Genomic DNA, 50607 nt, shown 5'->3' with positions numbered 1-50607 from the left:
GCGCTCGGTGGCGCTGCGGGTCGACCGGGCCACGCCGGTCCCGGTCGCCGGCTGCCCCGGCCACTGGGCCTTCGACCCGACCGGCCGGCAGATCCCGCTGTTCACCGCGGCCCTGCGCGGCGCCAACGACTACGGCGAGAGCTGGCTGCCGGTGCCGGTGTGGCAGTTGCCGATGCCGCTCACCCAGCCGCTCTGGGACGCGATCGTGGAGGCGACGCTGCCCGATCCGGGTCCGACCGCGTACCCCGACGAGGACGCGGCCGGCCTGTGGGGGGCCAGCCTGTCGGTGAGCGCCACCGGCAGCGGCGATCTCACGCCGCTGGAGCAGGTGCGGGTGTGGCCGGAGGTCGGCCGGTTCCAGACCCTGGCGGGCGCCCCGGCCGAGGTGGAGGTGGGCTACCACCACGGCCTGTTCTCCCGCATCGGAGCGGGGCCGTACGACCGGCGCCGGCTCGGGGCGCCGGTGCGGCCCGAGCCGCTGCCGCGCACCCGGATCGCCGGCGGCTCCGCGATCGCGCTCCCCAACGCGCTGGCCGCGCTGGGCGACACCGGCTCGGTGGTGGTGACCGACGGCCGGACCCTGACCGCGGTCGCCGACCCGGCGCTGGTGCGCGACATCACGATCCGCGCCGAGGACTCCGAGCGCGCGGTGATCCGGCTGGCGCCCGGCGCCGCGCCGTGGGTGTTCACCGGCGAGGACGCGACGCTGCGGCTGGAGGGCCTGCTGGTCAGCGGCGCCGACATCGTGCTGCGCGGCAGCTTCGAAGAGGTGGTGCTGTCCTGCTGCACCCTCGATCCCGGCAACAGCGGCGCGACCCGCACCCCGCCGTCGGTGTGGGACCGCAGCTGCGACGGCCGCGACCTGCGGCCGGTGACCGTCTGGGTCGAGGGCCAGGTGCGCTCGCTGGTGCTCGACCGCAGCATCACCGGCCCGATCCGGACCCGGACCGGCGGCCTGATCGAGAGCCTGGCCGCGACCGACTCGATCCTGCAGGGCCTGCCGTCCGAAGCGGCGGGCACGCTGGATCACCTGCGCGACGCCGACGCCATGCTGAGCGCGCTGCGGCACCGGCGCGACGAGTTGTCGACCTGGCTCGCCGGCCAGCTCGATGCGGCCGCCACGGCGGCGGTCACCGGGCATGCCGACCACACCGCGGTCAGCGCCGCGGACGCCCAGCTGGTGACCGCCGGTCTGCAGGCCGTGATCGACGGGCCGCTGGTCTGGACGGCCGGACGGTTCGCCGACCGCCCGTTGCGCGATGCCACCGTCGCCGCCGTCGAGCAGGCGCTGATCAGCCCGCCCGCGGACCCGGGCCCGCTGAACCGGCAACTGCTGGCCGAGGCCTACCCGCTGGCGCTGGCCGACGCGGCGCTGGCCACCGATGCCGGAGCCGTCGACCTGATCAGGTGCACCGTGCTCGGCGCCGGCTACGTCCACCAGCTGGACTGCAGCGAGTCGATCCTGGACGACGTGGTCCGGGTGCGCAACGCCCAGGACGGCTGCGTCCGGTTCTCGGCCTGGTCGACCGGGAGCGCGCTGCCGCGCCGCTACGAGTCGGTGCAGATCGCCGCGGCCGCGCCGATCCTCACCAGCCGCCGCTACGGCGAGTGGGGTTACGCGCAGCTGCACGACGGCGCCGACAGCGCGATCGTCGGCGGCAACACGGGCGGGCCGCCGAGCCTGCTCACCGGCAGCCACGGCGGCTCGGAGATGGGCGTCTTCTGCCGCGACAACGCCGCGATCAAGGACCGCTCGCTGCTCATCAAGCTCCAGGAGTACCTGCCGCTCGGCCTGAGCCCGGTACTGATCCACCTGCCCGAGGCCGACCCCGATGGTGAATTGACGAGAGGCAGGCCATGGCCACCGATGTAGCACGGCTGTCCTTCGATCCGGCACGCACCTACCGGGGCGTCGTCCCGCAACAGGGCCGGGTCAGCCTGGAGGCGGAGCAGAACGAGCAGCGCGTCCTCGACAGCGAGGAGCGCCGCCTGGAGCTGCTCGACATCGTCGGTCCGGCGGGCACCCCGGACAACGGCTACGCCGTCTCCGGCGAGCCCGGTTGGGAGGGGAAGGGCTTCGAGATCACCGTGGGCGCCGGGACGATGTACGTCGGCGGCTGGCGGCTGGAACTCGACCAGGACCTCGGTGACTACGACCAGCCGGACTGGCTCGACCGGGGCCGGGGCTGGAAGGAGACCGGCCGCGAGCACGTGATGCTGCTGGTGGCTGACACCGACGTCACCGCCGTGGAGGACCCGGCGCTGTACGAGGTGGCCCTCGGCGGCCCGGACGGCGCGGCCCGCACCCGGCTCCTGCAGCGGATCGTGCGGCAGGACACCGAGGGCGCGACCTGCGCGGAGGCGATGGCCGAGGACCGGGAGCGGTGGCGGCGGCAGGGGTTGACCTTCGACCCGGCGACCATGGCACTGGAGTCCAACTCCCGGCTGCTGGTCACCTGGAAGGGTGATCCGGAGCCGGCGGACCCCTGTGAGCCGTCCAGCACCGGGGGCTACCTGGGCGCTGAGAACCAGCTGGTCCGGGTGCAGATCGTCCGGACCGGCCGGGACGGCTCCCTCGACCTGGTGTGGGGCTACGACGACGCGTCCTCGCTGTACCGGGTCACCGCCGACGCCAGCGCCAACCCGGTGCTCACCCTGGACCGGACGCCGGTCGACGACTACCACCGGCCGCGGGCCGGGCAGGCCGTCCAGGCGCTGCGCGCCACCGCGGAGCTGCGCGCCACCGACGGCGTGGTCGAGGGCTACGTGGCCGCGCTCGGCGGCCGGGTCGGCGTGCTCACCGCGCCGTATGACCCCGACACCAAGACCGTGCAGTTCCCGGCTCCGCTGCCCGCCGACTACACCGACCCGGAGGAGAATCCCCAGCTGTACCTGCGGATCTGGGAAGAGCTGCTGACCGGCGTCGAGCTGGGCAAGCCGGTCAGCCTGACCGGCACCGGCATGCGGATCACCATCACAACCGAGGATGAGCGCGGCCCGCACGTCGATGACTTCTGGTGCATCGGGGTGCGTCCCAGCACCCCCACCGCCGTCTACCCCGAGCGGTACCTGCGCACCCCCCAGCCACCGGACGGACCGCACCAGTGGATCTGCCCGCTGGCGGTGATCGAGTGGGTGGACAAGCCCGAGCAACCCACCCAGCTGGTGGTCCTGGAGGACTGCCGCCGGCACTTCTCGCCGCTCACCGAGGGAGATTCCGACGGTTGCTGCACCATCGAGGTGCACCCCTCGGACGCGGCGTCGGGCCGGCTGCAGGCGCTGATCGAGCGCGCCGCGGCCGGACGCCGGCCGGCCCACCGCGACAGCCGCGTCACCATCTGCTTCGCGCCCGGACGCTACGAGCTGCGCGAGCCGTTGATCCTGCGCAGGCGGCACTCGAACATGACCCTGCGCGGCTGCTCGGAGGCTGCGGTCATCGCAGCACATCCCGACGCCATCGAGGCATTCGGCAACGGTCTGGTGGTGCTGGCCGACGTGGACAACGTCACGGTCACCGGTCTGGAGTTCGTGCTGCCCCAGGTGCCCAGCGCGCTGGCGAAGGTGCAGTCCAGCACCGGCAGCCTGTTCGACCGCGCCGCCGCCCGGGCCATCAACGACGCGGGCGCCGGGCGCTACCTCTCGCTCGGGATCCGGGCGGTGGAGTGCGCGGTGCTCGAGATCACCGACTGCCTGTTCCGCTTCAGCCTCGGCGAGCACGAGACCACGCCCGAGGTGGAGCAGACGATGCCGCGCTCCGTCCTGGGGGTCGCGGTGTTCCTGTCCGGCGGCAGCTGGGGGCTTCGGGTCCTCGACAACCGGTTCCTGCACCATGCCAGCGCGCCGGTCGAGGATCGGGAGCTGACCCGCCTGCTGGTCGGCCTGCTGCATGTGCCGAGCGCGGCGGCCGGCATGCTGGGGGCCAAGCGACTGGGCCGGCTAGGCAGCGCGCAGCTGCCCGCGCTGATCGAGGACGCCCTGATCAGTGACAACGTCTTCGACGGCGTCACCGTCGCGGCGATGATCCTGGCTCAGGTGGGCTCGGTCCGCGTCCAGGACAACGTGATCCGCAATGTCAACCAGGGACTGATGATCGTCGACGCGCTCGATTCGTCCGACACGGACTTCGACGGCGAGCACGAGATCGAGTCGGGTTCGGAGAGGGTGCGGCAACTGCACGCCTCGCTCGCCAGCGGCCTGCTGGACCCGGTGTTGGCGCAGCTCCTGGTGTTCGGCGCGACCCTTCCGCTACCGGATCTGCCTGGCTTCGAGCCCGCCGGGGTCAGGATCGTCGACCTGGACAACCTGGACGCGCTGCGGGCGGAGGCGGCCGAGTCGCAGCGCGCGAGAACCGCCCGGACGGTGGCGCGGCTGTCGGCCGAGCACCCCACCTCGCCGGAGGCCACCGACGCACCCGACGACGCCCCGGATGTCCCTGATGCCAAGGCCGCCCGGAGGGCTCGGACAGCCCGCAACGCCGAAGCCGGCGCGGACGAGCCGGCCACGAGAGGCCTGACCATCAAGGCAGCCGATCTCGCCAGGAGCATCGGGTTGTCCACCGGGATGCTCTCGGCGGTGCGGCGGCTGGCCGAGTTCAGCAAGGCCGCCGGGGCCAATTCGACTCTCACCGCCGCGATCACCGTCGAGCACAACAGCATCGACTGCACCGTTCCGCACAACGGGCGGACCGGCTGGGCGCTGTACCTGACGATGCAGCGCAACGAGGCCTTCGGCCCGTCCGCGACCGTCACCAGCAACCGGCTGACCAGCGAACGCGCCAGCGTCATCGTGGGAATCGGAGGGCTGGAGGCCGGGACGGTGACCGGCAACATCGTCGGCACCCGGAGCGGCCGGACGACCGGCGCCGCTCTGGCGCTGGGCGACGTCGGCGATGTCGCTATCACCGGCAACGTGGTGTTCGGCGGAGCCATCCTGCCGGCGAACCGGCCGTTCCCGGCGCCGCTGGACACCTGGTTGCCGTTCAACACGATCGCCTGAGGCGGGCCCGCGCGTGGACAGCACAGCGACCGGCCCGCCCGGCACGGCGAAACCGGCTGACACCGGGCGGTCCGCCGCCGCGCGCTCGGGCAGCGCGCGGCCCGGCAGCGGCCGGGCCCGGGCCACCCGGGCCAGTCCGGATCGCGCCGCCGAGCAGGCCGACCCGCAGCACGCGCAGTCCACCAAGGCGCCGCGCGCCCCGACCCGGACGAGCCAAGCGACCCGGACGAGCCAAGCGACCCGGACGAGCCAAGCGACCCGGACGAGCCAAGCGACCCGGACAGATCAAGCGACCCGGACAGATCAAGCCACCCGAACCCGTCAGGCCGCGCAGCCCACTGCCGAACCGGCGGACGCCGACCGGCCGAGCGCCGGCTACCGGCCGGCCACCGACCCACCGACCGGCCATCGCGCCGTGCCCCACAGCGCCAAGCCCGAGCCCGACAGCGCCGCGATCACCGCCGGCCTGCTCGGCCTGGTCGGCACGCTCGCGCCGCTGCTCGGCCTGGACCCGGCCGGGATCCGGCTCAGCGTCGCCACCGGCAGCGACGCCCCGCACGGCAGCGCGGCCGGCCAGGCGGTCACCCTCACCGGCGATCTCGACCCGGCCGGGGACCAGGCCGGCGCGCTGGTGCTGCACGAGCTGGTGCACGCCCGGCAGCACCTCAACCGCACCGAGAACCCACGGCTGCGGCCGGATCAGAGCGCCGCCGAGGCCGAGGCGGCCGGACTGGCCCACGCGCTGCGCGAGCGCCGCCCGCTCTGGGTACCGGAGCAGGCTTTGCCGGACGGCCACATCGCCCACGATGCCGGCGCCACCGGCATCGCGCCGGCGACCGGGAGCACCGCGGCCACCGACGTCGCGGGCCTGGAACGGATCCTGGACAGCTACGTCGGCGCCAATCACTCCGCCGACGTCCGCGCCATCACCGGCCTGCTCGACCACCCGTGGACCCAGAACACCGAGGAGATGATCGACAACAGCCTGCGGCTGCTCGCCACGCTGCAGTTCGTGGTGGCCCGCGCGCTGGTCCGGGCGCTCGAGCCGGCGGTCCGCAAGCACCTGGCCCAGCTGCGCGATGCCCATCACCAGAAGTATCCCGAGCAGGCCGTCGCCGTGCTGTCCGCGCTCAGCACCGACGAGCAGAGGGACCTCGGCAGCCGCAAGGTCACCGCTGCCGGCCCGGTCTATGCCGGCGCCACCACCGCCTTCCACGGGGTCAACCCGACCCGGCTGTCGGCCACCGCGATGCGGGCGCTGCTGTCGACGCTGCGCAGGCTGAGCGTCACGACCCTGACCGAGCTGGAGAAGAGCAACCGGGAGGTCTTCCGGCCGCTGCTGCAGACCGGGCCGGACGTCGGCACCGACGAGGTCGAGCTGCGTGCGGCGATCGAGGGCGAGAAGGCCCTGTCGGCCACCCGGGACGGCGGCAACGACATCCTGGTAGACCGGCTCACCAGCCTGCTCCGCGGGGACACCGAGGACGCGGCCCGGCAGGCGCTCACCGCGCTGGCGCCGTTGTGCGCGGCCGTGGCCAAGGGCGCTGTCAGCACACCGCTGGAAGCACCCGCCGCGGCGCCGGCCGACACCGCGCCCACTCTCGACACCCTGCGCGCCGCCGTCGCCAAGCCCCTGCCCACCGGCGCCGGCAGCAACGCCCCACCGGCCACCACGCCGGCCCTGGTCGCGGTCGTCGCCAAGCTGGACGGCAAGCCCGGCGGCGATGGCCTGATCGACCGGCTGATCGACCGGCTGCCGGAGGAGGACCGGCGCGGTGAGACCTACGGCCCGATCCTCAGGACGGTGCTGGCCGCCCGCGCGCCGCTGCCCAACCTGTCGCGCGCGACCGAACTGCTCTCGTACGGCCTGCTGGACTGGAAGGTCTGGGACTCCGAGGCGCGGCTGGCCTACCTGCTGGTGCGCAGCACGCCGATCGCCGCCCAGGACAGCTGGCGCCAGCTCGACAACGGCAAGTGGTTGGCCCGCCTGCAGGACAACCTGCCCGACGACATGTGGTCCAGCGGCGAGTACACCGGCGTCGGCTCGGAGTACACCAGCGGTGGCGGCGTCGACCTGGGCGTGCCGGCCAAACTGCTGCAGGAGTACGCCGACACCCTCATCGCGCGCTACCAGAAGCTGCCGATCCCGCCGATCGCGCGCAATCTCGTCCGCGAGCTGCTGGGCCTGGACCACGACGGCAAGCCCAAGCCGTGGCTGACCGAGAACGGCGTCGCGGCCAAGCAGGACCCGGCGCTGCGGATCGCGATCGTCCGCCGCATGGACGCGCGGCAACGGCTCAATCCGATCATCGAAGGCCTGCCCGATGACTACCTCTTCGGCGAGCAGGGACGCATCGAGCTGCTCGACTTCAATCAGCTGCGCGACCCGCTCCAACTCCGGCGGCAGGCGCTGGGGCTGGCGCCCAGCGGCTTCGGCTGGCTGAGCTTCACCCACCGCGACGCCTGGATCGCGGTGCAGGCCCTCCGCGCGCTGTCCCCGGCGGACCAGCAACGCTTCAACCTCGACAATCCCGGTGTCTGGACGCTGCTGTGGGCCGGGCTCACCGCCGAGATGCGCCGGGCGCTGCCCACCACGCTGGCCACCGGCCGGGACGGCCGGCTGCCCACCCGCGAGGCGCTGCGCGACCGGCTCGGCGACGAGCGGCTGTGGACCGAGGCGCTGGCCGGCGAGCTGCGCGCGCTGATCAACCTCGCCTACGCCGCCGACGACAAGTCCTGGGTGTTCGCCAAGTCCAAGGAGCTGCGTGCCGACCTGCGCGCCAAGGGCAACCCGCTGCTGTCGGCGGTGGTGAGCAAGCTGAGGCTCTACAGCGAGACGGACAAGCGGACCGCGTACCTGCCGGAGCGCACCGAGTCCAGCCGGGCGCCGATCTGGGGCTACGCCCTCGGCGTCGCCACCCGCGCGCTGGGCCTGCTGCTCTACGACTGGCTGATCGAGGACTCGATCGACCTGTCCGGCAAGACCATGCACCTCACCGGTTTCGACCTCGGTGACCTGCAGACGATCCTCGGCGGCGACCTCGAAGGGGCGACGCTGGCCGAGTCGAAGAACGGCGCCAACAAGATCGACGTGGAGACCACCTTCGAGTCCGGCTTCATCGTCAACGTCAACCTCAAGGACCTTGAGATCCAGGGCGTCAACATCGTCCTGCCCGGCAAGTCCTACCGCTCCGGCCCGATCAGCGTGAAGGGCCTCAAGGTCCATGCCGGGTTCTCCGACCGCGGCTACCACGACCCCGCCTACGTCGCGATCAGCCTGGACAGCCTGGCGCTGCGCGACCTGGTCCTGATCGACCCGTCGCTGCCGCTGTCGGCCGCCTGGGCGATCGCGCGGCTGGCCCTGCAGCGGTTGGACTTCCGCGCCACCGCAGACGGCTCGGACGACCTGAGCGGCAAGACCGGGCAGCAATTGCCGAAGGGCACCATCCCGATACCGGTCTTCGGGCCGATCCTGCAGATGCTGAAGAACATCGTGGCGCTCAAGGGCGGCATCCCCGGCGACTACACGCTCGTGGACTACGCGCTGCTGCCGATGAAGCTGCCGTTTCCGACCAGCACGCTCGCCTCGATGGCGGGCAACGCGCTGGTCAGCACGCCGGCGCCAGCGAGCTACCTGTGGGGGCTGGCCTCCGACGGCGTGCTCCGGCCGCCCTACAGCGCGGCGCAGCGGATGCAGGACGCCATCGGGACGCTGCGGGCCTACAACGTCTCCTTCACCTCCCTCGATATCGAGGGAATCTCGATCGGCAGCGGCCAGCAGATCAAGTCGCTGACCCTGACCGATGTCAACCTCAGCATCGGCCAGAGCCTGCCGGCCTACCTCAACGGCGCGCTGGCGACCTTGCGGCTTGCCAAGAGCAAGCTGCCGCCCGACAGCCCGCAGCACAAGGACCTAGACGCCCGGATCGCCGCGCTGACGATCCAGATCGCCGCGGTCGAGGCCACCCCGCACATCAAGGAGCTGCGCGCCAAGCGGGCCAAGGACCCGGACTCGCTCACCGAGGCCGAGCGCCAGGAGCTCGCGGTCGCCGACAAGAGCACCGAGGACGAGGAGCGGCTGCGGGCGCTGGAGGGCAAGGACCGCTGGGAGCCCGGCTCGCTCACCGAGGACGAGCGCCGGCAGCTGGTCGAGCTGACCAAGCGGCTGCGCTCCGATGTCGGGGTGAGCGCCGAGATCGGCTCGATCACCCTGGGCCCGCTGACGGGCGACATTCAGGCTGCCGGCGTCACGCTCAAGGGCATCTCCGCCCACGCCAAACTGCCCAACGTCGGGATCCTGCCGTACGCCCCCGGCTACCTCGACGACAAGAGCCTGGCCGAGCAGTTCGTGGCCGGTGGCCCGAAGATCCCGACCGTCGCGGAGCTGGCCAAGTCCAGCGAGTTCAGCCTCACGATCGACTCCACCGAGCTGCTCAGCACCGACCCCAGCCAGCCCGCGGTCATCCTCAAGGCCGAGACGCTGCCCAGGGCGGTCGAGGTCCAGGCGCAGCTGGCCGCGCTGCCCGAGATCGAGGGCAACAAGCCGATCCGCGCCCGGCTGGCCCGGGCGCTGGAGGTGCTGGTCGCGCTGGAGCGGGCCCGGGGGATCGCCAGCCTGGGCCCGACGGAGGAAGCCCGGGCAGCCGCTGCCCAGCAGGTGCGCGAGCTGACCGACGACGCCCGGCGGCTGCTCGGCATCGAGATCGGCGGGCTGAAGTTCGGCCGCATCACCGGCGAGCTCGACCCGAAGACCGGCACCCTTACCGCCACCGTGCACGACACCGTCGTCACCGACCTGGCCGGCCCCGGCTTCGCCGTCGACGAGCTCAAGGGATCGCTGAGCCTTTCGCTGGGCGCCGGTGGCGTCACCGCCCGGCCCGACCAGCTCAAGACCGCCGATCCGGCCGTCCTGGTCAGCCAGCTCACGCCGACCCTGGGGCTGTCCGATGTCACGGCCACCGGCATCCACCTCCCGCAGGGCTCGATCGGCAAGCTTGCCCTGGGCAGGCTCAGCGGCAGCCTGCAGACCACCGGGAAGGGCTACCGGGTCCCCGACCTCTTCCTGGACCACCTCGAGATCGACGACATCTCGATGGGCAAGGACGGCGACGGGATCAAGGGCGTCAGGGCGACCGTCGACAACCTCCGGATGGACGTCGAGATCGAGCTCGACAAGAGCGCCACCGGCAGCGCGGTGAAGGGCGTGACCATCCACTCGCTCACGATCGGCGCGCTCGGCGGCGAGCACCTGGTGCTGGACATGCCGCAGCCGGACGGCAACATCCACGCCGAGCTGATCGGCGGCGCGCTGCACGACATCAGCGCCACCGACGTGGTCTTCGAGCAGGGCAGCGCCGGCTGGGAGCTGGTGAAGGCCTCGGGGACGGTGGGCTCGTTCGCCGACGTGCGCTACTCGGTGCTGATGGGCGCGCTCAAGAGCCGCACCAGCGTCAAGGGCACGCTGACCACCAGCAAGGACGCCGTCGCGAAGAAACGGCCGACCATCACCGCCAGCTACGCCAAGGCCGGCGGCCGGACGTTCTCGCTCAAGGTGGCGGACCTGGAGGCGCTCGGCACCGACATCTCCACGCCGGACGGCAAGGTCAGGATCCGCAGGGTCACGATCGCCGCGGGAATCGAGGGCAGCCTGGAGGGCAAGGCCGGCGCGAAGGCGAACGCGACCCTGACCGGCCTGACCATCGGGCCGATCGACTGGAGGGCCGGCGCCGGGCGGGTCACCGGTCCCGGCCCGATCGTGGCCAGCACCGTCACCGTCGCCGCGGTCTACACCCCGGCCGAGCCGGCGGCGGGCAAGCAGAAGGCCAAGCCGGCCGTCTGGTCGGTCACCGACATCGTGATCACCGGCCTGACGGGCAACGGGCTGCGCTACCTCGACCCGCCGCTGGACCTGCACCTGGGCCGCACCGACAAGCCGGCGGCGGCCGGCACCGCGCCGCTGACGGTCGGCCGCGTGCACATCCAGCCGGCGAAGAACAAGGTGCAGGTGAAGGACCTGAGCGTCGACTTCGGCGGCGACCTGAAGTCCACGCTGGGGGTGAACGGCCACCTCGGCATCGACTACCTCAGCATGGAGCTGCACCGCGACGGACGGGTGGTGGCAGTGGTCCGCGGCGTCTCGGCCGACGCGGCGCTGACCGGGGACTACACCGGGGCGGTGGAGCTCAAGGGGCTGCGCGGCGCGCGCATCGACATCGGCCCCGATGCGATCCGGATCGGCGGCGAGGACCCGGACGACCCGAACGGACTACAGATCGACCAGCTCAGCATCACCTCACTGGCGCTGAGCAGCGAGGCCGGCGGCCACAGGTTCAAGCTCACCACCCAGCCGAACGGCCGGGTCGACCTGCTGGGCATCCGCGCGAAGGTCCGCATCGACAAGTGGCTGCCGGATGAGACGCACACCTCCAAGTCGCCGTACAAGCAGGTGGCGGTGGAGAACCTGGTGATCGACCAGATCAATCTCAGCGCGTTCCGGATCGACCTGCCCGACGACGACGTCACCATCATCGTGCCGGCCCGCAAGGACACCGATCCGCCGACCCTGCGCAGGCTCCAGCTGACCGGCGGGGTCGGCACGGACGGCGTCTTCCACCCGGAATTCCTCTTCAATCTCGAGACCTTCGCGCTCGGGGGCAAGGCCGGGGTGGACGACATCACGCTGCCGATCAACGCCCGGATCAAGGACAAGTTCAAAGGCGACGTGGTGCTGCGCACCTGGGCGTCCTCGATCGGCTTCCTGGCCGGCGGCGGCGTCAAGATCGACGTCGAGCGCCCCCAGCTGACCATGGCCAAGGCCGCCGAGCTGGGCAAGGACAAGACCATCCGGATCGCCAAGCTGGGCGCCGACAGCCTGTCCTTCGCCGACGGCCGGCTCTACGTCAAGCGGCCCTACGCCCAGGACCTGGAGTTCACCCAGAAGATCGGCGACAGCCTCGCGGTCTGGCTGAAGGTCAAGAGCGTCGACCTGAACGAGCTGAACTACGCCACCGCGGCGGGCGGCAGTTTGATCATTCCGAGGCTCGACATCGCCGACGCGTTCCTGGCGCTGGACCTCGCCGCGCTCAGCGCCAAGAAGCCCGGCGAGGGTGACCCGGCGCCGTCGAACTTCGACATCGCCGCGCTGCGGCCGGTCCTCGACGCGACCGAGGGCACCGTCAAGGTGGTGATGTACGTCAGCGCCTCGGTGCTCGGCCTGAAGGACATCCGGATCGGCAGCACCGAGGAGCCGCTGACCGTCCCGATCAAGCAGGGCGCCATCGACATCCCCACCTTCGAGCGCAACCTCGAGGGCAAGGTGTACGCCCAGCAGATCGGCTCGGGGTTCTACCTGCGGCCCTGGGTGGTCAACGCGGTCGCCAACAACCCGATGCTGCGGCGGGACGGCTCGCAGCTGCGGCTCGGCGTCTACATCAAGGACCCGCCCGACGTCGGCAAGGGCAACGACTCCACCGGAACCAACCGGCCTGACACCCCGCTGTGGCAGGACATCATGGTCTGGGATCTGCACGGGCCGGACCTCAGCGCGGGCCGCATGGACAAGTTCTCGCTGTGGACGGCGATCTTCGACCTGCACAAGGACCCGGCGCTCACCGAGGAGCAGAAGGCCAAGGAGACGAAGAAACAGCGGGAGGAGCGGGAGGAAGGGGAGAAGAAGGCTCAGGCAGTCCTGGACAGCCTGGAGCTGCGCAGCCTGGTGGCAGACCTGTCGATCAAGAACTCCGGCCCGCTGCCGTTGAAGATCAGCTCCAACGACGTCAACGGATCCGTCACGCTCAGCGACAACGCGCTGATGAACCTGCACATCGCCGGCAGCGCTCCGGCAGTGCTGCCGCCCAGCCAGCGCCCGGGCGCCACCAGCACCCCAGGCGCCATGGGGTTCGGCCTGGACGCGCTCAAGGTGGACAAGGTCGACCTGACGCTGCTGGACCGGGAGACGCCGGGCGGCAAGATCACCGGGATCTCGCAGCTGGGCACCGGCCAGATCAAGATCACCGACCTGGCCGACGGCCACATCAGCTTCGACGACCTGTTCCACCCGCAGCGCTTCACCGCGACCATCAAGCACGCCAGCGCCGACAACGTCCGCTGGTACCAGAACTGACTCAGGCGATCGTCGGAGCTCGCAGCGCCGTGCCCACCAGCGCCCGCAGCTCGGCCGACGGCTGCAGGCTGAGCTCCTCGGCCAGCAGCCGCTCGTAGCTGCGGTACTGCCGGATCGCCTCGATGCGGTTGTGCTCCTGCAGGTGGACCGCGATCACCCGCCGGTGCGCGCTCTCGCGCAGCGGCTCGATCGCCACCGCGCCGAGACCGGCCAGCAGCGCCTCGCCGAACCGGCCCACCGCGGCCAGCTGCTCGCACAGCGACTCCAGCGCGTGCAGCCGCAGCTGACGGAACCGCTCACGGGCCAGCAGCACCCACTCGTCGTACCAATCCGGCAGCACCTCGCGCGACAGCACGCTGATCTCGCCGAGCGTCCAGGGAGCAGGCAGCGCGCCCGCTGAGTTGGCCAGCACCGCGCGCGACCAGATCAGCGCGTCGCGGTAGTCCACGTGCACCGACTCCTCCAGCGCGAGCTGGCCGGCGGTCACCCGCACCAGCTGCTGGCCGCGCCCGCTCGGCAGCCGCCACAGCGTGGAGCGCAGGCTGGCGTTGGCGTGTTCGGTGTCGCTGTCGGGCCACAGATTGCCGCTGACGAAGGACCGCAGCACCGGGCGCTCCCAGAGCGCCAGGAAGCCGACCAGCCGCTGGCAACTGCGCGGCAGCTCGATCGGATGCGAGCCGGAACGCAGCTCGAAGCCGTCGATGAGGCGAACATTCAGTGGATCGCCCGTCGTCATCACCTCACCCGATGCCAGCTGCTCGACATGGTCGCCCTAACCGGAGCGCCGACTGTGTTCGCCGCCCGGGCCGACGTTGGTGAGGAGCCAGCAAGGGACACTGAGATACCGCGACCGGCACATTCGATCTTGGATCTGCCGCAGTCCTGTGGCTCTTCTTAGTGGATGCGCAGATGCGCTGCAAGGTCAAGGGCGCGGATGTCCGGATGATCCACAAGAGATCGCCGACAATGGCCCTGCCACCGGAGCGGGGTGTCAGCGCAGCAGGAATCCGGTTCCGAGGGGGTCGTCCGGGTCCAGGCTGAACGTCGCCGTCCCGGTCTGGTAGGCAGCGCCTTCGATCTCGGTCAGGACCGCGCCCCTGCCCTCGGCCCGGACCTCGGCCACCACCCGGCCGAGGAACGTGGTGCCGATGATCGAGTCGTGCCGCAGCGTCTGGCCGATGCCCAGCCGGCCGTCCTCGGCCAGCACCGCCAACCGCGCCGAGGTGCCCGAGCCGCAGGGCGACCGGTCGACCTCGCCGTCGGCGAAGACGGTGACGTTGCGCTGGTGCGGGCCGCCCCCGGGATGCTGGCCGAGGTCGTCGAACAGGATGGCGCCGTAGATGCCGTCCAGCCGCGGGTCGCTCGGATGCCGGGCCCACGGGCCGTCATTGAGGGCCCACTTCACCTCGCGGCCGATCGCGATCAGCTCCGGGTAGTGCGCCGGGGCCACCGCCAGGCCCACCGAGGCGGCCTCGACCGAGGCATACAGGGCGCCGCCGTAGCTGATGTCGGCCGACACCGTGCCGCGCGAGGTCGCCACCGGCACCTTCCTGGCGACGACGTAGGACGCGACGTTGCCGAAGGCCACCCGCTGGACCCGGCCACCGGAACTGCTGACCCGCGCCGTGACCCGCCCGGACGGGACGTCGATGACCACATCAGTGTCGCCGTCGGGCGCCGCGGCGACCCGGCCGGTGTTGACCGCCCAGGCGCCCAGGGCGATGGAGCCGTGCCCACAGGCCGTGGAGTAGCCGTCCTTGTGCCAGAACAGCACGCCGAAGTCGGCGCCGTCATCGTCCGGGGGAACCAGGAACCCGCCGTACATGTCGGCGTGGCCGCGCGGCTCGTTCACCAGCAACCGGCGCACCCGGTCCACCTCGTCCGAGGACTGCGCGAACTGTCTGCGCTCCAGGACGGTCGAGCCGCCGATCTCCGGCTGGCCCGCCGTGACGATCCGGAACGGCTCGCCGGCGGTGTGGTAGTCGGTCACGCTCACAGCGCCCGTGGCAGTGTCCATCCGCGTGCTCACAATCCGGGGCCGGGGCAGTGGTATGTGTATAGCACTGGCAGCCGGGCGGCCAGCTGGGAGGCGCGTCGACGTGGAGCTGCCGTTTCTCGACGCGGGCACGTTGAGCTCCCTGCTGTCCTGGGACGACGCGATCGCGGCTCTGGAGTCCGCACTCGCCTCCGGAGCCTCCCGGGCCGGTGGCCCGCCCCGGTACTCGGTCCCCCAGGCGCACGGCGAATTGCTGCTGATGCCGGCTGCCGACGCCGGGCAGGTCGGGGTGAAGCTCACCAGCGTCGCGCCCGGCAACCCCGAGCTGGGGCTGCCTCGCATCCAGGCGGTGTACGTGCTGCTCGATGCCGCCACCCTGACCCCCCGCGCGATCATCGACGGAACGGCGCTCACCACGCTGCGCACCCCGGCCCTGTCCGCGCTGGCGGTACGCGCGTTGGCGCCCCCGGACGCGGCCTCGCTGCTGGTGTTCGGATCGGGGCCCCAGGCCTGGGGGCACGTGCACGCCCTCCGGACGGTCCGGCCGCTGCCGACCGTCCGGATCGCCGGCCGGAACCCCGGTCGGCAGGCGGCGCTGATCGACCGGCTCCGCGACGAGGGCGTGAACGCGATCGCCGGCGATGGCGTCGATGTCGCTGCCGCCGACATCGTGGTGTGCGCGACCACGGCGCGGCAGCCGCTGTTCGACGGCCGCCTGCTGTCCGAGCACGCCTGCGTCGTCGCGGTGGGCTCGCACGAGCCGGCCGCCCGGGAACTCGATGACACGGTCTTCGCGCGGGCCGGCCGGGTCGTGGTGGAGGAGCGCGGGACGGCGCTGCGCGAGGCCGGTGACGTCCTGTCGGCGATAGCGGCAGGAGTGCTGGAGCCCGATGACCTGATCGACCTTGCCGACCTGCCCACGGTGGCGTCCGGCGCGGGGATCGGGGTCTTCAAGAGTGTCGGAATGGGCTGGCAGGACCTGGCCGTCGCCGGGGCGGCGCACGCCGCATGGGCGCGCGCCGCAACCCCGCTCAGCTAGCCGGCTCAGCTTGCCGGCTCAGCTACCCCGTTCAGCTAGCCGGCTCGGCGACCGGCTCCTTGACCGTGGCCGGCGTGGATCCGGGCAGCCGCATGCCGATCAGGGCGCACAGCGTCGAGAGCGCCGCTACCGCCGCGGCCCAGGCGAACATCCTGTTGCCGACGGCTGCCCAGAGGGCGATCCCGGCGACCGGGCCGACTGCGGTGGCGAGGCCGAACACCGTCTGCATGGCGCCGATGTAGCGCCCGCGCAGGTGCACCGGAGCGACCATGCCCGGGTAGGCGAAGGTGGTCGGCGCTCCGGTGATCTCCGAGGCGGTCCAGAGGATGGTGCCGAGGATCAGCAGCGCCGGCGTGATTCCGAAGGCGTGCACGGTGTAACCGACCGCCACCAGGCCGAACCCGCTGAGTGCCGTCACACGCATCGGCCACGTCTGCACCCACTTGGTGGCCAGCACCTCGCAGGTCGCGACGATGAACGCGTTGAGGCTGACCACCGCGCTGTACCACCACAGGCTGAGCCCGGCGGACACGATGGCCAGCGGCAGCGCCGCGGTGTACTGGGCATAGACCACGGCGACGAAGAACACCGCGGCCAGGAAGAACAGGTACCGCCAGTCCGACATGACGGCCCGGTAGCCGGCTCGCGGCTGCACCACCGGGGTCTCGCCCGGGGTCGGCTTCATCTTCGGCGGCAGCGCCTTCAGCGCGATCAGGCCGTAGGCCACTGACGCGATCGCCTCGGCCCAGAACAGCAGGCTGTAGGAGACCGACAGCAGCGCCGTGCCGATCAGCGGGGTGACGGTGGTTCCCAGGTTCATGGCCAGCCGCTGCATGGCGGTCACCATCACCAGTTGGCTCGGCGGGGTGAGCTCGGTGATCAGGAACTGGGCGGCCGGCCGGTACAGCTGACCGACGGCTCCGACCAGGAAGACCGCCAGCACGATCAGCGGAAAGGCCTTGATATACAGGATCGAAATGATCAGCACCGGTGTGCCCAGCATGCTGATCGCGGTCGCCGACCGCGCGCTCAACCGGTCGGTGGCCCAGCCGCCGACGAAGCTGCCCACCACCGCGCCGGCGCCGTAGACCCCCAGCGCGAAGCCGGCCTGGCCGGTGGTGAAACCGCGGTGGGTGAGGAACACCACCATGAAGATCACCAGGAAACCGGCCAGCCTGCCGACGAACACACCGGCGAGGATTGCCTTCACCGCAGGCGGAGTCTGGCGGAAGGTGGCCAGCACGCCGAGCGGTCCGGCCTCCGGAGCGTGCTCGGTCATCCGCTCACGCCTGTTCTGTCGCTCATCGGTGCTCCGCCTTCTCAGTGAGGTGCCCCGCCGCTGTCCAACGGCCTGACTCGGAGGTCCGGCCGGCACCCGGCGTGCCGATTCGGCTGCTACCCCGACGGCTCCCGACGCCTGCTCAGACCCTTGTATCAGCAGAGGCGTTCGAGCGGCTCTGATGATACGAAAGCCGCAATCGTCTCACAAGGAGATATGTCCCATGAGTGTGGATTCATCGCAGCCTCTCGAGCACCTACATAAAGACTTCATGGAGCACCCGTACCAGATCTTGGAGCAATTTCGCGCCAAGGGACGGGTACATCCGGTGGTGTTTCCGCATGGGGCCAAGGTCTGGTTGGTGACTGGCTACGACGATGTCCGCCAATTGCTGTCCGATCCGCGGGTGAGCAAGGACGGCAGCCGGATGAACGAGTTGTTCGCCCGCCACTCGGGAGTGGAGGTCGAGGAGGAGGACGCCACCGACCTTTTCAACGACGAGCTGTCCCAGCACATGCTCAACAGCGACCCGCCGCGGCACACCCGGCTGCGCTCGCTGGTGAGCAAGGAGTTCACTCCGAAGCGGATGGACGGCTACCGTCCCCGGCTCCTGCAGGTGGCCGACAAGCTGCTGGACGCGATGGACAATGGGCCCGAGGTGGTGGAGCTGGTCGGCGCGTACACGCTGCCGCTGCCGATCATCACCATCTGCGACCTGCTCGGCGTGTCCCCGGAGGAAGAGGCCACCTTCCGCCGTTGGGCGGTGGAGTTGGTCGGCGCCGGCCATCCGCCGGAGGTGGTGGAGAAGGCGTCGCAGGACGTCATGGCCTACGCCCGGTCCAGCATCGACGCCAAGCTCGTCGAACCGGGCGAGGACATGATCAGCGCCCTGCTGAAGGGCAAGGACGACGGCGACCGGCTCACCCTCGACGAGATGGTGGGAATGTTCTTCCTGTTCATGATCGCCGGCCATGTCACCTCGATGCACACGCTGACCAATTCGGTCTTCCATCTGCTGACCCATCCGGAGGAGCTGGCCAAGCTGCGCGCGGACCTGTCGTTGATGCCGGGGGCCGTGGACGAGCTGATGCGCTTCGACGGTGGTGTCGGGGTGGCCACCTTCCGGTTCACCAAGGAGCCGATCACGGTGGGAGACGTGACCATTCCGGCAGATGAGATCCTTGCGCTGTCGGTGAACTCGGCGCACCGCGACGCCGCTCGCTACCCCGACCCGGACCGCCTCGACGTCACCCGGCGTCCCACGGGCATCCTGGGCTTCGGGTTCGGCACCCACTACTGCATCGGCGCGCCATTGGCCAAGATCCAGCTCGAGGTCTCGTTGACCAAGCTGCTGACCCGGTTCCCCAATATGGAGTTGGCTGTTGATCCCGATTCGCTGGAGTGGGAGCAGAGCACCCTGCTGCGCGGGCTGATCACGCTGCCCGTATACCTGCACGGCAAGCCTCGCGACTGACGATCATCGGCAGGGTCAGCCCACAGCCGGCCCGCTTCGTGCCTTGACTGCTTCGGCCGTTCGCCGGAGGGTGAGGGCACGCCGCGCCGGCTGTGGGCTGCGTCAGCGCCCGTGACCGCGATCTCCCGTTTCCATAAGCAGATTTGCTTCACAGGCCCGGTCGCCCCCGCGTCGCGCCGACCCGACTCGTCAGTCAGTCGCCGGTGACCTTGCGACGGCACGCGCGGAGGTGCGCTGTCGCAAGTCGTCGGGACGTGCCGCCCCGTCCCGCAGCGGGGCGCGCGTCCAGAGCGCGTGCGCGCCGCTCTTCAGATGCCGGGGACGCGGCGCCGGGCCACAGATCGCGCTCTGGATGTCGGTTTGGCTCCGGCTTCAACCGTACGAACTATTGTTACCGTTGTAGCCAACTGTTAGGCTGGCCGCGGCTTGATCGTCACGATGTCTCCGCCCCAGCGGATGGGCTGCGACATTTCTCGTCGGTGAAGCCGAGTCGACAACATAACGACGACTTAATAAACTCCCCCTGCGCCAGAAGCGACTGACGCAAGTTGTCGCCCGTAAACCTTCGACCATATTCCACCTGCTGCCCTGCATTCAGTCGGCAATGCAAATTTGCAAGCACGGTGCCGTGGAGTCGTCCCCGACCAAGGAGTTCAGGTGTGTACGTGCTCTACGCCTTCCAATGGCATTGACAATCTCCTGATCCGGGCGCGTGCAGTCATCGAATGCAATTATGACCCGGCAAGCCCGCAGGTACGGTCGGCCCTCGACCTGCTGGCGAGCGCCGCCGCGGCGGTTGCCCAGCTTCCTCCCCCACGCCAGGGCCAGCCATCCGATGCGGGTGCCCAAAATGTGGGGCACCCCACGGCTCCTGCGTCCTATACCTACCAGAATGCCGGGCCGACGGAACCCTCCGTACCCAGATCGGCCCAGCGGCCGCCGCCGTCCTGGTCGCCGTCGATGTCGTGCACGAGATGAGCCACGCTCCGGACCGCTCTCCGCACCGGCGCTGACTGCGGGACCGTCGGCGCTAGCCAATTAGCGTGGTTTGCCTGCTGTCACCGCCGTGTCAGGATGTCCCGTCGTGCCCGAAGCATGAAATGCAACCGTTCCATTCCGATGAATCTTTATGTACTGTCCTCAGGTGTTTGCACGATACAATTGCTGGCGCACCCTGAGCAGGCCCGCCGGATGCGGCTTGCGTGCCTTATTCCTTGCAGCGCCAGCTTCCTGGACCGGAGGACTAATGCAGCTGACGCTTGACAGATGGCGAAGTGGCCAGCGAGTTGGGCAGTCACCCGTATTGATATTCGACAACCGGAACTTCCGGCTGGTTTTCGCGGCTGCGGTGGCAAGCAAGTTTGGCATCCAGGTCAGTTACATCGCGATTCCGCTGCTCGCGGTGTTGACTTTGAATGCCACCCCGGGCCAGGTCGGCCTGCTGGGCGTGCTCAGCACCGTGGCGTTCTTGGCCATCGGCCTGCCGGCCGGCGCCTGGGTGGACAGGCTGGGCAAACGAGGGGTACAGGTCGCCGCAGATCTCATCCGGGCTGTCCTCTTCGGATCGGTTCCGCTCGCCTGGGCACTGCACGCCCTGACCATCGAGCAGCTGTATCTGGTGGTCGGCCTTTCCGGTGTCGCGACCGTGTTCTTCGACGTGGCCGCCCAGAGCTTCCTGCCGCACGTGGTGGGGCGCGACAACCTGGTGGCGGCCAACACCCGGTTGGTGAGCATCGACGCGATAAACATCATCGCCGGGCGCGGCGTAGGTGGCTTCCTGGTGCAGCTGCTGACCGCGCCGCTGGCGGTGGCCCTCAACGGCCTGACGTTCCTGTGGTCGGCGATGTGCCTGACGCGACTACCGAAACTGGAGAACCGCGCGGCAAGCCGGTCCGGGACGGGCCTCGCCCGCGAGGTGAACGAGGGCATCCGGTTCGTGTTCGGGCACCCGCTGCTTCGCCCGATCGCCTTGACCGGCACGTTGAACAACCTGTCCGTGCAGATCAGCACCGTGATGCTGCCGGTGTTGCTGGCCAGGGATCTGGGCTTCTCGCCGATGTCGGTCGGGTTCTTCCTGTCGACAGGCGGGATAGGAGTCTTCGCAGGCACCCTGATCGCCCGCCGGATGGGCGCGCGGCTCGGCTACGGGCGGGTGATGTGGCTGATCGGCCTGGCGACCGTGCCGGCCAAGCTGTTCATTCCCCTTCTGCAGCATGGACTGCTCGTCTGGCTGGCCGCATTCGGCTGGTTGCTCACCACCGTTCAGGTGGGGGTGAACAACGTGCTGCAGGTGAGCCTCCGGCAGCGGGCCACGCCCGATCGGCTGCTCGGCAGGATGAACGCGACCATGCGTTTCCTGCTGTTCGGCTCACTGACCGTCGGTGCGGCCATCGCCGGCACGGTGGGCGAGTTGGTCGGCGCGCGAGCAGCCCTGTCGGTGGGCGTCGTCGGCCTGATGCTGGTGTGGCTGCCGCCGTTCCTGTCTCCGCTGCGCACGCTGCGCGAACTCCCGGAGCAGGTTTCTGCCTGAGCCGCCTGAGGAAAGAGTAGGTACATGACTGATGCAGTGACCGAGAGGTATATCGAGCAGTGCCTGGACCAAGGCAGCAGGCTCCGTCATGCGGTGGCCGACGCCGCGTTCGGGCAGCGGTACCTCGAGTGTTTCGGCGACCGGCTGATGCCGCGGCCGTTCTTCGTTCCGGAGGCCGAGATCCGGCAGGCCGCTGATGACCTGACCGGCCTCTTCCGGGTGCTGCTCAGCCTGCCGGAGCGCCTCTTCCACGGTGACCTGGCCGCCTACTGCGCCACGGTGGGCTTCGACTGCCGGCAGCTTGGCTTGATGCGCCGGCTGGCCGGCGCACCGCCTGAGCTGTACGGGCGATCCGACCTGTACCACGACGGCGACGGATTCAAGCTGCTGGAGTTCAACGTCGGCAGCCAGCTCGGTGGGATCGACCAGTCCCAGGTGATGCCAGCCCTGCTGCGGGTGCCGGCGTTCGGCGACTTCGCAGCCGAGCACCGGCTGGGGTACGTGCACACCGGCCAGCAGATAGCACGGAGCCTGCGTGCCGCGGCAGCGCAGGTGGGCGCGGCCGACGCACCCGTCGTCGCGCTTCTGGAAGCGGACGGCGCGCTCCGGTCGCTGATGCCGCTGATGCTGTCGTTCCAGGAGATGCTGGCCGAATCCGGCATCGACCTCAGGCTCGGCGAGGTGAGCCAGGTCGTCAACAAGGGCGGAAAGCTCTACCTCGACGGCAGTCCGATCGATGTGGTGCTCCGGTACTTCTCGGCCAAGCAGGTTGCCGCCGATCCAGCCGGCATGTCGAGCGTCGAACCGATCCTCCACGCGCACGAGGCGGGCGGAACGGTGCTGCTCACGACCCTGGAGAGTTTGCTCTATGCCAGCAAAGGTTGTCTTGCGATCCTGTCCGATCCGTACTGGCGCCCGGCGTTCACCCGGGACGAGCAGGAGCTCTTCGATCGGGTGTTGCCGTGGACCAGGTTGGTCGTCGATGCCGAGACCGATGCGGGGGGTGACGCCGTCAAACTCCTGGACTACTGCCGGGCCCACCGCGAGGAATTGATCCTCAAGCCGTGCGATGACCATGGCGGGCGCGGGATCACTGTCGGCTGGATGGTCGACGACCGGGACTGGGCCGATGCGCTCGATTCGGCAGTGTCGGAGAAGTACGTCGTGCAGGAGCGAGTGCGTCAGCGGCTCGAGCCGGTCGTGGACCCGGCGACCGGCCGGCTGCAGGACTGGGTGACCTGCTGGAGCACGTTCCTCACGCCCGTGGGCTATTCCGGCGCGCACATTCGCGCCCTGCCCGCTGATCAGCTCGGCATCATCAATCGCGGCGCCAATGCAGCCACTCGGCTGACGGGGGTCTTCCACACACCCGTCGACCAGGCGCCGTCCGTTCCGGCAGGCCTGCCGGTCACCGACCAAGGACAAGAGGCAATTCGATGAGTGCGGCGGATCATTCCCAGGCGCCTGCCCCCCATACGGCCCCGGTAAGCCAGCGGTACCTGGCCAACCGGGCTCGACCGGCGCGGCAGCACGACAGCAAGGTGAACGCTACGAGCGTCGGGCTGTGCTTCCCCGAGCGGATGCTGGAGTTCGATGACTGGCAGGTGACCGGAGCGCGTATCGCCCGGATGGCCAGCTCGTCGGCGTGGTACCTCGGAGATTGGTTGATCTACGGCGAGGCGCACTACGCCGACCGTTACCGCCATGCGGTGGAGACGGTGGGCCTCAATTATCAGACCTTGCGGAACTACGCATGGGTCGCCCGGCGCTTCCCCTTGTCTCGACGCCGAGACAAGTTGTCGTTCAATCATCATATGGAAGTGGCAAAGCTCTCTGTCGATGATCAGGACTGGTGGCTCGACCGAGCGGTCAAGCAAGGGTGGTCGGTGCAGGAGTTGCGCCGGCGGCTGAAGCAGAAGCACGAGGGCGCGGAGCAGAACGGCAGATCCCAGCGGGTGGTTCCCAAGATCAACGCCGATGAGGACCGCCTGGAACGCTGGCATGCCGCCGCAAGGCAGGCTAGCACGACGTTCGACTACTGGGTGGTCGCGAGCCTGGACCACGCCGCAGACAGGATTCTCGACGAGAGCCAGACGGATCCGCACGCCTCCACCCTGTAGATTCACCGGGTTGACTGCGTGCCCGGCATCGGGCTGTGGCGCCAAGGATGAATCCCGAAGCAGTCGATAAGCGAATCCTTGCACCTCCCGGATCAACGAGATAAATTGCTCTTAGTCCCCCACTGAGTAACGCACGATATCGGCGCTGCCGCCTTCGATCACGCGATGCGAATGGCCGCTCCTGCCCTTCCCACGATTGATTCCGCCGTCCTTGAGCCATGCCTTCCTGTGGGCACGACCACACATCCTCCATCGCAATGGTGAATACCAACCCGCGGCACTTTAGGAGCACGTACGGTGAAGCTTCATCGAGATGTATTGACTCCGCAGCATCAGGAGTACGCCAAGTTCAATGACCCCGCCGAGATGCGGTACCTGCCTTACCTGATGAATTTTCATCGAGCGAACTACCGTTCACCGGTCATCAATACCGACCGAGCCGGATTCCGCATCTCGCACGGCCCGGACGGCGTCACCGCCTCCGCGGCCGGGCACATTCCCCCGGGGCCGGTGCGGGTGATCTCGGGCAGCTCGACCGTCATGGGCATCGGCGCCACCAGCGATGCGACCACGTTGGCATCGCTGCTCTGGAGCCGGCATGCGCCGTCGACCCCGTGGCTGAACTTCGGCGGCCGGTGCTACAACTCGACCCAGGAGCTGCTGCTGTTCATGCTGTACCGCCACCTGCTGCCGGAGATCGACGAGATCGTGATCTTCTCGGGCATGAACGATCTCACCGTCTGCCGGTGGCCCGAGTGGCAGCAGGGCGATCACGGGGCGTTCTTCTTCTGTGGCGAGTACTTCGAGAAGATGGAGGAGCTGCGGGCCGCCCATCGCAAGGCCAAGGGCAGGGGCTGGCGGTCGACGACCCGGCCGACCATCGCCACCCACGACGATGCCCGCCGAGACATTCCCACGGTCATCGAGTCGGCCGCCGACCTGACCCTCCGGCACCTGGACACCTGGCAGCTGCTGGCCGGTCCGGGCACCCGCGTCTCCTACGTCCTGCAGCCGATGTCGCTGTGGATGCGGGATGCCCGGGCACCCCAGGAGCAACTGCTGTTCGACGAGATCGACCGCATCTCGACGCTGGGGACGTGGGAGGCGCTGTACGGTGATGTCTCCACCCCGGAGGTTTCGCAGGCCTTCTCCGAGAAAGTGCGGGTCGGCTGCGAGAAGCGAAGCATTCCGTATTACGACCTCAATCCCGTCGTCGCCGCCGCGACCGTCCCCGATGAGTGGCTGTTCGTAGATCGCACCCATTACACGGACAAGGGCTCGGACATCGTGGCCGGGATTCTCGCCGACACGCTGAAGCTTTCCTGATCCCTGTCCTTCTGTAGTCAGTTCCCTCTCCAGATTGGAACGGTCATGTCATTTCTTCGATTTATCTCGGACAAGTTGTTCCGGCGCAAGAAGCTGGACAAGCGCAAGAACGACGCCTCCATCTACCCGATGTACTGAGCGCGCCGCTGCATTCCACCGTTCCATTCGAGCTTCAAGCACACACGAGGAGAAACTCATGCTAGGCCGAGCATCAGCCGGCGTGATCGCTGCGTCCGCTCCGCAGGATATGCGGTCCGACGGCGGCGGTTCAGCTCACCGGACGGTGTACGCCTACGCGGCCGACCCCGAGGCGTGCGTTCCCGGCAACGAGCTGGTAGCCGCGATCGAGGACGAGCTGCGCCACCACGCGCGCGGCCGGCAGGAGTCCCAGGAGTCCCTGGACGACCTGGTGGCCGACGCGCGTGCCTGGTCGCAGGCCATCGGTGACCGGTTCCGGGAGCTGGCGGACCGGGCGGTCGAGGACGGCGACCGGGCCATCCTGCAGCGCGGCATCGCCCTCGGGTGCGCGCCGTTGAGCGTGGCGTCCGGAGCCTGGCTGCAGTGGCTGAGCTCCCCCGGCAACGCCGATGACCCGGTGGCGCTGAAGATACTGTCCCTGTACGCGGCCGATGTCGGGGTGGGCCATTCCGGGGCGTCCCGGGGCGATGCCTACCTGGAGTTGCTGCGGCGGCTGCGGGTGTCGGACAACGCGACGCCGATGGCGCGGCTGACCCGCGATCATCGCATCGCCGAGGTGTCCTTTCGCCTGCCGGGCCTGCTGTTGCTGATGAGCCGCCGGCCCGAGGACTTCCGGGCTCAGATCCTCGGCGCTGACTTCTGCCTCCGGTCGGTGGGCCTGCTGCCACCCCTGACGGCTGTCCGGCGCGCGATGCCCAAAGCCGTGGACTGGGTTGCCATCGACCCGGCTGCCGGCCGGGAGGTCGACGTCCCGGTATCGGCACAGCGGTGCCGCGACGCGATCGATGACCTGCTGGCCAAGGATGGCCCGGACGCCGCAGCCGCGGTCAGGACGGGCTTCTGTTGGGCGCTGTCGCTGCTGCGGTCCTGGGCAGACGCCCTTCATCGGGACGTGCAGGCGTCGCTGGAACCCGGCCACGCCATGGCCGAGCTGATGCGCCATCGCGCTCGCGAAGGCTCGGTCTACCATCACCACTACGAGCTGGAGGGCCGGTCGCTGGCTGCCTGGCTGAACGACTGCCGCACCGATCCTGCGCCGCTGTTGGACGTCCTGGCCCGCAGCCGGCTGGTGAAGCCGGGCAATTCTCAGGCGAGTTCGCTGGTCAGAGGCCTGATCAGCGAGCGTGGCCCGATGTTCCGGGTGTTCTCGCCGGAGGATCTGACGACGATCCGGCGCTGGATCGACTCACTCGCCGCACCTGGCCCAGCCGGCCAGATGCAGCCGGTCGCCGGCGCAGCGATCTCGGACGACAACGGTGGCGACGACAACGGTGGCGCCGACGACGGTAGCGCCAGGGTGGCCAGGGCGTTGCGGGCAGGACCGCCCTCGGGGGGCCGCGCTCCAGCCGACGTGCGGGAGGCCTACCACCTGCTGATGAACCGCACCGACACCCCCGCGCTGCGGGCCTGGTGTCACGACTACATCACCAGCTGGCTGGCGCGGTGCCGCTACGGGATGGCTGCCGGAACCGGGCCGCTGCCGACGGGCTGGACGGCCGAAGGGCTCCGGCCGTGGTTGCAGGCACAGCACGATCTGCACGGCGCGGAGTTCGAGCACACCGCCGAGGAGCCGCTGCCCTCCCGGGAGGCGGTCATCGACGACACGCTGCAGACCGCGCCGCTGACCCTGATCGATGGCAGCTGGCTGCAGGGTTTCACCGACTACGAGCTGGCATCCTCAGACATCGGTCACCCGCTGTTCGAGACGTACTGGGACGAGCTCGGCAATGGCGAGCCGAAGCTCAATCACCCGCTGATCTATCGCCAGGTGCTCGCCGAGATGGGCATCGAGCTTCCCCCGACCGCGTCGGTGGAGTTCTCGCAGCGCCCGGAGATCAGGGACCGCTCCTTCGAGCTCCCGGTGTACTGGCTGGCGGTAGGCCGCTTTCCTCGCACCTTCCTGCCGGAGATCCTCGGGCTCAACCTGGCGATGGAGCTCTCGGGTGTCGGCGGCACCTACCGCCGCGCCAGGATCGCGTTGAAGACCTACGGCTTCAACACCCGGTTCGTCGACATCCACAACACCATCGACAACGTCGCGACGGGCCACTCGGCCTGGGCGGCGGACGCGGTGGACACCTTCCTCACGGCCTTGCCGGACTCACCGGGGCCCACCGGCCGGGCCGAGGCCTGGAACCGGGTGCGAGCCGGATACCGATCGCTCAATCCCCCGAGCGGTCTGGGCGCCCGGATGGCCGCTCGGCGCACCGAGCTCGTCAATCGATGGCGGAGCTGATCTCGACGCGGCTTCTGGCCGCCACACCATCAATCGAGGCCGTCCCGGAAAGGCCTGCAACGCCACGGACATCCGTGGCCACGTCAACTGCGGAGGAGCACGCCGGTGTCTGATCTCGTACTCGGCATCTCAGCTTTCTATCACGACAGCGCGAGCGCTCTGGTCGCTGATGGCATACCGGTCGCGGCAGCGCAGGAGGAGCGGTTCAGCCGCCGGCGCCACGATGCCTCGTTCCCGGCCCAGGCCGTGCGGTACTGCCTGGACCAGCAGGGGGTGAGCCTGGCCGACGTCTCCGCGGTCGCCTACTACGAGGATCCGCAGCTGAAGTTCCGCAGGGTGCTGGCAACCCTCCTGGGCGCCGCGCCCACCGGCTTCGAGTCCTTCCGGGAAACCTTTCCCAGCTGGGTGGCGCCCAACGGGAAGCTGCGGACCGTCAATCGCGTGCGGCAGGAACTGCAATCGCTGAATCTCGGCCGGGTCCCGGACGTCATCGCACGGCGCCACCACGAGTCCCACGCCATGTCGGCGTTCATACCCAGCCCGTATGAGTCCGCGGCCGTCCTGTGCATCGACGGCGTCGGGGAATGGGCGACCACCACCATGTGGCACGGCAGGGGCAACGAGCTGCGGCCGGTGGCCGAAGTGAGGTTCCCGCACTCCCTCGGCCTGCTGTACTCGGCGTTCACCTACTTCTGTGGCTTCAAGGTGGACTCCGGCGAGTACAAGGTCATGGGCCTGGCGCCGTACGGCACACCCCGGTACGCGCAGGTGATCCGCGATCGGCTGATCGACATCAAGCCGGACGGTTCCTTCCGGCTGGACCTGCGGTACTTCGAGTACCTGCGCGGCCAGGTGATGACCGGCGCCGCGTTCGAGAAGCTGTTCGACGGGCCGCGGCGGGTCCCCGAAGGCCCGCTCACCCAGCGGGAGTTCGATCTGGCCGCCTCGGTGCAGAAGGTCACCGAGGAGGTGGTGCTGAAGCTGGCGCGGACCGCGCGCGAGCGCACCGGCGAGTCCAAGCTGTGCCTGGCCGGCGGTGTCGCGCTCAACTGCGTGGCCAACGGAAAGGTGATCGACGCGGGCATCTTCGACGAGGTGTGGATCCAGCCGGCTGCCGGCGATGCCGGCGGCGCGCTCGGCGCGGCCCAGGCGGTCGCCCTGGAGCACGGCGCGCAGCGCTCGCACCTCGGGACCGGACAGGACGCGATGTCCGGGTCGTTGCTCGGGCCGGAATTCGATGACGACACGATCGCCGAGTTCCTGCACGCGCACGCCATCCCGCACCGGCGGCTGGACAGCGCCGCGTTGGCAGACAGCGTCGCCGAGGCACTGGCGGACGGCAAGATCGTCGGCTGGTTCCAGGGCCGGATGGAATTCGGTCCGCGGGCTCTCGGAGCGCGCTCCATCCTCGGCGATCCACGCGACGCCGAGACCCAGTCGACGATGAATCTGAAGATCAAGTTCCGGGAGTCGTTCCGTCCCTTCGCGCCGGCCGTGCTGGCCTCCGATGCCAAGGACTACTTCGACCTCCGGCAGGAAAGCCCGTACATGCTCGTGGTGGCCGAGGTAGCGGCGGCTCAGCAACTGGAGGTCGGCCAGACCAATGCCACCGGCCTGGAGTTGTTGCGGCTACGGCGCTCCACCATTCCCGCGGTCACCCATGTCGATTACTCGGCCCGGGTCCAGACCGTCACCGAGGCGGCCAACCCCGCCTACCACCGGCTGCTGACCGCATTCAAGGCCCGAACCGGATGCCCGGTGCTGGTCAACACCTCGTTCAACGTACGGGGCGAACCCATCGTGAACACGCCGCATGACGCCTACACCTGCTTCATGCGCACGAACATCGACCTCCTCGCCCTGGGCAACTTCCTCCTGGAGAAGGAGGCCCAGCCGGCCTGGTCGGAAGAGTCGGACTGGCGCGAGGAGATCCCGCTCGACTGACCGGACCGGCCACCTCCCCCACACCACAGACCAAGGGCGGATAGATGCGCACCCTGCTGCTTTTCCTTCTGTACTACCTGATCGTCACCCCCATCGGCGCACTCAGTCGACTCGTGCGTGATCCGTTGAAGCGCGAGTGGAACGAACGAGCTGACACCTACTGGATCACCCCCGCGCGGCATTGACGTTCGTCGCGGGATCGGTTCGACGGCAGCGCCGGACCGAGACCCAATCCGGTGCTCAGCGCTGTCACAGGTCGGAACTCACCCCCCAGAGGTACACGTGATCACTTTCTGCCGGCTCATCAAGCATCACATCGACGACGCCGTACGAGATCTGCTGACCAAGGAGATCGAAGCCCGGGTCTCGGTGACCCGGCTGGATTCGGACGTGGACAACGTCATCCTGGCCAATATCGGCTCGCACGCGCTGCGACGCCACCTGCGGGGAGAGATCCTGCGTGCGATAGAGGTGTTCACCGCCACCGGCAGCCATGCCCTCACGCTGGCCAACCTGCCGACCCAGGAGTTCCCGGCCACCCCGGTGACCGGGTTCGGGAACGAGCCCGAACTCGCGGTGACCAACGCCGTCCACCTCGGACTCATCCGGCTGCTCGGATGCAGCCCGTTCGCGGTGAACTACGAGAACGACGGCCGGCTCATCCGCAATGTCGTGCCGAACCCGGCAGCGTCGGGAAAGACCAGCTCCTGGGGCGCGGACTCGGAGTTCTTCTGGCACTCCGACAATCCCCATCAGCCGTTCGGGTCGCCGGGTTCGGACCCCCGTCTGTACGCGCCGCAGTACCTGACCTTCTACGCCGTGCGCAATCACGAGCAGGTGCCCACCGAGCTCACCGCGATCGAGGATGTGGTGCTGCACCTGGACGAGACGACCCGGGAACGGTTGATGGCTCCGGAGTTCGAGGTCGGCGCCCCGGACTCCAATGACCAGGACACGACGCTTCCGTTGAAGGACACCCCGATCCTGGATGTCGATTCCTGCGGGCGTTACCGGGTCCGCTACGACTGCGGCACCACCATCGGTCACACGCCGGCGGCCAAGGACGCGCTCCAGCGCTGGCACGACGCCCTGCTGGACGTGCCGTCCGACGAGCTGATCCTGCAGCCCGGCGAGTTCATGATCTTCGACAACTACCGGGTGCTGCATCGCAGGCGGGCCTTCACGCCGCGATCCGACGGCTCCGCGCGGTGGCTACGTCGCTGCTACGCCGCCTGAACGACCCCTCGCACGCCATCATCGTTAGGAGCAAGCCATGTCACGCAGGTACCGGGTAGCAGTCATCGGGGGCCGGCCCGCCCCCATCTGGGGCGCCAAGGCACTCGGCATCGATGTCGTCCTCGTCCACGAGGAGGGCGCCTATGACGACTGGGTCATCCAGGAGTGCGAACGCATCCTGCACGCGCCGATCACCGACGGCCCGGCGATCCTCGAGGTGCTCAAGCCGCTGCACCAGGAGCGGCCCTTCGACCGGGTGCTCACCACCACCGAGCCGGCCGGTGAGTCCACCGGATATGTCGTGGACGTCCTGGGCCTGCCCGGTGTCTCCGAAGCGACGGCCCGGGCGCTGAAGGACAAGGTGTTGACCCGGGAGCTGCTCGCCCAGCACGACCTGAGCCCGGTGCGCTACCGCGCCGTGCAGAGCGTCGCCGACATCAGGGACTTCTTCGCCGAGGTAGGCGACCGCATCATCGTCAAGCCGGCCGACGGGGTGGCGAGCCTGCACATCCATCCGGTGGAGTCCGACGGCGACGCCGACCGGGCGTGGCACGCCCTGCAGGAAGCGGGGATCAGCCCCATCATCGCCGAGGAGTACCTGGACGGGCCGGTCGTCAGCGTGGATTCGTTCTCCCACGCGGGCCGTCATCTGCCGATCGGATACTCCGAGTACCGGATGAACGACCGGTACGTCGAGTGGGAGGTCAGCACACCCAGCCGGGTCGCCGTGCCGTACCTGGACGAGCTCCGCGCGCTCACCCCGAAGCTGCTCGATGCGGTGGGACTGACCGAGGGGCCGTCGCACAGCGAGTTCGTGTTGACCAAGAACGGCCCGCGGGTGCTCGAATCGCATGCCCGGCTGGCCGGCAGCGGCGCGCCCGAGTTGGTGCGGCGAGCCTTCGGATTCAACCTCAACCGGATGTTCCTCACCGTGCCGCTGGGCATCGAGGAGCTGCCCGCTGAGTCGCCCGAGCCGATCGGGGGCGCGGCGGTCCGGTTCTTCACGCCAGAGCCGGGCACGATCTCGGCCATCGACGTCGAGGAGGACGCCGCCGACGTGATCAGGCGGCTGCCCCAGGGCGAGGTGCCCCGGGTCTTCCTGCCGTACCTGGATGAGCTGATGGACATCGAGGTCGCCGCGGTCATCCAGAAGAGCGTGGGTGAGGTGGTGCCACCGCTGCTGACCGTCGCCGACTGCGTGTCCGGGTACGTGATCGCGTCCGGGCGCGATGCCGCTGATGCGGTGGCCAAGTGCGACCGGACCAACGACAAGATCCACTTCGAAACCCACTGACCTCTGGCCTCAGCCAGCCGCGCCATTCCCCGGCAGCACTCCCCCACGCCCTGGTCCCGAGCCCCGAACACCGCACTGTGAGGAAAAACTGATGGTTCGCACTCGACGGCGCCGGTCATGACGATGACCGCTGCCACCCCGGTGGAGTCCCTGGCACAACTGGATACGGCTCGCCGACTGGTCGCCGAGCAGTTCGACCTCGACGAGCCGCTGACCCGGGCCGCGCTCGACCTGATCGACTGCGCCGCCGAGGTCGTGAATCAGCTGCCGTGCGGAGATCTCGACTCGGCCAGGCAGGCGCTCGGATCTGCCCGCGCCGCGGTGATCTCCGCGGCCTACGCGGTGCGGCTGATCTCCGATCTGCCCAGGGCGGAGGAGACATGACGGCGCACATCGTCGTTCTCCACCGCTGGCGCGACAACCATGCCCTCTATGAGGAATACCTCGACCACACCACGCATCGGGTCAGCTATGTGACGACCGACCTGGGGCTGGCCTCGGTCCCTTCCGGCGCGACGGCGGTCCGGGTGGTCCCGGCCACCGACGATGTTGCCGAGGTGTGGCAGGCCGTCACCGCGCTCGCGGCCGAGCACGGGCCGCCGGCCCGGGTGATCGCGCTGAACGAAGGCGACCTGGACGCCGCGGCGATCATCCGGGAGAGCCTCGGATGTGCCGGCCAGAAGGTCGAGGACCTGGCCCGGTTCCGCGACAAGCTCGTCATGGTGGGCACGGTGGCCGGCCGGGGTGTGCCGGTACCGGCCTTCGCCGACGCTCCGGACGAGGCCGCCGTCCGGGACTTCGCGGACCGGCATGGCTGGCCGGTGGTGGTCAAGCCCCGTAAGGGAACCGCCAGCCGCGGCGTGCTGGTCCTGGAGTCGGCGGCCGACCTGGCCGCGCTGCGCGCCCTGGCGCCCGAGCCGCGATTGGTCGAGGCGTTCTGCCCCGGCGACATCCTGCACATCGACGGGTTGTGGACCGGGGCCGGGCTGGGGCCCTGGCGGGCATCGCGCTACCTGAACACCTGCGTGGACTTCACCCACGGCGAGGCGCTCGGCTCGGTCGAGATCGACGACGGCGCCCTGCTCGCAGCGCTGGGCGATTTCCTCGTGGCAGTTGCTGGAGCTTTGAGCAGCGAGCCCTGGGTGTTCCATCTGGAGGCCTTCGCCGGCACGACAGCGGACGGGCGGCCCGGCTTCACCTTCCTGGAAGCGGGATACCGGGTCGGGGGCGCGGAGATCCCGTTCGTCTGGCGCGAGGTGCACGGCATCGACCTGATGCGAGCCGCGGTGGACGTCCAGCTCGGCCGCCGTCCCGACCTCCCGGTACCGACGCAGTGGCAGACCGCCGGCTGGCTGCTGGTTCCGACGCCGGTACCGGCGCCCTGCCGGGTGATGTCCTGGGAGCTGCCCGAGCCGCCGGCGCCCGGCGAGGGACCGTACGCCACGGTCATTCCGGCGGTCGGCGGAGTGATTCCCCGGATAGGCGGCTACGAGCACGTCGGAGCCCGGTTCCGGTTCCGCGGCAACTCCAGCGGCGAGGTCGAGAAGGCGGTGATCCGGACGGCGGCGCACTTCCGGTTGGACTGCGAGGAGATCACTGCTCCGGTGGCAGCAGCTGCCGGCCCGGTGCGGTCAGGGGCCGGCCGATGACCGCTGCGACCACGTCCGACCGCGCTCCCGCCCTGCTCGTCCTGGAGGACGGCCGGAGCTTCCGCGGCTTCTCGCTGGGCGCGATCGGCGAGACGTTCGGTGAAGCCGTCTTCTGCACCGGCATGACCGGCTATCAGGAGACCCTCACCGACCCTTCCTACCACCGTCAGGTCGTGGTCATGACCGCGCCGCACATCGGCAACACCGGCATGAACCACGAGGATGTGGAGTCCGACCGGATCTGGGTGTCGGGCTACGTGGTGCGCGAGCCGGCCCGGCTTGCCTCCAGCTGGCGGGCCCGGTACGACCTCGACAGCGCGCTCCGCGCGCAGGGAGTGGTCGGGATCAGCGGCGTCGACACCCGGGCGCTGACCCGGCACCTGCGCGACCGGGGCGCGATGCGGGTGGGCATCTTCTCCGGCGACCTGGCCACTGACGAATCCGCCGGGTCCACCCTGCAGGCCAGGGTGCGGGCGACCGCGCCGATGACAGGAGCGGACCTCGCAGGCGATGTCTCCACCTCCGCGGCCTACGTCGTCCCGGCTGCCGGACCGAAGCGGTTCACCGTCGCCGCGGTCGACCTGGGGATCAAGACGATGACGTTGCGGCGGTTGGCCGAACGCGGCATCGAAACGCACGTGCTGCCGGCAGATGCCGGGCCGGACGCGGTGTACGCGATCGATCCGGACGCGGTCTTCCTCTCCAACGGCCCGGGTGATCCGGAGACGGCGGATCTCTCGCTGATCCAGACGGCGCTGGCGCGCCGTACGCCGGTGTTCGGAATCTGCCTCGGCCACGAGCTGCTCGGCCGTGCGCTGGGTTTCTCCACCTACAAGCTGAAGTACGGGCACCGCGGGATCAACCAGCCGGTGCAGGACCGCAGGACCGGCAAGGTCGAGATCACCGCTCACAATCACGGTTTCGCCCTGGACATGCCGCTGGACGGCCCGATCGCCACGCAGTTCGGCCGGGTCGAGGTGACGCACGTGTGCCTGAACGACAACGTGGTCGAGGGCCTGAGCCTGCTCGACCGCCCGGCGTTCAGCGTCCAGTACCACCCTGAGGCCTCGGCCGGGCCGCATGACGCCCGCCACCTGTTCGACCGCTTCGTGAGCATGCTGGAGGAACAACGTGCCTAGGCGGACAGACCTGGACTCCGTCCTGGTGATCGGCTCCGGCCCGATCGTGATCGGGCAGGCGGCCGAGTTCGACTACTCCGGCACCCAGGCGTGCCGGGTGCTGCGCCAGGAGGGCGTGCGAGTCATCCTGGTCAACTCCAACCCGGCGACCATCATGACCGACCCGCACCTGGCCGATGCCACCTACGTCGAGCCGATCACCCCGGAGATCGTGGAGAAGATCATCGCCAAGGAGCGCCCGGCCGCGCTGCTGCCGACCCTCGGCGGCCAGGTCGCGCTGAACACCGCGGTGGCGCTGGCCGAATCCGGCGTCCTGGACCGGTACGGGGTCGAGCTCATCGGCGCGACGATCGATGCCATCCGGGCCGGTGAGGACCGCGAGCGGTTCAAGCAGATCGTCGCCGAGGTGGGTGGCGAATCGGCCCGCTCGGTGATCTGCGACAGCCTGGCCGCGTGCCTGGGCGCCGTCGAGGATCTCGGCGGCTACCCGCTGGTGGTGCGCCCGTCCTTCACGATGGGCGGCGCCGGATCCGGAGTCGCGCACGACGAGACCGAGCTGCGGCGGATGGCCAGCGCCGGCCTGCGGCTCTCGCCCACCGGCGAGGTGCTGTTGGACGAGTCGGTGCTCGGCTGGAAGGAGTACGAGCTCGAGCTCATGCGGGACAAGCACGACAACGTGGTGGTGGTGTGCTCGATCGAGAACTTCGACCCGATGGGCGTGCACACCGGCGAGTCCATCACCGTGGCGCCGGCGATGACCCTCACCGACGTCGAGCATCAGCTGATGCGCGACCTGGCGAGCGCGGTGATCCGGGCGGTGGGCGTGGACACCGGCGGATGCAACATCCAGTTCGCGGTGAACCCGGTCAACGGCCGGATGCTCGTCATCGAGATGAACCCGCGGGTGTCGCGCTCGTCGGCGCTGGCGTCCAAGGCCACCGGCTTCCCGATCGCCAAGATCGCGGCGAAGCTGGCCGTCGGCTACACCCTGGACGAGATCCCCAACGACATCACCGGCGAGACGCCCGCCTCGTTCGAACCCGCGCTGGACTACGTGGTGGTCAAGGCGCCGCGGTTCTCCTTCGAGAAGTTCCCCGGAGCCGATCCGCGGCTGACCACCACGATGAAATCGGTGGGCGAGGCGATGGCCATCGGCGGCTGCTTCACCGAAGCGCTGCAGAAGGCGTTGAACTCCCTGGAGAAGAAGGGCTCGGAGTTCAGCTGGGCCGGTGAGCCCGGCGACAAGGCGGCGCTGCTCGAGCAGGCCGCGGTGCCCACCGAGAGCCGCATCACCACCGTGATGCGGGCCATCCGGGCCGGCGCCAGCATCGATGAGCTGTTCCAGGCGACCAAGATCGATCCCTGGTTCCTGGACCAGCTGCTGCTCATCCACCAGACGGCCCAGGCGATCGCCGCGGCCGAGCGGCTGACCCCCGGGCTGCTGTTCGAGGCCAAGCGCCATGGCTTCTCCGACGCCCAGCTGGCGCAGCTGCGGGGCCTTGCCGAGGCGGAGGTCCGCCAGCTCCGGCAGGCCGCCGGAGTGCGCCCGGTGTTCAAGACGGTCGACACCTGCGCGGCCGAGTTCGCGGCCAAGACCCCCTACCACTACTCGACGTACGCCGAGGAGACCGAGGTCACGCCACGACCGCGGCCGGCGGTGCTGATCCTGGGGTCAGGACCGAACCGGATCGGCCAGGGAATCGAATTCGACTACTCCTGCGTGCATGCGGCTCAGGCGCTACGGGCCGGCGGCTACGACACCGTCATGGTCAATTGCAATCCCGAGACGGTATCCACCGACTACGACACCGCTGATCGGCTCTACTTCGAGCCGCTCACCCTGGAACACGTGCTGGAGGTCGTCGAGGCCGAGCGCGCGGCCGGTCCGGTGGCCGGTGTCATCGTCCAGCTCGGTGGCCAGACGCCGCTGGGGCTGGCACAGCGCCTCAAGGATGCGGGGGTGCCGGTGCTCGGAACCCAGCCCGAGGCGATCCACCTGGCCGAGGACCGCGGCTCCTTCGGCCGGCTGCTCCACCAGGTGGGGCTGCCGTCGCCCGAGCACGGCACCGCGACCACCTACGACCAGGTGCGGACGGTGGCGCGCGAGATCGGCTACCCGGTGCTGGTGCGTCCCTCGTACGTGCTGGGCGGCCGGGGCATGGAGGTGGTCAACGACGAGGCCGGGTTGCTCGACTACATCGCCCGGGCTGCCGAGATGTCGGTCGAGCACCCGGCGCTGGTCGACCGGTTCCTCTCCGACGCCATCGAGGTCGACGTGGACGCCCTCTACGACGGCAGCGAGCTGTACCTCGGCGGGGTCATGGAGCACATCGAGGAGGCCGGCATCCATTCCGGTGACTCCGCCTGCGTGTTGCCGCCGCTCACCCTGACCTCCGGCCACATCGACTGCCTGCGGGCCTCCACGGCGGCGATCGCGGCCGCGGTGGGGGTGCGAGGTCTGATCAACATCCAGTTCGCCCTCGCCGGCGAGGTCTTCTACGTCCTGGAGGCCAATCCGCGCGCCTCGCGGACGGTGCCCTTCGTGTCCAAGGCCACGGCAGCGCCACTGGCCAAGGCAGCCGCCCGGATCGCGGTGGGCGCCTCGATCGATGACCTGCGCAAGGAGGGCATGTTGCCGGCCCAGGGCGACGGCGGGACGCTGCCACCCGGCGGTCCCATCGCGGTCAAGGAGGCGGTGCTGCCCTGGGCGCGGTTCAGCGCCCTGGACGGCAGCGGCCTGGACATCGACCTGGGACCGGAGATGCGCTCGACCGGCGAGGTGATGGCCATCGACACCGGCTTCGGCACCGCGTTCGCCAAGTCCCAGGCCGCGGCGCAGCTGGCCCTGCCGACCAAGGGCCGGGTCCTGGTGTCGGTGGCGGACCGGGACAAGCCCGCGATCGTCCACCCGATCCGCATGCTGGCCGAACTCGGCTTCGACATCCTGGCCACCAGGGGCACGGCGGCGGCACTGCGCCGCGCCGGCGTGGCCGTGACGACGGCCGTGCCGGTCAGGCCGGACGCCGGGCCGGGCCTGGACCCCGCTGTCGCCGAGCAGTTCGCTCGCGGCGAGATCGACCTGGTGATCAACACCATGTCCCGGACCGGCAGCCGGCTCGACGGCAGGGCGATCCGGACGGCCGCGGTCGCCCACGGGGTGCCCTGCCTGACCACCGTGCAGGCATTGGCCGTGGCCGTGCATGGCATCAGCGCGCTGCGCAGCCTGCCGGTCGAGGTCTGTTCGCTGCAGGAGTTCTCGCAGCTGCTGACCGCCGCGCGGGGTGGGCCGTCAGAGCGCCGATGAATACCGGCCGGCCTCGACAGCGCGCAGGACGACAGTCCTGCGAGGATTGTATGGAGTAGGAGTCACATCGCGGCGCCGAGGGCGTCCGGCGAAGCACCACCTCGCCGTGACTGTGGTAAACCGGCCGTGTTCGAGTGAGCACGGTTATCCGGCATCTTCCGGCTCAGCTGCGCGGGATGTGAGAGGGCGGCCGCTCGCCCCCGGTGTAACCGGGTGCTGCTGGCTAGCGTTCGCCGTCCCGTCATCTTCGATCGGCGAGAGGCTTCCGCGGCGTCTCTCAGATCGGATGAAGCCTTGCCTATAGCCTCAAACCTCACCCTGAAATCAGGGCCTACGATCCGGACTATCGAGGCCGATCTTGCACGGCTCGAGCAATCACCGATGAACGGCTCCAGCACTCTTCAAATCCCGCATCATCTCCGAGCGGCCGAACAGGCGCTCTTGGCGCCGCGATGCAGTACATATGCACATGGGCGCGCCAATCCACCGACCCGGTGCTGCGCACATATGTGACCAGCCCTGACGACGAACATGGCATGCGCACCCTGGTCGGGGAGGGCCATGGCCTGGTCGCCGCCCTCATGGCTGGCCGGGCGATCGACCGGTCGCTGCGCCCTATTGATCGTCCGCTTCGGCGGGTGGCGCTCCAACAACTCGACGAAAGCGCGGATCGGAGGGGCGACTCGGGCCGGCCTGACGTGCGTTGTTCCTCGCCGCTGACCATACGCTGCGGACGGCTCCGCCCGCTCTCTACCGGACCGGGGGCGGCACTCCGACGGTCCGCAACATCACCGGCTTCATCGAGCTAGCAGGGCACCTGCTGTCACTCGGCCACCTCGGCAATTCGACCGCGGAGCGCCCTGACAGCGCCCAGAAGGCTGGCTGCCGTCGGAATGATCCTGCGCGAGCTGTTCGTGAATACCGACCAGTGGGCACGCACCGACGCTGAGAATCGGCGGCTGCTGCCCTCGGTCCGGCTCGTCCATTCGCGCTGGGTTGCCGAAGGCCTCGAGACAATGCTCAGGCGAGCCGCGGGAGATCCTGGTCTGCATCGATATCTCTCGCACGACGTCCACGCGGGGGATCCGCGGCCCCTTGCAAGATCATAGACTTTCGCCGCTTCATCGAGATTTCCGTGCTAGACACCGGGCCCGGGGGTGGCGGCAAGACAGCTTCGTCACCGACAAACCGGCCCCGAACCCGACACCGAGCAGGAGTACGCGGCTCTGGTCGATTGCTTACGAAGGAACATGGGGACTTCCACGGACACTCACCACGGAGCCGGTCTAGATCTAGTCCAACGCACGACCAGCGCTTTGCGCGGTTACCTGCGAGTGCGCAGCGGCCGGCTCGCCCTGGAACGCGATTTTGTGAGAGATCCCTACCAACCAGATGTCGACGAAACAGAACCGTGGCTCGGCGATTGGGGCAGCGGCAGCCGTTCGCCCACCCTTGCTCCGAGCGTCGCGGGCACCCTGTTCACCACCCTGATCCCGATCAGGCTTCGGCAAGGGGCGCGGACCGAATGACCTCGGACAAGCTGTGTCGACCGGGACTGCCTTCTTCGTGTTCGACATGCACGAGGATATGCCGGGCCAGGCGAGGAAAACGACCACGGTCGTGTACTCCTCGCGTCCGACGGTCGATCCATTGCAAGCGGCAGCCGCCTTGAGCGCGCATCTGGACCGGTCATTGCCACCCGACCGTATCCTGCTGCTCGCAGCGATCCCGGATGACGCGGCTCTGGCCGCCGCCGCCGCCGCCGACCCGTATCTACAGGACCGGATCCCCACGGTCACCCGTTACATCCGTACACCGGTGTTGGAGGCAGCCCAGCTCACCTTGGAGGGTGACGTGGTGGTCCTGGGCGCCGGGGCGAGCAGACCCCCTCTCGATGTCCAGCCGAACGGCCCTCTTCCGGGCAGGACTGCACCAGATCTACCGGGACCACCCAACAGCGATCCTGAACCCGAAGACGAGCTATCACTTCGTCCGACCCAGCGGTCGTCACACCGGCCACTTCCTTCGGGCCGCCGAAACCCTGCGCTACGGGGCGCAGATCTCCTTCATCGCCGCCTCGATCCTGCCCCACCTCTCGTTGGACGAGATCTCCTGCATCTACACCGATACCTCCGCGATCAATTCCGTCGCCTACGCGCTTCTGGAGATCTGGAGCGCGCTAGTACCGAGCCTCGACCGGCCCACGGTCGACAGCTTCGGCAGCTACGAGGGCATCCGGGGCGGGTGCGATTTCGAGCCGCGGGAAGGTTGCCTGTGCCTCATCTCGGCGGCTACGTCCTCCAAGATGGTCGACGAGATCGAGCAGGAGCGACTGGTCCCGCGTGCCCATCAGGTCATCTTGTTCTACGTCGGGCCATCACTGGGCGACACCACCAACATCCTGTGCGATTTGACCAAACGTGACGACAACCCCTCCGGTACGGTCGAGATCTTCGAGGACTGGGATCCGCAGGACTGTCGCCTCTGCCCAGCAGAATCAGATGACTGTAGTCATCACAGGTGATAAATTTCTTCCGGCAGGTCCGACCGTGATACCGAAGATGCTCCTCGCCACCGATGCTCCGTCCTGCTGAGCAGGCTGGCGGAGAGCTTGCACGGTCAGGAAGCGGTCCGCTGCCACGTCGCGACCGGCGGCACGCCACGCACGCTCTACCTCGATCTCGCGGCGCTCATAACACAGGCGGACAGGACCCAGAACAGCATCGTCGCCCACCTCGACCGATGCATAGCGCGCGACGTGCCCGCCTCCACATCGGCGATCGTGCACCTCGAGGACCCGGACTCGGTCGCACTCGCCAGCCGCATAAAGGCGCATCTCGTCGGCTGTGGCCGCAGCGAGGATGCGGTGCCACTCATCAGCGCCGCTGATCTGGTCAAGAACCCCGGCAGCCACGTCTTGGGCATGGGAGTCGTTCTCGTGGTAGCCAGCGTTGTGGTGACTGGGCGCAGTCTGCTCTTAGTCAGCCGTGTGCTGCGGCGCGCTCATGAAGACGGCTCGATCATGTACTTCGTGCTCGTAGCGCGCATGTCCGACGAGCAGAGGTGGAGGGACACGAAGAGCAATCTCAGATACGGACGATCCCGCCCTGGCGAACATAACCTCACAGTTATCGACACGATCGAGTTGCCGGACGACCGCGACGCCGAGGAGACCACTTGGGACGCCGAGATCAGGTTCTGGACAAGGATCATCGAGTGCTCGATCTAGGACCGCGATGAAGCGCTGCCAGCCGAGACGGCCATCGAGAATCGTGTCGCCCGGCTCAACACGGCAGTTGGCTCCGGCGGTCTGCAAGACGACCTGTCTTGCCGCGATTCCGAGCCAATGGCACAGATGCGCCGTTGATCCTGCAGCCCAACTTCGCGTTCTGGAAGTTTTCCTACACCGGAAGCACCCAAGCAGAAGTGTTCCTGACGATCACCGCGATCCTTCACTGCCTCAGGCAACGTCGGTTATCGAAGCACGCCACGCTCTTTCGCGAACACAATTGGACGGTCCTCGCGCCAGGGAATTTCGCCCGGTACAACGATGCGGTGATCCAGGCTGCGCTGCTGCGGGCCGCTCGCGATTTCGAGCTGGATTACGAGCGCAACGACGCCACGAGCCGCGAGATGGCCGAAATCCTGCGTTCGATATTTGCCGCCTGGCATGAGGACGAGGGCGCCGCCAGTGCGGAATTCCTGATGTTCATGGCACAGCGCAAGCTACGGTTGCATCCCGACGATGCCCGCCGCTGCCTTGAAGCGCTTCATGCTGACAAGAGTGAACTTCCTGTCCTATTGATCACGCTGCGTGACGCCGCTACCCGCATGGTCAAATTGAATTACCCGCGTTGAACACCGTCTTGGTCGAGCCTGGTGGCGAAGTTCGGGGTCAACTAGTGTTCGTGCCTAATTATCGAGAAAGCGTAATTACTGGGGGACGCATGTCCGGCACGATGCTGTTCGTTCACGGCACCGGCGTACGTGGCGAGCGATACCGCGCTACGTTGGCGACGGTCACCGCCCAGGCGGCCGCGCACGGACTCCCCGAGGTACGGGGCGTGCCCTGGGGCGATAGGTACGGCGCTCCGAGTGGGGCTGGCAGCCGGACGACTCCCCGGTACCAGGCCACGCACGGAGGCCGGCGTCTGCCTACCGAGCAGGAGAAGCTGGCCGGCCTCTGGGCGGTGCTCTACACCTACCCGTGGTTCGAGCTCGAACTCGCCGCTCACGCCGACCAGCAGGACGCCGACGAGGGATACGACGATTCTCCACAGCAACTGTATGAACAGATCGCGGGTTTTCAGGCCACCCCTGCTCTGACGGCCCGGCTCGCGGACTTGGGCCTGACTGAGGCATTCCAGTCCGCGCTCACTGACATCATCAGCTGCCAGGAATTCTTCGACGCCATCAACAACGAGGCGAACGATCTGTTCGAGCTGCGTCGCCTCGTCGCCCGCGCGGTGGTCGCACGGGCCCTCATCGTCCAAAGCTCAGGTCCGTGGACGTGGATCGAGCCTGCCGACCGCGACGAGCTGGCCAGCAGGCTCACAACGGAGCTCGGCGTCGAGATGGGCGTATGGGATGCGATGGCCGGCAAGTCCAAGCAACTGGGCTGGCGGCTTGCCGAATCGTGGTGGCAAAGCCAACGCGGAGCCTTCACGGACACAACATCGCCCTTAGCCGGTGATATCTTGCGCTTCCTCGCACGAGGCGACGAGATGCGGAGCTACCTCGCCAGGCAGATCCGGGCCGTGACTCCGCCGGTCGTGCTTCTGGGACATTCGCTGGGCGGAATAATGTGCGTTGATCTACTGTGCCGCAAGCCGGTTGGCGGCGTGCGGGCCCTCATCACGGTGGGATCGCAGGCACCCATGCTTCACGAGCTGGGCGCCCTGCCGGCGCTTGCAGCAGAGGCGGCTCTGCCGGAGGACTTTCCGCCCTGGCTGAACGTCTACGACGAGCGCGACATACTGTCCTACCTCGCCGCGCCGATCTTTGACGACGCCATCGACTTCGAGATAGCGAGCGGGCAGCCTTTTCCGGCTTCACACAGCTCGTATTGGACTGCCCCATTGTTCTGGCGACGACTCGTAGAATTTCTCGCCTGATGCTGGATGACGTCCTGGTCCTGTCGGTCGGTATCGAGTCCTACGGTTCGGCGTATCCCTCACTGCACGGCCCGGCCAGCAACGCGGCCCGGTTCGCTCGATGGGCCATCGAGCACGGCATCCATCCGCGCAATGTGGTGGCGGCCCTGTCGTGCCTAAATGATGAGGAGCCAGATGTCGGGGGCGCCTGCCGCGTCGAGGCCGAAGCATCGGTGATCGAGACGGAGCTAGGAAGGGCAGCGGGCTATGGAACGCTGGTGATGTACTGGTGCGGTCACGGCGCGCTGGTGGAGGGGCATCGCACCCTCTTGACCGCTGCCGCCCCAGAGAGCCGCTCGACCTACCTGGATATTGACAACCTCAGAGCTTATTTGAACCGTAGACCCTTCGCCCGAACCCGCAAGCAGATCTTCTTCGTCGATGCGTGCGCATCGCTAGCTCCTCGGCTGGGTGTACGCCATCATTTGTACGACTTGCAGTCGCCGCATACCAGAGCCATACCGGGACTCACCCGCTGGGGCTTGTACTCCGCAGCGGAGGGGCAGCCAGCCCAGCTTGATGCTGACGGAACGGTGTTCTCGAACACTTTGTTCGACTGGCTCGAGAGCAGGCCGAGGGACGACTCCCCGCTGTCAGATCTGGAAACGTTGGCCGACACCATCAATCGGTCTTACCAGCAGGCAGAAGATGGCCGCCGCCTTCGCCAGGATATCGAGTTCCGCGTCGAACGACCCGGCGCGCTCAGGCTCTTGGGTACCTGGGATAACAGCTACCGGCGAGGCATCGCGCAGCAACTAGAGGACGAGCAGAAGGACGACCTCAGCGGTCCACTCAGCTCGGGCATCACGACGTTCAGAGGCCTCGACCGATCTAAAGGACGCGGAAAGGCGCTGGCTGACTTGACGAGCTGGCTCGCCCGACCTTCAGCGGAGCTGCGGATCGTCACGGGTGAGCCCGAGTCCGGCAAGACGGCGCTGCTCGGGGCGCTGGCGGTAGCAGCTAGTCCGTTGCGCCACACCGTAGGTTTCGCCCATGATCTCGGGCTCCCGCCTCGAGCCTTCGATGCCTCGATCGTCGCAACCAACCGTCCGACGCGACGCCTGTTGGCACATATCGCCCGCGCGGCCGGTCTGGAGGAGACGGTCGTCGCGGAGATCGATAGCTCACACCACAGCCTGAGGTGGGCGGTCGATCTCCTGCTCGAGCTGCCCGTCGCCGAGCCGAAGACGGTGCTCATAGACGCCGTGGACGAGGCGGCCGATCCGGAGCATCTCTGCCAGGACGTGTTAGCGCGGCTGATCAACGGCGACGCCGGAATCCGATTCCTGCTCGGCGCTCGACCGAACGTTGTCGAGCTGCTGCGAGAGAGCCTGACCCACGGGTTGAGCGATGCCGCGATCGTGGACCTCGACGAAGAGTACGCAGATCCCGCTGCGCTGCGCGAGGCTGTGCAGGATGCGCTCAACCGGGTCGAAGTCGACGGCCGGCGCGTCTGGAACGAAGACCGGAACCAGTACGATTTCGTGGCCGATACCATCGCGGAGGTCGCCGGCAACTGTTTCGGTGTCGCAAGGACGCTAGCCGCCGCACAGGAGGATATCGACGCCACCACCCGACTGGACTGGCCGCAGAGGCTGCCCGTCGAGGCCGGCGAAGCGCATTACCAGGGGTTGACGCGCAGGTTCGGGCCGGGTGCCGAGCAAAGGGTCGTCGGCCTTCTCCTGCCGCTCGCCTATGCGCGCGGTGAGGGACTGCCCTACGAGGACCTGGTACAGCTGGTTCCCGCCTTGGGAGGCTCTGGTGAGCCCGGCCGTGACGAGATCCACGAGCTCCTGAGGGGGCCCACCTCCTATGTCGAGTCCCGCCTCATCGGGACCGACACGGTGTACCGGATCCGCTTCGACAGCTTGACGGGCTACCTGCGCAAAGACCGTGCAGCGCCAGCTGACGAGGCGGCGATCACGCGCTGCCTCGTTGCGGCCGTCATTGCCCGCCGTAGGGGCTGGAGAGACGCGCGGGTCTCCCGCTACGTCCGCACGCATCTGATCGAGCACGCGGTCTGCGCGCAGGACCACCAACTCGGCGAGCTGCTCACCGATGGTGGATTCCTGCTCGTCGCCGATCCCGCTCAGGTGCTGACGCACTGCGCGAGAATCGAGGACGGTCCGCTGCGGGCTGCGCTGGCCGCCTATCGGGACGCGCTCCCCCCGGCCAGCGGCGATCCTCAGCAGGATGCCGCCCGGCTTCTGTTCGCGGCCCGCTGCCGCCGCGTGGACCGGCTCGCCGAGAGCCTGCAGCCGCTCGTCTCCGGCGCAGGCGCCCCCTCGACGGTGTGGACCGCTTGGCGGCAGGAGACGCCGCATCGGCGGCTGTCCACCCGGCCACATCACACCCGGCAGCTCGCCGCCGTCAGCACGGCTACTCGTGCTGCGCTGGTCAGCGCCAGCGGTGACGACCTGTGCTTCTGGTCATTGGCAACCGAGACCGAAAGCCCCGCTGCCCGATTCAACGTCCGCGTCAACTGCCTGACGGTGGAGGCAGGCGGCGAGCATCCGCTCACGGTCGTCGCCACGTCCGAGGCGCTCTCGGTCCGTCATGGCGTCACGGGTGAGTGTGAGCCCGGCGAGGACTTTGCCCTGTCATCACCGCCCTGCGCGCTGGCCACCGCGTGGTTGGCGGATCGGCTCGTGGCAGTCGTCGGCGATGCGGAGGGCGCGGTGCGCCGGCTGGAATGGAGCAAGAGCTGCTGGTCGGAGCGAGGCGGTCGCCAGAGGGTGCACTCCCGCGCGATCACGGCGCTGGCGGTTGTCGGCGCCGGGACGGATGCCCGCGTGGTGTCGGCGTCGGTCGACGGCTCCGTTCACTGTTGGCGTTACCTGAGTCCACACCTGGTCGAGCGCTATTCCGGGCATTCCCGCATCGTCCGGGCCCTCGTCGCTACCGAGCGCGTGGACGACGACGGTGATCGGCATGCCGTCATCGCCTCAGCCGGTGAAGACGGCATCGCCTGGATCTGGGACCCGGCGAAGCCGTCGGAACGCGGCCTGCAGCTAACCGGTCACGACGGGTGGATCCGCGCGTTGGCTCAGGTTCAGCTCGGTGGGCGCAGACTGCTGCTGTCCGGCGGCGATGACGGGCGCGTCATGGTCTGGGATGTGAACACCGGAACCCGGGTCGGCGCGCCCTACCGCGGCCATTCCGACCGAGTGAACGCGCTCGCGGCTGCCGAGCTGGATGGCCGAGTCACGGTCGCCTCGGCCGGCGCGCGGGGCGCCATCCGAATCTGGGAGCTCGCCGAGGCCGGTCCGGTCGGCGAGCCATTCCACGGGCACAGCGGGCCCGTGCGGGCACTGGGCGTCATCGCCGGACCCCCCGACATGGAGCGTCTGGTGTCGGCAGGCAGCGATGGCGCCGTGGTGCTCTGGGATGGCCGGAGCGGGCTGCCGTTGGGACGCCCTGGAGCGCACGGCGCCGGTTGGGTCGGGACCGTGCTGGTCTCCGGCGCCCCGGACGATCCTCAAGTGACAACCGGTGGCGCCGACGGCAAGGTGCTGATCGCGCGCGCCACCTGGGCCGGGCTGCAACCGGCGCAGCCGCCGCTGGCAGACCAGCTCGGCGGCTGGATCTCCGCGCTCGCCGGAGATGGTGACCACGTGCTCTGGGCCCGATGCGCCGTGCGGCGGTCCGGTGGAGAGCCGACCGTCATCTGGAGGACGACGGCCTCGGATTCGGAACCGCCCGATCCGCTCTACCTGGGGCATCGCGATTGGGTCCGTGCCATCGCAACCCTCGATCTTGTCGGCGCAGAGGGGTCCCGCCGTGTCGCCGTGTCCGCCGGCGGTGACCCCGAGCTCCATGTCTGGGACGCGCGCACCGGAGAGGAGATCACCCGGGTCGCGACCGGTGCTTGCGGAGACATCCGTGCGCTGGCGGTGGCGGTCGACGACGAAGGCCCGCTCGTTCTCGGCGCAGGCGACGACGGCTGGATCAGGCCGTTCCGTCCCGGCTCCTCGCCGGAGTCGGCGTGGCAGCAAGGCACCCCCTGGAAGGCCGGTGCGGATGGGGTTCACGCCCTCGTCGTACCGGCCGACCAGCCGGGCGTCGTCCTTAGCGCCGGCGCCGACGGCTGGGTGTCCAGCTGGGCAGCCGATCCTTCGGCCGACCACGATGTCGAGTCCTCGCGGCTGGCGCGCCATGCCGGTCCGGTCCGGTCACTCGCGATCGGAAGGCGCGCCGGTCGAACGGTCGTGTATTCAGGCAGCGACGAGGCGGCCATCGGCGCCTGGTACCTCGACGACGGGCGGCCGGTGCTCCCGGCACACAGCGACTGGGTGCGGTCGGTGAGCGCCGGCGTCTGCGATGCAGGCCCGGTCGCGGTCTCTGCGAGCGACGACGGCACGCTGTGCGCCTGGGATCTGACGAACGGCATCCAACTCTGGAAGGCCTCCCACGCGCATGGCAGGTCCGTTCGCGCCGTCGCATGCCTGGGAGTGGGCAGCAACGCCGTCGTGGTCTCGGGAAGCACGGCGGGTGACCTCCGAGTCTGGAATCTCGCCGACGGCACGATGCTCTGCTCCCCCGCCGAGCGACACGACGATTGGGTTCGCTGCCTGGCTGTCATGGATCGGGTCCTTGCCTCGGGTGGGGGCGATGGCGTCATTCGCATCTGGGAGTGGGACGGGAGCCTCCTCCAACCGGTTGGCAGCCCCTACCGGGCCGATGACGACCCGCGGTGGATCCGGACGATCGCCTTGGCGAGCGGGCCGGACGGCTGGCGGGTGGCGACCAGCGACGACGATGGCCGGTTGTTGATCACCGGGATCGGAGGCCCGGCATCGAGCAGCTTCTGTCTTGCCACTCCGACCAGGACGCGCGGGGTCGCCATGGTGCAGTACGGGGGCGAGATTCACACGGTGTTCGGGGACCAGAACGGCCGAGTGTGCGCGTGGAACCCGGGCGATGGAAGAGCGCATCATCTTCTTACGGTCAACGGCGAGATAACCGCGCTGACCGCCCATGACGGAGCAGCCGGCGAGTTCGATCTCCGTGCCCGCCTGGCGGTGGCGAGCGGACGGCAGATCTCGACCTGGTCATGGATCGAGAGTGAGCAGATCTGGCGGCCGGACTGGAAACTGGCTGTCGGCGCGGAGGTGCTCTCGCTCGCGTTCTCCCCCGATGCCGACCGGCTGGTGCTCGGGACCCGGATGGGGGTTGCTGTCGTCACGGCCGGTTAGGCGCGGCCACCCTGGCTTCCGACGTTGCCGAACCCGGTGCTGAGGTCTCGGTAGTAGCGGCGGTACCAGTCGGGGTCATGCTCGTCAGCATCCCTGTCCGGTTTCCGTGCGGCGTACTTCGCCGCGACCGGCGGGCTGATGTCCTCGACCTGGGATGCGGTGTTCTCCCATTCGTAGGCGGAGAACGGCAATGCGTAGTAGGGCTGGGGCAGGCGTCCCACAACGGCGACGGCAGCCAGCACTCCCCCGTCGATCCAGACCGTCTGGACCACGCGGTGGTTGCCGTCGCACAGGACGAACTCCACGTGCCCATCAGGGACCAGCGGCGGGTCGAACTGGGTGTCCTCGGTCCAGAGCTGCTCGAGGATGGGAGGGGTCAACGCCAACGTCTCGCCGAATTGACCGTACCGGGCAAGCAGGAAACCCCAGGGATCATGCCTGCTTACGACGTCGGCGGCTAGTTCCTGGTGGAAGTCGATGACCGTCTTCGCACGCTGGAGCCCGGCCCGCATCACGAAACGTTGGACGGGACGCAGGATGCCGAGCCGCTGGCCTGAGGCAATGCCAGGAACCCCTGCCAGGTCGCGGGTCCCGGCGAGCTCTGTCATGTCGAACACCATGATCACGTCCTGCGCGCCACGCCCCGGCCCTCGATCCAGCGGCCGGCGTTGCAGAGCGACCCGGCGGAATTCCATTCCCGCGTACGGCTGACCCTGTAGATCCGAGCTTTCCAGATATCTGACCCGCTCCAGCGCCTCGACCGTCGAACGGGCCGGAGCCGGCGGTTCGACGCGCTCCCCGCCAGAGGCCTCGAATGGCAGCAGGCCACCTGGCTCGGCCTGGAATGCGCCCTGACCCGCGAACCTTCCCAGTAGCAGGTGTGGCGGATAACGGCCCTGGATATCGCGTCGCTTGTCGATCTCGGCCTTCACCCAGGTCAGCACGTCCAGGTTCCGATGCTCGATCAACGGACACCTCGCCCAGGCGCCGCCGGTCTCGTCGCTGGGGGGCAGCGGAAACCAGACGCCGCCAGGCGACATCGGTCGGCTCCGCCGGACCTGAAGGTCGCTGGCGTCATCACCCAGATCAGCCGACGGCTCCCACCGGAGCCCGGAGCCACCGCGGTAGAGCGCCTCGATGGGAATGCTCCCATGCCCCGTGAGCGGCTCCCCGGCCAACTTGATGCTCGGCAGCTCGTTGAGCCAGTTCATCACCGTCCGGTAGTTGTTCCGCTCACGCTCATCGCTGGTCGGTCGCGTCTCCTGCACGAACGGAAGCAGGACGACGAGATGGTATTCGCTCCGCGTGATCTGTCCCGTCGTCGGGGAGAGCTTGCGCGACTCTAGCTGTCCCAACTCCCGGTACTCATCGGCCCACAGACCGCCCCCGGCATCCTGGGTGGCGAGGATCTCGCGCACGGCCGCCACGAATTCCCGTCCGCTGGCCGCCTTGGCCAGGTCGGTGGACCGCGCGGCTACCTGCCGGACCACGTCATCGTGCAGATGTTCCAGCAATGCCCGCGCATTGGTGAAGGCCGGCATCAGCAAGGTGTCCCACGCGCCCACCTCCGACGGCTTAAGGGGGGTATGCCGGCTGAGCAGGATCTCATACCGGCCTGCGCGCTCGCGCAGGAGAAGCAACAGGTTGTAACGCGTCCGCCGCTCGCTGGCGCTGAGCTGCGGCAACGGGCGAGCAGAAACCGACAGCGGCACGCAGCCGTCCAGTCTCCACACCTGCGCTACATGCTCCCGATAACGCTCTGCCCGAGGCAGCCACTCGGCCTGCTCCGGATCACCGGTGCCGGCCAGATCCATGGCCTGCCTGATCACCTTGCTGGCCGCGTCGTACAGCCGTCGCTCGCCTGCGCTGATGCGCGAGGCCGAGGTCAGCTTCCGGGTCGTCTGCACGGGCACCCCCGGCTCGCCATCGGGCCCGCGGGCGTAGTCCACCGCCAGTTCCATCGAGCCCTGGGCGAGGTCAAGACGGATGCGAGCCATGCCCGACATCGACCGTCCACCTTGCAGCGTGGGGGCCGCCACGACTGTGAGTTCGGCCCCGAGCCGGCGAGGATCGAGCGGAGTCGAAGCGATGTCGAGCACGTCGCGCTTATGCATGTGCGCGTGCATCAGCAGGGACGTGCGCAACCGCCGACACTCCTCCAGCAGCCCTGAGGCGTTGGCCGAGGTGTTTCGAACGTTCCTCGTCACTTGCTCGTGTGCGTCGATCGCGTCGGCCAGTGACAGAACCCGCCGGTCCTCGATCGGCAATACGTTGTGATGGGTGACCGCGAGGACGTACAGCGGCGCGCAGTGCGAGACCTTGGCGCGCAGGGTCCTGATCAGCACGCGGAAGGCGGCGAGCTGCTCCGGGCTCACCTG

26 protein-coding genes and 1 pseudogene are annotated in these 50607 nt (G+C 68.9%); 23 read left to right on the top strand and 4 right to left on the bottom strand.

The window, feature by feature from the left end:
• From VF612_RS15815 to VF612_RS15805, 3 genes and pseudogenes are all read left to right on the top strand, one after another.
• Positions 1-1873, top strand: a pseudogene (locus tag VF612_RS15815) (hypothetical protein); the annotation flags it as partial.
• Positions 1858-4995 carry a DUF6519 domain-containing protein gene (locus VF612_RS15810; RefSeq protein WP_408660811.1) on the top strand — a complete coding sequence of 1046 codons (3138 nt, stop codon included), beginning with the start codon at positions 1858-1860 and terminating at the stop codon, positions 4993-4995. The pseudogene VF612_RS15815 and the gene VF612_RS15810, both read left to right, overlap by 16 nt.
• Positions 4996-5008: 13 nt before the next feature.
• Positions 5009-13117: a hypothetical protein gene (locus tag VF612_RS15805; protein ID WP_408660810.1), complete on the top strand. Its 8109-nt coding sequence runs from the start codon at positions 5009-5011 to the stop codon at positions 13115-13117.
• Between the two features lies 1 nt (position 13118).
• Here VF612_RS15805 and VF612_RS15800 read toward each other — a convergent pair whose 3' ends face one another.
• Together VF612_RS15800 and VF612_RS15795 are read right to left on the bottom strand one after the other, a co-directional pair.
• Positions 13119-13853: an AfsR/SARP family transcriptional regulator gene (locus tag VF612_RS15800; RefSeq protein WP_408660809.1), complete on the bottom strand. Its 735-nt coding sequence runs from the start codon at positions 13851-13853 to the stop codon at positions 13119-13121.
• A 255-nt stretch (positions 13854-14108) separates the two neighbouring features.
• The gene (locus VF612_RS15795) at positions 14109-15134 is read right to left on the bottom strand and encodes a proline racemase family protein (protein ID WP_408660808.1); all 1026 of its coding nucleotides are present in this window, start codon (positions 15132-15134) and stop codon (positions 14109-14111) included.
• 82 nt (positions 15135-15216) lie between these two features.
• Here VF612_RS15795 and VF612_RS15790 point away from each other — a divergent pair, with 82 nt between their 5' ends.
• On the top strand, positions 15217-16152 hold the full coding sequence (locus tag VF612_RS15790; RefSeq protein ID WP_408660807.1) for an ornithine cyclodeaminase family protein: 936 nt from the start codon (positions 15217-15219) through the stop codon (positions 16150-16152).
• Between the two features lie 31 nt (positions 16153-16183).
• Here the strand turns inward: VF612_RS15790 and VF612_RS15785 are convergent, their stop codons facing one another.
• Positions 16184-17431, bottom strand: coding sequence for an MFS transporter (locus tag VF612_RS15785; RefSeq protein ID WP_408660806.1), 1248 nt, complete (start codon positions 17429-17431; stop codon positions 16184-16186).
• Between the two features lie 361 nt (positions 17432-17792).
• On the opposite strand from VF612_RS15785, the gene VF612_RS15780 reads away from it, so the two are divergent.
• The 19 genes from VF612_RS15780 to VF612_RS15690 all read left to right on the top strand — a co-directional run bounded on the left by VF612_RS15780 (position 17793) and on the right by VF612_RS15690 (position 48229).
• On the top strand, positions 17793-18905 hold the full coding sequence (locus tag VF612_RS15780; protein ID WP_408660805.1) for a cytochrome P450 family protein: 1113 nt from the start codon (positions 17793-17795) through the stop codon (positions 18903-18905).
• 1129 nt (positions 18906-20034) lie between these two features.
• Positions 20035-21435 (top strand): MFS transporter, encoded by a 1401-nt coding sequence (locus tag VF612_RS15775; protein ID WP_408660804.1) that lies wholly within the window; start codon positions 20035-20037, stop codon positions 21433-21435.
• Between the two features lie 24 nt (positions 21436-21459).
• A complete protein-coding gene (locus VF612_RS15770; protein WP_408660803.1) occupies positions 21460-22875 on the top strand; it encodes a hypothetical protein in 1416 nt (471 codons plus the stop codon).
• A gap of 101 nt (positions 22876-22976) precedes the next feature.
• On the top strand, positions 22977-23555 hold the full coding sequence (locus VF612_RS15765; RefSeq protein WP_408660802.1) for an LmbU family transcriptional regulator: 579 nt from the start codon (positions 22977-22979) through the stop codon (positions 23553-23555).
• A gap of 297 nt (positions 23556-23852) precedes the next feature.
• Positions 23853-24881 (top strand): Inducer of phenazine A, encoded by a 1029-nt coding sequence (locus tag VF612_RS15760; RefSeq protein ID WP_408660801.1) that lies wholly within the window; start codon positions 23853-23855, stop codon positions 24879-24881.
• Positions 24882-25101: 220 nt separating this feature from the next.
• Positions 25102-27315, top strand: a complete 2214-nt coding sequence (locus tag VF612_RS15755; RefSeq protein ID WP_408660800.1) for an iron-containing redox enzyme family protein — start codon at positions 25102-25104, stop codon at positions 27313-27315.
• A gap of 105 nt (positions 27316-27420) precedes the next feature.
• Positions 27421-29259, top strand: a complete 1839-nt coding sequence (locus VF612_RS15750; protein ID WP_408660799.1) for a carbamoyltransferase family protein — start codon at positions 27421-27423, stop codon at positions 29257-29259.
• Between the two features lie 44 nt (positions 29260-29303).
• Positions 29304-29444, top strand: coding sequence for a hypothetical protein (locus VF612_RS15745; protein ID WP_408660798.1), 141 nt, complete (start codon positions 29304-29306; stop codon positions 29442-29444).
• A gap of 97 nt (positions 29445-29541) precedes the next feature.
• Positions 29542-30495, top strand: a complete 954-nt coding sequence (locus tag VF612_RS15740) for a TauD/TfdA family dioxygenase (protein ID WP_408660797.1) — start codon at positions 29542-29544, stop codon at positions 30493-30495.
• A gap of 37 nt (positions 30496-30532) precedes the next feature.
• The gene (locus VF612_RS15735; RefSeq protein ID WP_408660796.1) at positions 30533-31789 is read left to right on the top strand and encodes an ATP-grasp domain-containing protein; all 1257 of its coding nucleotides are present in this window, start codon (positions 30533-30535) and stop codon (positions 31787-31789) included.
• Positions 31790-31906: 117 nt separating this feature from the next.
• On the top strand, positions 31907-32173 hold the full coding sequence (locus VF612_RS15730) for a hypothetical protein (RefSeq protein ID WP_408660795.1): 267 nt from the start codon (positions 31907-31909) through the stop codon (positions 32171-32173).
• Positions 32170-33438, top strand: a complete 1269-nt coding sequence (locus VF612_RS15725; RefSeq protein ID WP_408660794.1) for an ATP-grasp domain-containing protein — start codon at positions 32170-32172, stop codon at positions 33436-33438. Before VF612_RS15730 ends, VF612_RS15725 begins: the two co-directional genes overlap by 4 nt.
• Positions 33435-34577, top strand: a complete 1143-nt coding sequence (gene carA / locus VF612_RS15720) for a glutamine-hydrolyzing carbamoyl-phosphate synthase small subunit (protein WP_408660793.1) — start codon at positions 33435-33437, stop codon at positions 34575-34577. Before VF612_RS15725 ends, carA begins: the two co-directional genes overlap by 4 nt.
• Positions 34570-37881 carry a carbamoyl-phosphate synthase large subunit gene (gene carB / locus VF612_RS15715; protein WP_408660792.1) on the top strand — a complete coding sequence of 1104 codons (3312 nt, stop codon included), beginning with the start codon at positions 34570-34572 and terminating at the stop codon, positions 37879-37881. The genes carA and carB overlap by 8 nt, the downstream gene beginning before the upstream one ends.
• A gap of 1894 nt (positions 37882-39775) precedes the next feature.
• Positions 39776-40405, top strand: coding sequence for a hypothetical protein (locus tag VF612_RS15710; RefSeq protein WP_408660791.1), 630 nt, complete (start codon positions 39776-39778; stop codon positions 40403-40405).
• Positions 40406-40492: 87 nt separating this feature from the next.
• A complete protein-coding gene (locus VF612_RS15705) occupies positions 40493-41110 on the top strand; it encodes a hypothetical protein (protein ID WP_408660790.1) in 618 nt (205 codons plus the stop codon).
• A 134-nt stretch (positions 41111-41244) separates the two neighbouring features.
• Positions 41245-41739, top strand: coding sequence for a hypothetical protein (locus tag VF612_RS15700; RefSeq protein WP_408660789.1), 495 nt, complete (start codon positions 41245-41247; stop codon positions 41737-41739).
• A gap of 89 nt (positions 41740-41828) precedes the next feature.
• Positions 41829-42995 carry a hypothetical protein gene (locus VF612_RS15695; RefSeq protein WP_408660788.1) on the top strand — a complete coding sequence of 389 codons (1167 nt, stop codon included), beginning with the start codon at positions 41829-41831 and terminating at the stop codon, positions 42993-42995.
• On the top strand, positions 42995-48229 hold the full coding sequence (locus tag VF612_RS15690) for a hypothetical protein (protein ID WP_408660787.1): 5235 nt from the start codon (positions 42995-42997) through the stop codon (positions 48227-48229). Before VF612_RS15695 ends, VF612_RS15690 begins: the two co-directional genes overlap by 1 nt.
• Here VF612_RS15690 and VF612_RS15685 read toward each other — a convergent pair.
• Positions 48226-50607, bottom strand: a 2382-nt coding sequence (locus VF612_RS15685) for a hypothetical protein (protein WP_408660786.1), incomplete at its 5' end; no start/stop codon positions are given. The two genes, VF612_RS15690 and VF612_RS15685, sit on opposite strands and share 4 nt — an antisense overlap.

It is taken from the genome of Jatrophihabitans sp. (assembly GCF_036388195.1).
GTDB lineage: Bacteria > Actinomycetota > Actinomycetes > Mycobacteriales > Jatrophihabitantaceae > Jatrophihabitans_A.
This window is presented reverse-complemented; position numbering and strand designations above follow the sequence as displayed.

Coding starts and splice junctions, on each gene's coding strand:
- VF612_RS15800 (WP_408660809.1), bottom strand. CDS start 13,853: ATGACGACGGGCGATCCACTGAATGTTCGCCTCATCGACGGCTTCGAG.
- VF612_RS15690 (WP_408660787.1), top strand. CDS start 42,995: ATGCTGGATGACGTCCTGGTCCTGTCGGTCGGTATCGAGTCCTACGGT.
- VF612_RS15730 (WP_408660795.1), top strand. CDS start 31,907: ATGACGATGACCGCTGCCACCCCGGTGGAGTCCCTGGCACAACTGGAT.
- VF612_RS15710 (WP_408660791.1), top strand. CDS start 39,776: ATGTCCAGCCGAACGGCCCTCTTCCGGGCAGGACTGCACCAGATCTAC.
- carA (WP_408660793.1), top strand. CDS start 33,435: ATGACCGCTGCGACCACGTCCGACCGCGCTCCCGCCCTGCTCGTCCTG.
- VF612_RS15725 (WP_408660794.1), top strand. CDS start 32,170: ATGACGGCGCACATCGTCGTTCTCCACCGCTGGCGCGACAACCATGCC.
- VF612_RS15775 (WP_408660804.1), top strand. CDS start 20,035: ATGTACTGTCCTCAGGTGTTTGCACGATACAATTGCTGGCGCACCCTG.
- VF612_RS15770 (WP_408660803.1), top strand. CDS start 21,460: ATGACTGATGCAGTGACCGAGAGGTATATCGAGCAGTGCCTGGACCAA.
- VF612_RS15795 (WP_408660808.1), bottom strand. CDS start 15,134: ATGGACACTGCCACGGGCGCTGTGAGCGTGACCGACTACCACACCGCC.
- VF612_RS15735 (WP_408660796.1), top strand. CDS start 30,533: ATGTCACGCAGGTACCGGGTAGCAGTCATCGGGGGCCGGCCCGCCCCC.
- VF612_RS15785 (WP_408660806.1), bottom strand. CDS start 17,431: ATGACCGAGCACGCTCCGGAGGCCGGACCGCTCGGCGTGCTGGCCACC.
- VF612_RS15745 (WP_408660798.1), top strand. CDS start 29,304: ATGCGCACCCTGCTGCTTTTCCTTCTGTACTACCTGATCGTCACCCCC.
- VF612_RS15695 (WP_408660788.1), top strand. CDS start 41,829: ATGTCCGGCACGATGCTGTTCGTTCACGGCACCGGCGTACGTGGCGAG.
- VF612_RS15810 (WP_408660811.1), top strand. CDS start 1,858: ATGGCCACCGATGTAGCACGGCTGTCCTTCGATCCGGCACGCACCTAC.